The organism is Streptomyces sp. NPDC001985 (assembly GCF_040296845.1).
GTDB lineage: Bacteria > Actinomycetota > Actinomycetes > Streptomycetales > Streptomycetaceae > Streptomyces.
The window spans coordinates 1-56,162 of record NZ_JBEOYB010000055.1 but is presented as its reverse complement, the minus strand read 5'-3'; the positions used below and the strand labels follow the sequence as shown (position 1 = coordinate 56,162).

Here is a 56,162-nt window from a genome sequence, read left to right as displayed (position 1 = left end):
ACCCCCCCTGCCGTCGGCCGCCGCGCGCCGGGCGGCCCCCCCCCCCGCCCCCCCCCGCGGGGGGCGCGGCGGGGGCCCCCCCGCCCCCCCGCCCCCCCCCCGCCCGTTCAGCCGGCCGGGATCTCCTCCGTCCGCACCGGCCGGTGCTCGCGCCGGGACAGCTCGCAGGCCTCCGCGATCCGCAGCGCCGCCAGCGCCTCCCACCCGTCGCACGGGTTCTCCGCCTCTCCCCGCAGCAGCCTGACGAAGGTGTCCAGCTCCGCCTCGTACGCGGGCGCGAACCGCTCCAGGAAGCCGGGCCACGGCCTGTCCGCGTGCGGCGGGCCCTTCGGCTCCGTCGAGGTGATCGGCGTACGGTCGTCCAGCCCCACCGCGTACTGGTCCAGCTCGCCCGCCAGCTCCATCCGGACGTCGTAGCCCGCGCCGTTGAACCGGGTCGCCGTCGCCGTCACCAGCGTGCCGTCGTCCAGGGTGAGCAGCGCCGCGGCGGTGTCCACATCACCGGCGGCGCGGAACATCGCCCCACCCGCGTCGGAGCCGGTCGCGTACACCTCCACGACCTCCCGGCCGGTCACCCAGCGCACCATGTCGAAGTCGTGCACCAGACAGTCCCGGTACAGCCCGCCGGAGAGCGGCAGATACTCCGCGGGCGGCGGCGCCGGGTCCGAGGTGATCGCCCGTACGGTGTGCAGCCGGCCCAGCCGCCCCGAGCGCAGCAGCTCGCGGGCGGTCGTGTAGCCCGCGTCGAAGCGGCGCATGAAACCGAGCTGGAGGACGGTGCCCGCCGCCTCCACCTGGCGCAGCGCGCTGATCGTGCCCGGCAGATCCGCCGCTATGGGCTTCTCGCAGAAGGCCGGGAGCCCGGCGCGGGCCGCCCGGGCGATCAGCTCGGCGTGCGAGGCGGTCGCCGAGGCGATCACCACGGCGTCCACGCCCCAGGAGAAGATCTCGTTGGCGCTGGGGGCCGCCGTGGCGCCGGTGCGCTCGGCCACGGCCGCCGCCCGCGCCGGGTCCGCGTCCGCCACGACCAGTGAACCGACCTCCCGGTGGCGGCTGAGCACGCCCGCGTGGAAGGAGCCGATCCGTCCCGTCCCGATCAATCCGATGCGCATGGGCCAAAAATGGCGCCGCGCCGCCACCGTGTCAACACTTTGTCCTGACAATCGAACCTCACGACTTCCCGTCACCTGGGGCGGCGACTACGCTCGCCCCCGTGCCCAAGCAGCCCAGACACGTGACGGCCTCGTCCCTGTCTCTCCAGCTGAGCGTGGACCGCACCAGCCCGGTCCCGCTCTACTTCCAGCTGTCCCAGCAGCTGGAGGCGGCGATCGAGCGCGGCGTGCTCACCCCCGGCAGCCTGCTCGGCAACGAGATAGAACTGGCGGGCAGACTCGGTCTCTCCCGGCCGACCGTGCGCCAGGCCATCCAGTCCCTCGTCGACAAGGGCCTGCTGGTACGCCGCAGGGGAGTCGGCACCCAGGTCGTGCACAGCCAGGTCCGGCGCCCGCTGGAGCTGAGCAGCCTCTACGACGACCTGGAGGCGGCCGGCCAGCGCCCGGCGACCGTGGTCCTGGGCAGTGCCCCCGAGCCGGCCGGCGCCCGGGTCGCCGCCGCCCTCGGTCTCGCGGAGAACAGCGAGGTCCAGCGGATCGAGCGGCTGCGGTACGCCCACGGCGAGCCGATGGCCCTGCTGACCAACCACCTCCCCGCCGGGGTGCTCGACTGCGCGACCGAGCAGCTGGAGGCCACCGGCCTCTACCGGCTGATGCGGGCCGCCGGGACCACCCTGCACAGCGCCCGCCAGTCGGTCGGCGCCCGGGCCGCCACCGCCGCCGAGGCCGAGCTGCTCGCCGAGGAACCGGGCGGACCGGTGCTGACGATGGAGCGCACCACCTTCGACGACACCGGGCGCGCCGTCGAATTCGGCTCCCACCTCTACCGCGCCTCCCGGTACTCCTTCGAGTTCCAGCTCCTGGTCCGCTCCTGACCCGCGCGGGTCCGCGGCCCGTGCGGGTCCGGTCCGGGAGAGCCCCGGCCCCCGCCGCGTAAGGATGTTCGGACAAAGTCTTGACGGCGCCGGGTGGCCGCCGTAGACACTCACCCAGCCGCAACCCGGCGGCCGGGAGAGAAGGCGGAATCCACCATGCGTACCTCTCGCACGGCAACGGCCCTGCTCACCGCGTGCGCGCTGGCCCTCATCGCCGGATGCAGCGGCTCCGGCGGCAAGGAGGCCACGGACGGCGGCGGCACCGGGGAGCCGGGGAGGGCCGGGGGCGGCGGAGCCCCGGCGACGGGTGAACGGCTGAAGATCGCCATGGTGACCCACTCCGGCGAGGGCGACACCTTCTGGGACATCGTCCAGAGCGGCGCGAAGGTCGCGGCCCGCAAGGACAACGCGGACTTCCTCTACGCCGCCCACAAGGAGGGCAAGGAGCAGGCCCAGCTCGTCCAGACCTACATCGACCAGAAGGTCGACGGCATCGTCGTCACCCTCGCCAAGCCCGAGGCGGTCGGCGCGGTCGTGAAGAAGGCCGTCGCGGCCGGGATACCCGTGGTCACCATCAACTCCGGCGCCGATTTCTCCCGGGACCTCGGCGCCCTCGGCCACATCGGCCAGGACGAGACCGTGGCGGGCGAGGCGGTCGGCGAGGCGCTCAACGAACGGGGCCGGAAGAAGGCCCTCTGCGTCATCCACGAGCAGGGCAATGTCTCCCTGGAGGCCCGCTGCGACGGGGTGCGGAAGACCTTCGGCGGCACGGTCGAGAACCTCCACGTCGAGGGCACGAACATGCCCCAGACCACCTCCTCCGTCGAGGCGAAGCTCCAGAGCGCCGCGTCCATCGACAGCGTGGTCACCCTCGGCGCGCCGTTCGCCGCCGCCGCCGTCAAGGCGAAGTCGGGCGCCGGCTCCCGCGCCGAGATCAGCACCTTCGACCTCAACGCGGAGGTCGTCGCACAGCTCAAGGGCGGGGAGATCGGCTTCGCGGTCGACCAGCAGCCCTACCTCCAGGGCTATCTCGCCGTCGACCAGCTCTGGCTCCACAAGGTCAACCGCAATGTCACCGGCGGCGGCCGTCCGGTCCTCACCGGCCCGGCCCTGGTCACCGGGAAGGACGTACCCGCCCTGGAGAGGCTCACACGGGAGGGCACCCGGTGACCACCGCCCACAGACCCCCGCCGGACCGTCGCACACGGCACCGTACGAGGTACGGAGCGTGTCCATCGGGGCACCCGGCGTACCCGATGCCCACCCCCCGACCTGGCGTGACCCATACTTGGGCGGCTGGGGCGCGATATGTCGCCCCCCGGTCGCACCGGAAAGCAGTACGGCAAGAAGGGCACGGCGTCGTGGCAAGGGCAAGGACAGGGGTACGCGCACTCGGCGCGCTGCTGGCGGCGGTGCTCGGAGCGTCCCTCGCGGGATGCAGCAGCACCGGCGGCAAGCGCGCGGAGGACGCCCGCAAGGCCCAGGCGGCGACCGCCGGCAAGGCCGCGGTGACCACACCCCGCTGGACTTTCGCCATGGTCACCCACTCGGGCGACGGCGACACCTTCTGGGACATCGTCCAGAAGGGAGCCGAGGAGGCCGCCGCCAAGGACAACATCAACTTCCTCTACTCCAAGAACGACGAGGGCCAGCAGCAGGCCCAGCTCGTCCAGACCGCGATCGACAAGAAGGTCGACGGGCTGATCGTCAGCCTCGCCAAGCCCGACGCCATGAAGGACGTGGTGAGGAAGGCCGTCGCCGCGGGCATCCCCGTGATCACCGTGAACTCGGGCTCCGAGCAGTCCAAGGCCTACGGCGCGCTCACCCACATCGGCCAGGACGAGACCGTCGCCGGTGAGGCCGTCGGCGACGAGCTGAACAAGCGGGGCGAGAAGAAGGCCGTCTGCGTCCTGCACGAGCAGGGCAACGTCGGGCACGAGCAGCGCTGCGCCGGAGCGAAGAAGACCTTCGACGGCGAGATGCGGAACCTCTACGTCGACGGCACCAACATGCCCGACGTCCAGGCGACCATCGAGGCCAAGCTCCAGACCGACCGCTCCATCGACGCGGTCGTCACCCTCGGCGCGCCCTTCGCGGACACCGCCGTCAAGGCGAAGAAGTCCGCCGGGAGCAAGGCCGAGATCGTCACCTTCGACCTCAACGCCAAGGTCGCCGGCGCCCTCAAGGCCGGGACGCTCGGGTTCGCCGTCGACCAGCAGCCGTATCTCCAGGGGTACGAGGCGGTCGACCTGCTCTGGCTCTACCGGTACAACGCCGATGTCCTCGGCGGCGGCCGGCCCGTGCTGACCGGACCGCAGATCATCACCCGGGCGGACGCCGCCGAGCTGGAGGAGTACACGAAGCGGGGGACGCGATGAGCGCCGGCGCACCGGCCGCCGCACCGGGGCGGCCCCCGGCCGCCGACGAACGGCTGCTGCGCACCTCACCCCTGCGCAGGCTGCTGGGCAGGCCCGAGCTGGGCTCGGTCGTCGGGGCCGTCGCCGTCTTCCTCTTCTTCGCGGTCGTCGCGGACTCGTTCCTGCGCGCCGCCAGCCTCTCCACCGTGCTGTACGCGGCCTCCACCATCGGGATCATGGCGGTGCCGGTCGCGCTGCTGATGATCGGCGGGGAGTTCGACCTCTCGGCCGGTGTGCTGGTGACCAGCTCCGCGCTGATCTCCTCGATGTTCAGCTACCAGATGACGGCGAACGTCTGGGTCGGGGTGCTGGTCTCGCTGCTGGTGACCCTCGCGGTGGGGGTCTTCAACGGGCTGCTGCTCACCCGTACCAAACTGCCCAGCTTCATCATCACCCTCGGCACCTTCCTGATGCTGACCGGGCTCAATCTCGGCTTCACCAAGCTGATCAGCGGGACGGTCTCCACCAAGTCCATCGGGGACATGGAGGGCTTCGCCTCGGCGAAGGCGCTCTTCGCCTCCGAGTTCACCCTCGGCGACGTCACCATCAAGGTGACCATCCTGTGGTGGATCGGGCTGGTCGCCCTCGCGACCTGGATTCTGCTGCGCACCCGCTTCGGCAACTGGATCTTCGCCGTCGGCGGCGGCGCGGACGCCGCCCGCGCCGTCGGTGTGCCGGTCGTCCGGACGAAGATCGGCCTCTACATGGGGGTCGCCTTCGCGGCCTGGATCTCCGGGCAGCACCTGCTGTTCTCGTTCGACGTGGTGCAGTCGGGCGAGGGGGTCGGCAATGAGCTGATCTACATCATCGCGGCCGTCATCGGCGGGTGTCTGATCACCGGCGGGTACGGCTCCGCCATCGGCTCGGCGGTCGGCGCGCTGATCTTCGGTATGACCAGCAAGGGGATCGTCTACGCGGAGTGGAACCCGGACTGGTTCAAGTTCTTCCTCGGGGCGATGCTCCTTCTGGCCACCCTGCTGAACGCATGGGTCCGCAAGCGGGCGGAGGCGACACGATGACCGAGGCTCCTGCTGCCGCTCTGGTCGAGCTGGACGAGGTCAGCAAGTACTACGGGAACATCCGGGCCCTCGAAGGGGTGTCGCTGGAGGTGCACGCGGGGGAGATCACCTGCGTCCTCGGCGACAACGGGGCCGGGAAGTCCACCCTCATCAAGATCATCGCGGGTCTGCACCAGCACGACTCGGGCACCCTCTCGATCGAGGGCGAGCAGATCCGGCTGGCCAACCCCAGGGACGCGCTGAACCGGGGCATCGCCACGGTGTACCAGGATCTGGCGGTGGTGCCGCTGATGCCGGTCTGGCGGAACTTCTTCCTCGGCTCCGAGCCGACGAAGGGGGCCGGCCCCTTCAGGCGGCTCGATGTGGCGCGGATGCGCGAGACCACCCGCTCCGAGCTGCTCCGCATGGGGATCGATCTGCGGGACGTCGACCAGCCGATCGGGACCCTCTCGGGCGGGGAGCGCCAGTGCGTCGCGATCGCCCGCGCGGTGTACTTCGGGGCGAAGGTGCTGGTGCTGGACGAGCCGACGGCGGCGCTGGGGGTGAAGCAGTCCGGGGTGGTGCTGAAGTATGTGGCGGCGGCGCGGGACGCCGGGCTCGGGGTGGTGCTGATCACGCACAACCCGCACCACGCGTATCTGGTGGGGGATCGGTTCGTGCTGCTGAAGCGGGGGGCGATGTCGGCGTCGCACACCAAGGACTCGGTCACGCTCGATGAGCTGACGCGGCAGATGGCGGGGGGGAGTGAGCTGGACGACCTCCGCCACGAACTGGAGCGCGCCCCGACCCCGCCCCACCTCGGCGGACCCGAGTAGCCCGCCCAGCACATGGAGAGCCGCGCCGGCGTTTGGGGCGCGGGGGTTCGGGGCTGGTCCCCGACTGCGGCCCGCACTGTGCGGGTGTCCTGTGGTGCGGGGTCCGTCCTCAAACGCTGGACGGGCCGGGTTTGCCCGGGCTGGGGGTCCTGTGGGCCGGGGTCCGTCCTCAAACGCCGGACGGGCTCAAGTTGCCCGGGACGCGCGGGGGCCGGGGCCGGAGGGGAAGGATCATCAGGCCGAGGATCTGGTGGACCGGGCACGGGCCGTACTGCTTCGAGTCCTGGCTCAACGGATAGTCCCCGATCACCACCACATGCCCCACCGGCACCCGCCCCCCACCCCCCGCCACCCCCCTCGGCATCCGATCCCCCTCCACCGCCACCACCCGCTTGATGCACCACTCCACCGCCCCCAGCTCCCCGCTCACCGGCCCCTTCCCCCGCCAGGCGGTCGCCGGGTCCGGGTCGGGGGAGGCGAGGACCGCGATACGGCCGCGGCGCAGGCCCGCCGTGCCGCGGCGGATCAGCACCCGGCTCCCCGGCCGCAGCGCCGGGGACATCGACTCCCCGTCCACGGTGATCGCCACACAGCGCCGGCGGACCCACCACACCACCCCCGCCAGCACCCCCACCCCGGCCCCCGCCCACACGGCCCGCACTCAGCACACCCGTCCGTCGCGCAGCTCCACCGCACGGTCGCACCGGTCCACCACCGAGGCGTCGTGGGTGGCCATCACCACCGTCGTACCGAGGCTCTCCCGCAGCCCCAGCAGCACATCCACGATCTCCGCGCCGGTGCGCGAGTCGAGATTCCCGGTCGGCTCGTCGGCCAGCAGCAGCGCGGGCCGGCCGATCAGCGCCCTCGCTATCGCCACCCGCTGCTGCTGCCCGCCGGAGAGCTTCGACGGCAGCGCGCCGGTGCGCTCCCCGAGCCCCACCGTCTCCAGCAGCCCGCGCGCCCGTGCCCTCTTGTCGAAGGCGGTCCGGTACGGCAGTACCGGGACCATCACATTGTCCAGCGCTGTCAGCGTGGGCAGCAGATGGAAGCGCTGGAAGACGAACCCGACCCCCCGTCGGTAGGCCGCCAGCTCCCGCCGTCCCAGCCCGGTGATCTCCCGTCCGTCGACCTCGATGGTCCCCGCGTCCGGTGTGTCCAGCGCCCCGATGAGATGGAGCAGCGTGGACTTCCCCGAACCCGAGGGCCCGGTCAGGGCGAGCACCTCGCCCCGGCCGGCGCTCACCTCCACCCGGTCGCAGGCGTGGACGGGCGAGCCCGAGTCCGCCCGGTAGGTCTTGCACACTCCGCTGACGGTCAGCAACGCTTCCCCGCCTCCTCCGCGTCGTCGGTGTAGCCGGCGGCCTGAATCGCGAAGAGGCGGGCATAGGTCCCCCCGTACCGCATCAGCTCCGCGTGGGTGCCCGCCTCGGTGATCCGTCCTCCGTCGAGCACCACGATCTCATCGGCCCGCCGCACCGTGCCCAGCCGATGCGAGATCAGCAGGGTGGTGGCGCCGTCGGCGAAGGCCCGCAACCGCTCGTGGACGCGCTCCTCGGCCGCCGCGTCCAGCCCCGCGCTCGGCTCGTCGAGGATCAGCAGATCCCGCCCCTCGCGCATCATCGCCCGGGCCAGCGCCAGCCGCTGCCACTGCCCGCCGGAGAGCGTCACCCCGGTGTCGCCCTCTCCCGCCCCTTCGCCCTCCTCAGCGAAGATCCGCGAGAGCAGCGTTCCGTACCCCCGGGGCAGCGCGGACACCAGGTCGTGGGCGCCCGCCCGCTCGGCCGCGGCGACGATCCTGCCGAGGTCGTCGCGGTGCGCCAGATCCCCCAGGCCGATGTTGTCGGCGACGGAGAAGTCGTACTCCACGGAGTCCTGGAACACCGCGCTGATCCGGTCCCGCAGCCGCTCCGGGTCCAGCTCCCGCAGATCCACCCCGTCCCAGCGGATGGCGCCGCGCACCGGGTCGTACAGCCGGCAGGCCAGCTTGACCAGGGTGCTCTTCCCCGCTCCGTTGAGTCCCACGAGAGCCAGGGACTTGCCGTGCGGAAGAGTGAGGCTCACCCCGCGCAGCACCCAGGGCCCGCTGTCGCCGTAGCGGAACCAGACATCGTCGAAGGTGATCCCGCGCTCCAGCGGCCCGGTGGGGAGCGGCTCCTCGCGGACCGGGAGATCGGGGCCGGCGGCCGTGATGTCGGTGAAGTGGCCGAGCAGCAGCAGCGCGTGGTACGCCCCGGTGCACTGGAGCACCAGGGCGATCAGCGCGCCCTGCACCCCGGCGACCGAGGCGATGAAGGCCGAGACATCGCCGATGGTGAACTCGCCCCGTACCGCCGCCATGGTCATCCAGGCCAGCCCGCCGCCGGCGATCAGCGCCCCGAGGGCGGTCAGCGGGCCCTGGCGCAGCAGCGAGCGCCGGTCCATGCGCTCCTCGGCGGCGTTGATGAGCCGGGTCTCGTGGTTCATCCGCGCCAGCAGAAAGCCGCCGAGCCCGAAGAGCCGGATCTCCTTGACCGCCGCGAGGTCCAGCAGCATCCGCTGGTAGAAGAGCTGCCGCCGGTTGCGCGGGCTGAGCGCGAACATCATCCGGGCGCGCTCCCGGCTGAGCGAAACCTCCACCAGCAGCACCGGCAGCGCGGCGGCGACCGTGACCACCGTTATCACCGGTGAGACGGTGAAGAGCACGGCGGTGAGACCGGCGAGGGTCAGGAAGTGCTGGACGACCGCGAAGAGCGAGGCGGTGACCTGCTCGGGCGCGGAGAAGGCGGCCTCCTGGGCCAGCCGGAGCCGGTCCAGGAAGGACGGGGTCTCGAACCGGGCCATGCCGGTGAACCGGTTGACCGTGCCGTAGAGGCGGTCCTGCACCACCAGGGCGATGCCCCGCTGGAGCCGGGCCCGCGCGTACTCGGAGAGCTGGGGCAGCAGCGCGTACAGCGTGGTCAGCAGGCAGAGCCCGGAGACCAGGGCCAGGGGCTCCGGCCCGTCCGTCCGCCCGCCGTGCTGGAGCCGGTCGAGAAGCTCCTTGGTGAGCCAGGCGATCGAGGCGGGGAGCAGGCCCTGGACGATGGCGAGCAGGGCGTGGAGGAGACAGCTCGGCGGCCCCGCCCGCCAGGTCAGGGCCAGTGCCTCGGCGGTGCGGCGGGCCAGCTCCCGCCCGCCGCCGGCCCGCCCCGGCGGGGCTCCGCTCACGCGGTGGCCAGGTCGCGCAGCGGCTGGGAGCCCGCCTCCGCGTGGGTGACCCGGCCGTCCGCGCCGACGATCACGGTGGTGGGTGTCCCGACGACCGAGAAGGTCTCGCTCAGCGCGCCCGGGAAGGGCTGGACGACGATGGTCGCCAGCTCCGCCAGCGGTTCGATCAGCTCGGCGGCCTCCGACTCCTCACCGGTGATCACGACGATGGTCTGCTGCCGGGCCAGCCCGGTGGCCCTGACGTACTCCCTGAGGTGGGGGAGGGCGGCCGGGCAGGCGGGGCAGCCGGTGGACAGGAAGGTGAGGACGGCGAGCCGGCCGTCGAGATCCGCGCGGGAGACGGAGCGCCCCGAGACGTCGACGGCGGAGAACTCCGGGAGGGTCTCACCGGGGCGAGGTCCGCTCGCCATCCGCCCGCTCGCGGCCTCCTCCTGACGGCGCAGCCGCCGGATCACCGCGGTGATCAGCAGCAGATTGAGGACGCCGATCGCTCCGACGAGCACCAGACCGGCAACTACGAAAGCCATCTCTCTCTCCAGCATCGGGGGCATCAGATCGTGGGGGCATTCCGGCTCTGCCGGGGGGCCTTGACTGTGGCCCGCGGGGTGCGGGTTCCTGTGGCGCGGGGTCCGTCCTCAATCTCCCCCGGAGCCGCCTCTGGGAGGTGGGCCTGGGCGAATTCAGCCTCGCCGGCGTTTGAGGCGCGGGGGTTCGGGGGCTGGTCCCCGACCGGGGCCCGCGCTGTGCGGGGACCTGGGGCGCGGGGGGCGGTCTCAGGGGGCCGAGGGGCTCTCGGTCGCTCATGCGCGGGCCAGCAGAAGAGCCACCGGCTGCCGCCGCAGCGCCACCACCGGCACCGCGGTGCCGGCCACCGCGAGCAGCACCCCGCCCACCACGGTGACCACCCCCACCCCCACCAGCGACGCGGTCACCCCGCCCGGCGCCAGCCACACCGTCACCCCGGCCGCCACCGACGCCCCCGCCACCGACCCGGTCAGCCCGAGCACGGCCCCCTCCGTCAGCACCAGCCGGGCGAGCGTCCGATCCGTCCACCCGGTGGCCCGCAGCGCGGCGAACTCCCCCATCCGGTCACGGATGTTCAGATACATGACGTCCCCGACGGCGACCGCGGCCAGCAGCACCATCATCCCCACCGCGGCGATGTCCGCGGCCCGTATCCGTACCGAGACCGCATCCCCCAGCAGCGACCCCGCCAGCACCCCTTCGAAGGTGTGCACCGCCGCCACCAGCAGGGTCACCGAGCCCGCGGCGATGGCCGAAGCGGTGACACCGAGCAGCGTCCGGGCCCGGGACCGGACCAGCCCGGCCAGCGCGAGAGAGGTGACCCCGCCCACGGCCCGGCTCCGGCGCCCGGCCGCGACGGCGGGCCGCAGCGCCTCCAGCGGCGCCGCGCGGGACGCCCGCCAGGCCGGGACCAGTCCGCCGAGGGCGGCGACCCCGACCGCGCCGGGCACCGCGAGCAGGGCGTACGAGGCGCTCACCCCGACCCCGGACAGTTCCCCGGCGGCCAGCGCGGCCCCCACCCCCAGCACCCCGGCGGCGGTCCCGATCAGCGCGGACTCCCCGAGGACGGCCGCGAAGAGCCGCCCCCGTCCCCAGCCGACGGCGGCCAGCAGCCCCAGCTCCTCGCGCCGGGCGCGGACCGACGCGGCGGTGGCGTTCGCGGTGAAGAGGGAACAGACCGTGAGCATCAGCACCAGCAGGACCACGCTCTTGCGGTCCACCGCCTCGGAGATCACGGCCACCACGTTCTTCTTGCTCCACCACTCCTGGAGCCGCAGCTCCGGGCGGCCGAACTCCCCCTCGGGCAGGGCCACGGTCTGCGCGGCGGGCGACGACCCGAGGGCGATGTCGACCTCCAGGCCGGTGCGCCGGGTGATCGATTCCGCCACGGCGCGCACCCGCTCGCGCGAGACCTCGTCGGCGCCGGTGACCCCGGTGACGGCGACCCGGACCGCGGAGACCGGCGCGCGGTGCTGCCGGCCGGTGAGATAGCCCGCGCGCCCGAGCCAGGCGGCGGCGTCGAGGGTGGTGAGCATCAGCGGCGGCTGCTGGAGGTAGCCGGTGGGCGAGACCCCGGGCAGCAGGGGCCCGCCGCCGAGGAGCTTCCGGGACGCGGCGTCCGCGCCGCTGAGCCCCGGGGCGGTGTACGCGCCGAGCGGCACCCGCGCGGCGGAGTCGTAGGCGGGCAGCCGCCGGGGGTCGAAGGTGCCGGTGTTCCGGCCGTGGACCGGGGGACGGTTCGCCGCCCCCGGGCCGTCCCCGGCGGGCAGCGCCCGGAACCAGAGGTCACGGCCGTCGAGGGGGAGTTCCGCGGTGCGCGGGACGGTGCGCGGGCGCAGGGCCCCGTCGGAGCCGGTGGTGTAGCGCACGGGTCCGGCCGGGAGCAGCCCGTCGAGCGGGCTGACGGTGCCGGGGGCGCTGTCGCGCGCGGTGCCGGCCGTGTCCAGCTCCGCGCGGTGCACGGTGGCGCCGTCGCCCAGCCGCCGCACCTCGGTCCGGACGGTGAGCCCCGACTCCGCGCCCCGGGTGCGCAGCAGGGGGAGTTCGACCGAGTCCGCGAACCCCTCGCGCCGGACGGTGCGGGGCGCCCCGGGGGTCAGATACGTCCCGGCGGTCAGGGCCCGGTCGAGCCCGAGGAGCCGGGCCTCGGCCGCCGGGTCCACCCCGGCGACGACCTGGGAGGCGGGGAAGGTGAAGACGGCGGTGGTCGGGGGGAGGTCGCTCGCGACCGGCCGGCCGTCGTGGCCGATGGTGGTGACGGACGCCCAGGACAGACAGACGACGGGCTCCTCGGCCGCGTGCGGGTCCCCCTCCGACACCGCCCGGTGCCGCCCCTCGCAGACCTCGACCTCGCGGCCCGATGGCAGACGTTCGAGATAGCGGTTGGTGATCCGCCGGTGGCCGTCGCCCACCCCCACGGTCTCCCCGGCGCGGACGGTGATGGGGTGGGGGGTGATGTAGACGCGCCTGCTGTTCTGCGGGATGGCCGACAGACCCCGGTCGTATGTCCAGCTACGGGAGATGTCGTAGGTGCCCTTGGTGCCCTTGGGGAGGAACTCCGCGAAGTCGAGGACGGCGCGTCCCGCGGTCGGGGCGAAGCCCAGTACGGCGATCGGCGCGGCGACCCGTACGCCCGGGGTGGCACCGATCCGGGCGACCTGCGCGGTGGTGATGCCGCCGTACACCTCGGACACCGCGTTGGGCCGGATCAGGCCCCGGGCCGATTCGACGGGGCCGGCGGAGTCCCGGGGGCGCACCAGGATGTCGTACGCGCCCCGGTCGCGGGAGAGGGTGCCGAGCACATCGAGCCGTGAGGACTCCGTCGTCGACGACAGGACGACGAACGAGGAGACCGCCACCAGCAGCCCCAGCAGCAGGGCGAGCGATCGGAGCAGTCTTCCTGCCAGCTGTCGCCGGACGAAAAGTAACACCCGGCCCCTCCCCAGGTCGTCGGGAACTCTGTGTACCGGTGGCGCGGCCCCGCCCCCGGGGACGGGGCCGAGGGCCGGAGCGGTCCGCTAGCAGAACCGCCCGGTGTACTGCCATGAGCCGCAGTAGGACTGGGAGCAGTGCGGAGGCTTCGCCCGGTAGCAGCACCGCTCGTGCAGGCGGAAGGTGATGCAGGTGTACTCCTTGCTGGAGGGACAGCCGGAGTTGCAGGTCAGGGCCGAGGCGCGGGCCTGGGGGACCAGTCTCTCCAGCAGCGCATCGCCGATTTTCCGCAGGGCGTTCATATGTTCCCTTCCATCGGGGATGAAGCGCGTGAAGTCGATCACTGGACTAGACCTGTCCGCAACGCACTCCCGTCCAATGTGGCTCAGCTCACACCGGGGCCCCGGCGGGCCGCCGGCGGCGGGCCACCCCCGCTCCCTCCGGCCCCGGGAGTGGCAGAATCGCCCTTGGCGGGCGCCGTCCGCCGCCGGCCCGGGGAGAACCACTCGCCGTGTGCCGGCCGGCCCCACGACACCAGGGACGACGCGACCCGTGCGAGCACCCGCCACCACCCGCTCCGCCGCTTTGGACCACGCCCTGTGAGCACCTACCGCGAATTCGCCCACCGGGGCTCCGCCCGCGCCACCGTCCTGCGCACCGTCGGCACCCGCGAACGCCGCTCGCATCTGAGCGCTCCCCGCGTGCCCACCGTGGGGATCGACATCGGCGGTACGAAGGTCATGGCGGGGGTCGTCGACGCCGACGGGGTCATCCTGGAGAAGATCCGCACCGAGACCCCGGACAAGTCCAAGAGCCCCAAGGTGGTCGAGGACACCATCTGCGAACTCGTGCTCGACCTCTCCGACCGGCACGATGTGCACGCGGTGGGCATCGGCGCGGCCGGCTGGGTGGACGCCGACCGCTCCACCGTCCTCTTCGCGCCCCATCTGGCCTGGCGCAACGAGCCCCTGCGCGACGCGCTCTCCGCCCGGCTCGCGGTCCCCGTCCTCGTCGACAACGACGCCAACACCGCCGCCTGGGCGGAGTGGCGCTTCGGCGCGGGGCGCGGCGAGGACCATCTGGTGATGATCACCCTCGGCACCGGCATCGGCGGCGCGATCCTGGAGGACGGCCAGGTCAAACGGGGCAAGTTCGGGGTCGCCGGTGAGTTCGGGCATATGCAGGTGGTGCCCGGCGGGCACCGCTGCCCCTGCGGCAACCGCGGCTGCTGGGAGCAGTACAGCTCCGGCAACGCCCTGGTCCGCGAGGCCCGGGAGCTGGCCGCGGCGGAGTCCCCGGTCGCCCACTGCCTGATCGACCGGGTCGGCGGCAGCGTCTCGGACATCACCGGCCCGCTCATCACCGAGCTGGCCCGCGAGGGCGACGCCATGTGCGTCGAGCTGTTCCAGGACATCGGCCAGTGGCTCGGCGTGGGCATCGCCAATCTCGCCGCCGCGCTCGACCCCTCCTGCTTCGTCATCGGCGGCGGGGTCAGTGCCGCCGACGATCTGCTCATCGGACCCGCCCGGGACGCCTTCCGCCGCCATCTCACCGGCCGCGGCTACCGCCCCGAGGCCCGGATCGCCAAGGCCCAGCTCGGCCCCGAGGCCGGCATGGTCGGCGCGGCCGATCTCGCCCGCCTGGTCGCCCGCCGCTTCCGCCGCGCCAACCGGCGCCGGGTCGAGCGGTACGAGCGGTACGAGCGCTACGCCCAGGCGCTGCGCAACACGGCCTCACCCCGTGCGACGCCACCGGCACCGTAATCCTCCATTCCGCTTCTCCCGCCCCGGAAGTCCCGGAAACCGTAGACTGCGGATTCCGACCGAGCTCCCCCCCCCACAGCACCAGGAACCACGCAGTCATGACCGTGCCCCGCCAGCCCACGTCCCCGGACGAGAACCTCCGTCCCCCCGAGGGCCGGCGGCAGATGATCATCCGCCGCTGGCTCACGGCGGTCATCATCGTCCTCCTCATCGGCATCCCCGCCGGCTATCTGGTGATCTCCGCCGAGCAGAGCCGCGAGAGCGGCCGGGACAAACAGGCCGAGTCCCAGGCGCGCGGGCTGCGCGACACCTGGCCCTCCCAGATGAAGCGGAGCGCCTTCGGGGTGCCCATTCCGCCGAAGTCCACCGACGTCGCCTACTTCGAGACCAGCAACTGGAAGACCAGCAGGCTGTACGCGCAGTTCACCACCACGGCCGGCGGGCTCGACCGCTTCCTCGAAGAGGCGGGCACCAGCCGGGACGCGCTGGAGGACGGCAGGATCACCATCAGCGCGCGCGACGCCGACACGGTCGGCTGGGACTTCCGCTCCGGCATCCCCTGGGCGGGCACCCGGCACGAGGACAAGGACCCCCAGCCGAGCCAGGACATCGTCGTCGACATGACCGATGCCGCCCACCCCCGGGTGTACGTCGTCGCCACCGCCAACCCCTGACCGGCCCGGCCCCGGGACCCGGGCCCGCGGAGCCCCTCCCGGCCGGGCCCCGGACGCGGGGGGCCCTCCACCGGGGCCGCCCTCGCGGTGACCGGCGTCGGCCGGGCTCCGCCGCGCCCGGTGGACCCTCCGGATCTCCCGGCCGCGATCACCGGCTCGCGAGGAGGGTTCGCCGTCCCTTCCCGCGAGACCCCCACCCGCGCACCGTTCCGGCCGCGGCGGAACCCGCGTACGGCGCGCGGGTGCCCGCCTGGGGCCGTCCGGGTCCGCCGCGGCACCGTCCCGCCGCGACGGACCCTCACCCCGTGTCCCCGGCGCCCGTCCCCGGCCCCTCCCGCGCCAGCACCGACACCAGTTGCGCACGCCGTGCGATCCGCAGCTTCCGGTAGGCGCTGGTGAGATGGGTCTCCACGGTGCGGCGGGTGAGGCACAGCGCGTCGGAGATCCGGGCGTTGCTGTGACCCGCCGCGGCCAGTTCGGCGACCCGGCGCTCGGCCGCGGTCAGCCCGTGAGGGACCCTCGCCCTCCGCGCCGGGACCTCGCCCAGCGCCTTCTCGGCCACACCGAGGAGACGGCCGGTCACGGCGCCGCCCCCGCTCCCGGGGGCGGGGACAGCCAGCCGCAGCGCCACGGCGCGCGCCTCACGCAGCGTGTCACGGCCCTTCCGGCCGTTGCCGATCTCGATATGGGCCCGGCCGAGATCGACGAGGACCTCCGCCAGCTCCACGGGCGCCCGAGCCGGTCCGAGCAGCTCGGCGGCCTCGGTCAGCGAGTCCAGCGCCAGCCTGCCGCTCACCGCCGAGGCGTACGCCCGCAGCGCCCGGCCGACGGTGCGCCGGGTTCCCCAGGTCCGGGCGTGGCGCAGCTCCTCCTCGGCCAGCTCGCGGGCCTCCTCCCGCCGCCCGAGCCGCACCAGCGCCAGCGCCGCTCCGGAACGCCACGGTGTGGCGACCGGACTGACGAAGTCATGGGCGCTCTGGCCGGCTCCGCAGCGCAGATGGTCGTCGAGGGCCGCCTGCCAGTCGCCGTCCGCCGCGTGCAGGAGGGCCCGCGCGTAGCTCAGCTCGTTCCACTCCCAGGAACTGTCCGCACCGGACGGACCCGCGCCGGCCACCGCCGCCCACGCCTCTTCGCGCCGGCCGGTCTCGCACCGGGCGATCGCCACCATCGCCGCCAGATGCGGCAGCCGGACGCCCTGCCCGGCCCAAGCCCGTACCAGGGGCGCGTTCTCGGCGATGACACGCTCGAACTCTCCCGCCCAGAGCGCCGCCTCGGCCCGGACACTGAGCAGGCACTGAAGCCCCACGTCCGTCAGATCCGGGGGAATGGGCGGCGGGGGCAGACACGTGTCGGCGAGCTCGCGCGCCTCCTCCAGACGGTCCGCCCACTGCAGAAGGGTGGCCGCGCTGCCGAGCCAGGCGGTCCGCAGGCGCGGGTCCACCGGTGCCGCCAGGCGCTGCTGGACCCGGGCGCGCGCCTCGGCCGCCGAGCAGAGCCCGGCTCCGGCCTCGTACTCGGTGATCAGCCCGCACACCAGGGGCTCGATGGTGGCCGGCGCCACCGGCGCGAGCGCGCGCAGACCCGCGACGGCCCCGCGCCAGGCCGCGCTGTCGTGCGAGGAGACCAGCGCGCTGAGCGTCTGCAGGACCTGGACGAGTTCGTCGTCGCCCGCGGCGCGCGTGGCCTGGTGCAGGACCCGGAGCGCGGCATCGGGGTACCGCCCCGCGACGAGGCCCGCGCTGAGCGCGGTGGCGGCGATCACACGGTCCCGTACATCGGTGTGCAGCTCCAGACCGGTGTAGAGCCGGCGGATGCCGGCGGTGGCGCTGTGCGGAAGCTCCAGGGCGCCCAGGCGCATGGTGAGGGCGGCGCGCCGGTCCGGAGCGAGCCGGCCGCGCAGCGCGTGGCGCAGATACGCGGCGGACTCGGCGACCCGGCCGGCGCGCACCGCCGCCTCGGCGGCTTCGTCCAGACACCGGGTCATCCAGGCCTCGCCCGGCCGGTCCACATGGAGCAGCCGGGAGGCGACGGCCGTCGCGGGGGCACCGCTCTCCGCGAGTGTCGCCGCGATGCGTGAGTGCAGCGCGGAGATCTCCTCGGGTTCGGCGGCGGCGAGAACGGCCTCCCGCGCGAGGGGGTGGTGCAGCAGCGTGCCGAGACGGCCCACCGACCGCGCGCGCCGGGAACGCCGGTGCGGGCGCGGGCCGGACACCTGGTCGAGGAGGCCGGGGCCGGCCGCCGTCCCGCCCTCGGCCGCGACGGCGAGGGCGAGGAGGATGCGGCGCGAGCGCGGATCGGCCCGGTGCCGGACCCAGCGGGTGATCGTGTCGCGGTAACGGCTGTGTGCCGGGGCGGAGGGCGGGCGGGGGAGCGGGCCGTCCCCGAGGTCGGTGACGAGCGCCTGCACCAGCGCCGGAATGCCGGCACTCGCCTCGACGCAGGTCGCGGTCTCCTCCTCGCCCAGACCGGCGGCCCGCGCGATGCGGATGACGGCGGACGCGCTGAGCGGACGGAGAGCGAAGGACGTGCCGGTGGAGGCCGGGAGCACCAGCGGAGCGGACGGGCCGTCGCACTCGGTGGCCAGCAGCAGTACGGGAAGGCCGGCGACGCGGTGCGCGAGGTGGCCGATCCAGCGCCGGGACGTCTCGTCGGCGTGGTGCAGGTCGTCCACCGCGATCAGTACCGGACGCTCGGCCGCCGACCGGGCCAGCCGGGTCACCAGCCGCTGGAACAGACGCTGTTCGTCCGGCCCGGCCGGCACCGAGAAGGGAACATCGCCGTCGTCCGCGAAGAGCTGCCGGACGAGCCCGAGGGGGAACGCCGTCTCCTCCGGCGCGCTCCGGGCGCGCCTGACCCGCATGGTGCCCTCCGCTGTCTGCCGCCGCACGATCGTTTCGAGCGCCGCCGTCCGGCCCATGCCGGCCACCGCCGCCGAGAGCAGCATCCAGCGTCCGCCGCCCGCCCGCGCGGCCTCCGCGGCCGCCTCCAGCACCTCGTCGCGCTCCCACAGCACCCGCATGCTCCCCCCTCGCGGCCCCACCCCTGCGGCGTCGAGTCCACCATCCGGCCGCCGGCGTGACCAGGCGGAACCACCGGCAGAAGTACGTCCGTAATACTTCTGCCGGATGACCGCGCCCCGCCGGGGCACACGCCAGGGGAGCCTGACCATGACCGGGACGACATCGGACGATTTCGGGCAGCTCCTGCGCGGCCTGCGCCTGGGTGCCGGGTTCAGCCAGGAGCGGCTCGCCCTCGCCGCGGGAGTGAGCGTGCGGGCGCTGGCGGACCTGGAACGCGGCCGTACCACGGGGCCCCAGGGACGGACCGTCAAGGCCCTCGCCCGGGCGCTGGGGCTGAGCGCCGAGGAGGCAGGGTCCCTGGAGGCGGTGGCGGCCCCGGGGCGGCGGCGCCGGCGCCCCGCCACAGATCCGGCGTCGGCGGGGATACTGTCCCTGCCGAGGGACACCCGGGACTTCACCGCGCGCGGCCCCGCCCTCTCGGCCCTTGAGGCGCTGGCCGACGCCGCGCGGCCCGCCCATCCGCCGGTGGTCGTCGTCGCGGGCTCACCCGGTCTCGGGAAGACGGCGTTCGCCGTCCACGCGGCCCACGTCCTCGCCCCCCGGTTCCCCGACGGCCGGTTCCATGTCGACCTGTGCGGCATGGACGACGAGCCCGCTCGGCCGGGCGACGTCCTGGCCCGGCTGCTGGGCGCCCTCGGGGTCGCCGAGCGGACGCAGCCCCGGGGTGTCGAGGACCGGGCGGGGCTGTTCCGAACGCTCGCGGCGAGCCGCCGCCTGTTGCTGGTCCTGGACAACGCCGCCGACGAGGACCAGGTGCGCCCCTTGCTGCCGAGTTCCGGCGCGTGTCTCACGATCGTCACCAGCCGTGGCGGCCTGACCGGACTGGAAGCGGTCCACCGCATGGAACTCCCCCTGCTGCGGGGCGAGGAGGCGGTCGAACTGCTCACCCGTATCGTCGGCCCCCGGCGCGTCGCCCGGGAGGCGCGGGCCGCCCGCGAGCTGGCCGATCTGTGCGGGCATCTGCCGCTGGCCCTGCGCATCGCCGGCCAGCGCCTCGCCGCCCGGACCGAGGAGAGCCTCGGCAAGCTCGTCGCCCGGCTCGCCCGCGAGGAACGCAGGCTCGACACCCTCCAGTCGGGTGATCTGAAGGTCCGGGCCGCCTTCACGCTCTCCTACCGGCAGCTCGACTCCTCCTCCCGGCTCCTGCTGCGGCGCTGCGCACTCGCCGCGGGCCCGGACATCGGCCCCGAGACCGCCATGCTCCTGGCCGGCGTCCCGCTCCGCGACGCCGAACTCCGCCTGGAGGAACTCTGCGACCGCGGCCTGCTCCAGGCCGACCCCGCGGCCGAGCGCTACCGGTTCCACGACCTCCTCGGGCTCTTCGCGGCCGAACGGCTCGCCGCCGAGGACGCCCCGGCGACCCGGGACGCGGCCCTGGACCGGGCCGCCCGCTGGATGCTCGCCCGGGCCACCGCGGCGGCGCTCCATTTCGACGCCGAGCGCCACCACCTGCCGGCCGGCGACCCCGACCCCGCCACCGCGCCCGTCGGCCGCGAACAGGCCCGCGCCTGGCTGGAAGCCGAGCGGGCCCAGTGGCTCGCCGCCCTGCACCGCGCCCACGCCACCGGCCGGCACCGGGAGGTCCTCGACACTGCCGAGGCCATGCACTGGTTCTCCGATCTGACCCAGCACTGGTCCCAGTGGGTCGAGGTCTTCCGGTGCGCCGTCGACGCCGCCCGGGCACTGGACAGCCGGCGGGAGGAGGCCACCCACCTCAACTACCTCGCCTGGGCCCACGACATATGCGCCCACGACCCTCACGCCGCCCTCGAATCCGCCCGTTCCGCGCTCCTCGCGGCCCATATGTGCGGCGACCTGCTCCAGACGGGCTGGGCACTGCACTACGGCGCCGGCGCGCTGCGCCGGCTGGGCCGGATCAACGAGGCCATCACCTGGCTCCGGGAATCGGACGAGCACCACCGCGAGAACGCCTCGCCCCAGGGGAGACTCGCCCTGCTGAGCACCCTCAACAGCCTGGGCAGCGCCCTGCGCGAGCACGGCCACCCCGACCAGGCCCTTGAGATCCACCGCCGCAGTCACGACATCTGCCGCCGGGGAATCCCCGGCCAGTCCCCCCAACTCCTCGCCACCTACCGGGCCGTCACCCTGCGGCACCTCGGCAACGACCACGCGGCCCTGGGCCGGTGGCAGCAGGCGGAGACCGCCCTGCGACGGGCCCTGACCACCTTCGAGACCCTCGACGTGGCGGCGTGGACCGGCCCCACCCAGCTCGAACTCGGACGCGTGCTGCGCCACCTCGGCCGCCACGGGGAGGCCCGCGCGGTCCTCACCGCCGCCCTGCGCACGCTCACCGCGCACCATCACCCCCGCCGGGCCGAGGCCGCCGCCGAACTCCGCCTCACCGGCCGGTACACGGCTGACGGGCGCGCGTCGGACGGGTACACCGCTGACGGGCCGGGCGACATCCGGCTTCCCTGACCGGCCGGGTCCGCGAACCGTGTCACGGACCGTGTCGCGACATGGAGGGAATGGACGCCCATCACCTCACATCAACCACCCTTCCGGGAACCGGCCCCCGCCCGGCCCCGGCGCCGGCGCGCCGGGCCGGACGCGCCGCCTCGGTCTCCGCCGACCCCCTCCTGAGGCAGGGAGCGGGATATGGGAGCGTGAGGGGGTGAGTGAGACGCAGACGCCCCCCACCGAACCGCCGACGTCCCCCCGGACCCTCCAGTACCGGATCGACGGTCCCGACGACGCCCCCGTCCTCATCCTGGGCCCCTCCCTCGGAACGACCTGGCACATGTGGGACAGGCAGATCGCCGATCTGTCCCGCGAGTGGCGCGTCTTCCGGTACGACCTGCCGGGCCACGGCGGGGCACCCGCCCACCCCGCCACCGCCATCGGTGAACTCACCGACCGGCTGCTGGCCACCCTCGACGGCCTCGGTATCCAGCGCTTCGGCTACACCGGCTGCTCCATCAGCGGCGCCATCGGCATCGACCTGGCGCTGCGCCACCCCCACCGCATCGCCTCGCTCGCCCTGGTCTCCACCTCGCCCCGGTTCGGGACCGCCGACGACTTCCGCCGCCGCGGTGTGGTCGTCCGCACCAACGGGCTCGACCCGATCGCCCGCAGCGCCCCCGAGAGCTGGTTCACCCACGGCTTCGCCGCCGCGCAGAGCGCGATCGTCGAGTGGGCCGTCCAAATGGTGCGGACCACTGACCCCGGCTGCTACATCGCCGCCTGTGAGGCCCTCGCCGCCTTCGACGCCCGTGCCGACCTGGGCAGGATCGGGGTGCCAACGCTGGTGGTCGTCGGCTCCGACGACCAGGTCACCGGCCCCGCCGAGGCCCGCACCCTGGTCGCGGGGATACCCGACGCCCGGCTCGCGCTGGTCCCCGGCGCCTCGCACCTCGCCCCCGTCGAGCAGCCGGCCGCCGTCACCGATCTGCTCGGCCGGCACTTCGCCGGGGTCCCGCAGGACACCCTGACCGCGATACCCGTACCGCCGTCCCCCGTGGTCTCCGCGCCGGTCACCCCGATCGCCGAGATCGCCCCCGCCATGCCGCAGATGGCCGCGTCCGGCCGCCCCGACCCGTACGAGCCCGGTATGAAGATCCGCCGAGAAGTCCTCGGCGACGCCCATGTCGACCGGGTCACCGAGGAGGCCGACGGCTTCACCGCCGATTTCGAGGATCTCGTCACCCGCTACGCCTGGGGCGAGGTCTGGACCCGCGACGGACTCGACCGGCGCACCCGCAGCGTGATCACGCTGACCGCGCTGGTCGCCGGCGGCCACCGGGAGGAGCTGGCCTCCCACACCCGGGCCGCGCTGCGCAACGGGCTCACCCCCGACGAGATCCGCGAGATCCTCCTCCACACGGCCGTGTACTGCGGCGTTCCGGCCGCGACGGCGGCCTTCGCGGTGGCCAGGACCGTGATCCAGGAGGAGACCACCCCCAGTCCGTAGCAGGATGGAGGGATGAGGCTCACCAAGAAGAAGCACTCCTGCGTCCGGCTGGAGAAGGACGGGGCGACGCTGGTCATCGACCCCGGGGCCTTCAGCGAGGAGGACGCCGCCGAGGGCGCCGACGCGGTCCTGATCACGCATGAGCACCCGGACCACTTCGACGAGGGACGGCTTCGCGCGGCCCTGGCGGCCGGCGCGGAGGTGTGGACGCTCGGGAGCGTCGCCGGGCAGCTCGCGGCGGCGTTCCCGGGGCGGGTGCGGACCGTCGGGCACGGCGACACCTTCACCGCCGCCGGATTCGATGTGCAGGTCCACGGCGAGCTGCACGCGGTGATCCACCCGGATCTGCCCCGGGTCACCAATATCGGCTTCCTGGTCGACGGTTCGCTCTTCCACCCCGGCGACGCGCTCACCGTGCCCGACCACCCGGTCGACACCCTGATGCTCCCCGTCCACGCGCCCTGGAGCAAGATCTCCGAGGTCATCGACTATGTGCGCGAGGTCCGCCCGAGGCGTGCCCTGGACATCCACGACGCCCTGCTCACCGAGGTCGCCCGGCCCGTCTACGACACCCACATCGCCAACCTCGGAGGCGCGGAGCACGGCCGGCTGACCCCGGGGGAGAGCGCCGATCTGTGACTGTCGGACCCCGGCATTAGGCTTTCCCCCATGCGCATCGCCACATGGAACGTCAACTCGATCACCGCCCGGCTGCCCCGGCTGCTCGCCTGGCTCCAGAGCAGCGGCACGGACGTCCTGTGCGTTCAGGAGACCAAGTGCACCGAGGAGCAGTTCCCCGCCGCTGAGCTGCGGGAGATCGGTTACGAGTCCGCCGTGCTCGCCGACGGCCGGTGGAACGGCGTGGCCGTGATCTCCCGGGTGGGCCTCGCCGATGTGGTCAAGGGCCTGCCCGGCGGGCCGGAGTACGGCGGGGTGCCGGAGCCGCGCGCGATCGCCGCGACCTGCGGGCCGGTGCGCGTCTGGTCGGTCTATGTGCCCAACGGCCGCGAGGTCGCCCACGACCACTACGCCTACAAGCTGCGCTGGCTGGCCGCTCTGGAGGAGGCGGTGGCGGCCGACGCGGCGGGAGACCGGCCGTTCGCGGTGCTCGGCGATTTCAATATCGCCCCCACCGACGAGGATGTCTGGGACCGCTCCGTCTTCGAGGGCAGTACGCATGTCACCGAGCCGGAGCGGGCGGCGCTGGCGGCGCTCCGAGGGCGCGGCCTCACCGATGTGATGCCCCGACCGCTGAAGTACGCCCACCCCTTCACGTACTGGGACTACCGCCAGCTGGGCTTTCCGAAGAACCGGGGGATGCGGATCGATCTGGTGTACGGGAATGGGGCGTTCGCGGGGGTGGTGGAGGACAGCTATGTGGACCGGGAGGAGCGCAAGGGGAAGGGGGCGTCGGACCACGCCCCGGTGGTGGTCGACCTGACCCCCTGACCCCCAGCGCCCCGGTTGCCCCGAGCCCCCCGGCCCGTCCACCCCGCGCCCCGGGTGACCCGAGCGAACTCAGCCGGTCCGCCGCTTGAGGACGGACCCCGCGCCACAGGTGACCCGAGCGAACCCAGCCCGTCCGGCGTTTGAGGACGGACCCTGTGCGACAGGTTCCCGCATGCTGCGGGCCTCGGTCGGGGGCCGGCCCCCGAGCCCCCGCTCCTCAATCGCCGGAGGGGCTGGGGTGGTGCTGCTCGATCGCGGGAGGGGCTGAGAAAACCCAGCCGGTCCGGCGTTTGAGGACGGTCCCCGTGCCCCGGGTGACCCGAGCGAACCCAGCCCGTCCGGCGTTTGAGGACGGACCCCGCGCCCCGGTTGCCCCGAGCCCCCCGGCCCGTCCACCCCGCGCCCCGGGTGACCCGAGCGAACTCAGCCCGTCCGGCGTTTGAGGACGGACCCTGGAGCACAGGACCCCGCACGGCGCGGGCCACGGTCAGGGCCGGCCCCCGAACCCCCGCTGCTCAGGCGTCGGAGGGGGCAGATCCGGTCGGGGGATGCGCGCCCTGTGGTGCGGGCGGGGGGCGGGATGCGAGGCTGAGTGGTATGAACATCCCTTTCCTGGACAACTGGCGCAGGAAGCACGGCGACACCCCCGGGAGAGACGGAGACACCCCGGGCGACCCCGAGCGCGCGGCGGCCATCGCCGAGCTGTTCTCCGAGTGCGAGCTGCTGCGCGTCCGCGCCGACGACCTCGGGCTCGCCCTGGACGACACCCCCGCCTCCCTCTCCGCCCTGGACCAGCTCCCACCGCGCTGGCGCGAGGACCCCGAGGAGCTGCCCTGGCTGGGCAACGACGCCGGCCTCTACCTCGGCACGGTGATCGTCCGCACCGTCCCCGGGGCGGCCTGGCACATCTGGCCCGGCGGCCGGCCCGTGGTGCGGCTCGCCTCTGGCCGGGAGATCGGCGTGGTGGAAGCCGGTCTGGAGTGGGCCGTCAACGGCGCCCCCCAGCTCTCCCAGGTCTACGCGGAGGCCGCCGAGGCCTGACCGATAAATACGGCTTATGCCCCATTTATGCGTGTCGCCTGTGAAGTCCCTTATCGGGCTGGATAGTTTGCGCTGACCTCGACAAGCGATGAGTGGGTAGGGCAGCGTATGGCCGTCGTCGATCCGTTGATCGAGCTGCGGGACGTCAATAAGTTCTACGGACAATTGCACGTCCTCCAGGACATCAATCTCACCGTCGGGCGCGGGGAGGTGGTGGTGGTCATCGGGCCGTCCGGCTCGGGCAAGTCGACCCTCTGCCGGACGATGAACCGGCTGGAGCCCATCGAGTCGGGCACGATCACCATCGACGGACAGCCCCTGCCCGAGGAGGGCAAAGGACTCGCCGCCCTCCGGGCCGATGTGGGAATGGTCTTCCAGTCCTTCAATCTCTTCGCCCACAAGACGGTGCTGGCCAATGTCTCCCTCGCCCAGATCAAGGTGCGGGGCCGCGCCAGGGACGAGGCGAACCGGCGCTCCCGGGAGCTCCTGGAGCGAGTGGGACTCGTGTCGCAGGCCGACAAGTACCCCGCCCAGCTCTCCGGCGGCCAGCAGCAGCGCGTGGCCATCGCCCGCGCGCTCGCCATGGACCCCAAGGTCATGCTCTTCGACGAACCGACCTCGGCCCTCGACCCCGAGATGATCAATGAGGTCCTGGAGGTGATGCAGCAGCTCGCCCGGGACGGCATGACCATGGTCGTCGTCACCCACGAGATGGGCTTCGCCCGCTCCGCCGCCAACCGGGTGGTCTTCATGGCCGACGGCCGCTGTATCGAGGACCGCGCCCCGGAGGACTTCTTCACCCACCCGGAGAGCGACCGCGCCAAGGACTTCCTCTCCAAGATCCTCAAGCACTGACGGGGGGCGACTGATGGCTCGGACACGACGCGTCCTCGCGGCGCTCACACTCCTCCTCGCGGCCGGCGCCGCCGCCTGCGGCAAGGAGGGCAGCCCGCCCGTCAAGGGCCCGCAGCCCGAGAAGCTGCCGCACTACCAGGTGGACACGGCCTTCCGGCTGGACTCCTCCCCGACCTGGCGCCGGGCCGCGAAGCGCGGCCACTTCACCGTCGGTGCCAAGGAGGACCAGCCCTATCTGGGCGAGAAGGACCCCTCCAGCGGGCTCTACTCCGGCTTCGACATCGAGATCGCCCGGATGATCTCCGCCGCCCTGGGCCTGGACCCCGACCGGATCGTCTTCCGCACCATCGCCTCCGCCAACCGCGAGACCGCCCTCCAGAACGGTCAGATCGACTACTACGTCGGCACCTACACCATCAACGACAACCGGAAGAAACTCGTCGGCTTCGCGGGCCCCTACTATCTCGCCGGTCAGTCCCTGCTGGTCCGCGCCAACGAGACCGACATCAAGGGCCCGCAGGACCTCGCGGGCAAACGGATCTGCTCCGCCGCCGGCTCCACCCCGTACCAGCGCATCCAGCAGGAGTACCCGCGGGCCGTCCTGGTCGCCTACGACACCTACTCCATCTGCGTCGACAATCTGCTGACCTATCAGGTCGACGCCGTCACCACCGACGACGCCATCCTCATCGGCTACGCCGCCAAGGCCCCCGACGAGCTCAAGGTCGTCGGCAGACCCTTCTCCGAGGAGCCGTACGGCATCGGGGTCCCCCGCCACGACAACGCCCTGCGCTTCGCCATCGACGACGCCCTGGAGGCCAACGAGAGAAACGGCAACTGGAAGAAGGCGTACGACGCCACCCTCGGCCTCTCCGGGGTCCCGGCCCCGAAGCCGCCCCCGATCGACCGCTACCCGGCGAGCTGAGGAGCCGAAGGACGGACATGGACGTACTGACCGACAACTTCTCCCTGTACGGCGAGGGCTTCCTCGGCACCGTCGAGCTGACGGTCTACTCCTCGCTGCTCGCCCTGGTGCTCGGCTTCCTCATGGCCTCCTTCCGGGTCGCGCCCATCGGCTCGCTCCGGGTGTTCGGCACCGTCTGGGTGACCGTGCTCCGCAACACCCCCCTGACCCTGCTCTTCTTCGCCGTGGTGCTCGGGCTGCCGCGCTTCGGCGTCGTGCTGCCGTTCACCCTCTTCGCGGTGATCGCGCTCGGCTGCTACACCTCGGCCTTCATCTGCGAGGCGCTGCGCTCCGGCATCAACACCGTCCCCAGGGGCCAGGGCGAGGCGGCCCGCAGCCTCGGGATGACCTTCGGCCAGACCCTGGGCTCCGTGGTGCTGCCCCAGGCGTTCCGCACCGTCATCCCGCCGGTCGGCTCCACGATCATCGCCCTCGCCAAGAACTCCGCCATCGCCGGGGCGTTCAGCGTCACCGAGCTGCTCGGCACCTACAAGACCCTCAGCGAGCTGGGCTACAACATCATCTGGACCTTCGTCTGGATCGCCGTCGGCTATCTGATCATCACCCTCACCATCAGTGCGCTGTTCAACGTGCTGGAGAAGCGCTATGGAGTCGCCCGATGACCGATTCCACCGCCCTCTACGACATCCCGGGACCCCGGGCCCGCCGGCGGCACCGGCTCTACGGAATCATCGCCGCCACCGCCATCGCGGCGCTCATCGGCTGGGTTCTCCATCTGCTCTTCGACACCGGCCAGTTCACCGCCGAGAAGTGGAACCCCTTCACCTACAAGGGAATCCAGGAGCTGCTGCTGCGCGGCCTCGGCAACACCCTCAAGGCCTTCGCCCTCGCCGCCGTGTTCTCCGTCGTCCTCGGCTCCGTCCTCGCCTGCGGCCGGCTCTCGGACCACCGGCCGGTGCGCTGGGTGGCGACCGTGCTGGTGGAGTTCTTCCGCGCCATGCCCGTACTGGTGATGATCTTCTTCATCTTCGTGGCGCTGAAGGTGCAGCCCCTGCCCGCGCTGGTGGCCGGCCTCACCCTCTACAACGGCTCGGTCCTCGCCGAGGTCCTCCGGGCGGGCGTCAACTCCGTCGACCGGGGCCAGCGGGAGGCCGCGTACGCCCTGGGGATGCGCAAGACCCAGGTCATGACCCATGTCCTGGTGCCCCAGGCGGTCCGCGCCATGCTCCCCGCCATCATCAGCCAGCTGGTGGTGGCGCTGAAGGACACCTCGCTCGGCTATCTGATCACCTATGAGGAATTCCTCCACGCGGGGAAGCTCATCGCATCGAACCTCGACTACGATCTGCCCTTCATCCCCGTGGTGATGGTGATCTCGCCGATCTACATCGGGATGTGCATGCTGCTCTCCTGGTTCGCCAACTGGATCGCCAGACGCCAGCGCCGCAACCCCAAGACCGAGGCCGCGGAGATCGCACCGGCCGAACCAGGGACGCTGCTGCCCCAGGGCCCCACCGCGACCAGGAGGACGTAGGAGCCGGGCAGCAGTTCATGGGGCACAGCCCGGTGTCCCCCCGGCGGGGATACGGCGGCAGCCGGTGATCACTTCTGGCGCGGCGGGACCGACAGACACGAGCGGTCGGCCGCGGGCCAGCGGAAGGTCAGCTGCGCGCCGGCCGGATTGTGCCCGATGCAGAGCGGGTCGACAGTGTCCACGACCACGGCCGGACGGTGGCCGGCCGGGACCTCGGAGACGGTGGAGAACAGCTCCGGGCCGACGGCGAACGGTGTGCCGGACTCCGGCCGTGGACGGTGTGCGGGGCACTGCTGACCAGCTTGCCGAGGCCGAGCGGGCCCACGTCGTGGAGATGGGCGACGCGGGTGCCGCTCTCCTTGGTGCCCGGTCCCCGGCCCCGGGACGAGGCGGCCGGAGGGCTGTCAGGACGGGCCGCCGGCCCGGTGCGAGGGAGGCGCCGCGTCCAGCGGGGTGCGGGCCGCCCGGGTGACATCGGCGACCAGCTCCACCACATCGGGGCCGTACGCCTGCGAATTGACCACCTTGAGCAGCAGACAGAAGGAGTCCGAGCGGTACTTCCGCGCCAGCTTCTCGTGGTTCCGGGCCAGATAGCGGGTCGCGGCCTGGTTGGTGATGGCGCGCTGCCCGCAGAAGAGAAAGACCGGGCGTGCCTCCGGCCCGGTCTGCAGCCGTGCCAGGAACACATACTCCGCGACGCCGCCCTCGATGCGGTAGCGCTCCTGGCCTATCCGGAACGCCCCCTGGTCCGGCCCCGGCTCCGGATCGGTGTTCACCCGCACCCCCGGCAGCAGACTGTGCAGATGAGCCGCCATCCGCCGATTGGAGAACGGCCCCCCGACACAGAACTCCGTACGCTCCCCGAAGCCCTGGCGCGCCAGATCGTGCCAGACGATGGCCGCGTGCCCGCCGCAGTCCTTGATCAGCGCGGACAGCTCCAGCAGCGCGAACACATCGAACCGGTGCACCGAGCCGTCCCGGCCCGCCTCGCGGTTGACGACCAGCAGTGACTCCGCGCCCTCCGGGAGGCCGAAGAAGGCCTGTTTGCGGCGGAGCCCGCGGCGCCAGAGATAAGTGCGGGCCGTCCAGCCCAGCGTGGCGCTGATGCCCGCGGCGACCACACCCAGCACGATATTGCGCACATCGTCGTTCATGGGCGCGCATGTTATCGGTGTCGTCACACCGGTGTTCGGAGCAGTCCCTGACGCGGTCCGCCCACGGGCGTTACAGTGCGCGGACATCCGCTGACCCGGAGGTATGGATGAGTCACCCCGCCCTGCGGAAGCCGGCCGTCCTGGCCGTCGCCGTGGCCCTGCTCTCCTCGCTCGGCGCGACAGCGCCCTCAACCGCGTCCGCTTCCCCCGCCACGGGAGGGCCGCCGCCGAAGTCCCCGGTCGCCGTCGGTCACGGCGGAGCCGTCTCCAGCGTCGACGCCGACGCCTCCGCCGCCGGGATCGAGGTGCTGCGCGACGGCGGGAACGCCGTGGACGCGGCCGTGGCGACCGCCGCCGCGCTCGGGGTCACCGAGCCGTACTCCGCGGGCATCGGCGGCGGCGGCTACCTCGTCCACTACGACGCCGCCAGCCGCAAGGTCCACACCATCGACGGCCGCGAGACCGCGCCGCGCTCCGCCGACTCCTCCCTCTTCCTGGAGAACGGCAAGCCGATCCCCTTCGCGGAGGGCCAGACCAGCGGCCTCTCCGTGGGCACCCCCGCCGCCGCCGCCACCTGGGACGCGGCCCTGGACGCCTGGGGCAGCCGGTCGCTGGGCCGGCTGCTGAGGCCCGCCGAGCGGCTGGCGAAGGACGGATTCACCGTCGATGCCACCTTCCGCTCCCAGACCGAGGCCAACCGGGCCCGGTTCGCCGACTTCCCCGCCACCGCCGAACTCTTCCTGCCCGGCGGCGAGCTGCCCGTCGTCGGCTCCGTCTTCAAGAACCCCGACCTCGCCCGGACCTACCGCGCGATCGCCCGCGAGGGCACCCGGGTCATGTACCGGGGCGACATCGCCCGTGACATCGTCCGCACCGTCCGCACCCCGCCCGTCGCCCAGGGCGCCACCCGCAAGGTGCGGCCCGGCGATCTCACCGCCCGGGACCTGCGGTCGTACGAGACGATCCGCCGCGCGCCCGCCAAGGTCTCCTACCGGGGCCTGGACGTCTACGGCATGGCCCCCTCCTCGTCGGGTGCCACCACCGTCGGCGAGGCGCTCAACATCCTGGAGCGCACCGATCTCTCCCGGGCCGGCGAGGCCGGGTATCTGCACCGCTTCATCGAGGCGAGCCGGATCGCCTTCGCCGACCGGGGCCGCTGGGTCGGCGACCCGGCCTTCGAGTCCGTCCCCACGAAGGAACTGCTCTCCCAGCGGTTCGCCGACGCGCGCGGCTGCCTCATCAAGGACGACGCGGTCCTCACCAGTCCGCTCGCCCCGGGCGACCCCCGCTCCCCGGTGGCCTGCGGCAGTACGGGACCGGCCGTGACCACTCCGCGCGAGGTCGAGAGCACCACTCATCTCACCGTCGCCGACAAGTGGGGCAATGTCGTCGCCTACACCCTGACGATCGAGTCGACCGGCGGCAGCGGCATCACCGTCCCGGGCCGGGGGTTCCTGCTCAACAACGAGCTGACGGACTTCTCGTTCGCCCCGGCCGACCCGGCGGTCCACGACCCCAACCTGCCGGGCCCGGGCAAACGCCCGCGCTCGTCCATGGCGCCGACGATCGTCCTCGACGACGGCCGTCCCGTGCTCGCGGTGGGCTCCCCGGGCGGTGCCACGATCATCACCACCGTCCTCCAGTCCCTGACCGGGCGGCTGGACCGGGGGCTGCCCCTGGTGGACGCGATCGCCGCGCCCCGCGCCAGCCAGCGCAACCAGACGACGACGGAGCTGGAGCCGGGGCTGTGGAACAGTCCCGTCCGGGCCGAGCTGGAGCGGATCGGCCACGCCTTCCGGCAGAACCCGGAGATCGGCGCGGCCACCGGCATCGAGCGGCTGAGCGACGGGCGGTGGCTCGCGGCGGCGGAGAAGGTCCGCCGGGGCGGGGGTTCGGCGATGGTGGTCCACCCCAGCCGCTGACCCCGGGGCCGCGGTTACTCCGTCCAGCCCTGAGCGCGCGGCGGCCCGTCCGGGACCAACTCCCGGACGGGCCGCCGCGCTTGGGGCGGCCGGCGCGGCGGCGGACGGACGCGGGGTGATCGGCCGGCCCCGGGAGCGGGTAGGGACGCATTTCCGTACAGAAAGGCGATTCCCATGCGCTCTCGCACTCTTGCGCTCTCCACCGCCCTCGGTATCGCCCTGCTCCCGGCCGCGGTGCCGTCCGCCGCCGCGAGCGGAGTGCAGCGGGTCCTGGTGCCGGGGTCGTACGGCGGCGCGGAAGCCACGGCCGCCGGGGCGGCCGAACTGCTCGCCCGGGTGAGGACGTGCGAGCGGATCTCCAACGGCCTCTACCGCACGGACGCCGGCACCCCGGCGACCGTCCCCGTCTGCGGTCTCCGCGGCGCGGTCTTCTGGAAGGCCGACATGGACATCGACTGCGACGGCCAGTCCACCCCCCGCTGCAACGCCGCCACCGACCCGTACTTCCTCCCGCAGACCACCTTCCGCCAGTCCGACGGCCGACCCCTGAACGCGGAGGAACTGCCGTTCGTCGTCGTGCCCGGAGCGGGAGCCCTCTGGAGGCACTCCGCGTCCGGCATCACCGGCGGGTCCGTGGTCGCGGTCATCCACGGCGACCGGGTGCGGTACGGAGTCGTCGGCGACACCGGGCCCGTGACGACCATCGGCGAGGCGTCCTGGGCCATGGCCGAGTCGCTCGGCATCGACCCGGACCCCGGGACGGGCGGGGTCCGCTCCGGGGTCACGTACATCCTCTTCAAGGACTCCCGGGTGCGGCCGATCGAGAGCCACGACGCGGCGGTCGGCCTCGGGAAGTCGCTGGCGAGGAAGTTCCTGCGGGAGAACTAGGGGGTTTCTCTCGGATCGGGCCGGATCGGTGAGCGGGTCCGGTGCCGTGGATCGCGAGGCGGAGGAGGGAGCCCACGCGGAGCGCCGGCGACCGGCGACAGCGCGGCGGGGCGCGGTGCCGGGGCTCGCGAGCCCGGCACGATCCGCAAGAGACGACCCGAGGCCGGTGCGGGGCGCGGTGGGTCACGGCGCGGTCAGGACGCGGGGGCCGCTGTCCGTGATCGCCACCGTGTGCTCGGCGTGGGAGGCGCGGCTGCCGTCGAGCGTCCGCATGGTCCAGCCGTCCCGCGCGGTGTAGTGGCCGTCCCCGCCGCCGCCGATCACCATCGGCTCGATCGCCAGCACCATGCCGTGCCGCAGGGGCATGCCCCGCCCGGCGCGGCCCTCGTTGGGCACGCCCGGGTCCTCGTGCATCTTCCGGCCGATGCCGTGGCCCCCGAAGCCGTCCGGTATGCCGAGGCCCGCCGCGCGGCACACCCGGCCGATAGCGTGGGCGATGTCGCCGATGCGATGGCCCACCACCGCCGCCGCGATCCCGGCGGCGAGTGCCTCCTCGGCGGTCTCGATCAGCCGGGTGTCGGCCGGGCGGGCCCGGCCGACGGTGAAGCTGACGGCGGCGTCGCCCGCCCAGCCGCCGAGGACGGCGCCGCAGTCGATGCTGACCAGGTCGCCGTCGCGCAGCCGGTAGCCGTCGGGGATGCCGTGCACGATCGCGTCGTTGACCGAGACGCAGAGCACCGCGGGGAAGGGGACCGGCGCCCACTCCGGGTGATAGCCGAGGAAGGGGGAGGCCGCGCCGGCCTCCGTCAGCACCGCGCGGGCCGCCCGGTCCAGATCCAGCAGGCCGACGCCGACGCCGGCCGCCGCGCGCGCCGCCGCGAGCGCCCGGGCCACCACCCGGCCCGCCTCGCGCATCGCCTCGATCGATGAGTCTGTTTTGATCTCTACCATGCCAATTATTATACCGGTATTAGAATGGTGCCATGGTACGCACCCCTCTCACCCCCGAAGAGCGCGAACGCGGCGAACGGCTCGGCCGGCTGCTGCGCGCGGCGCGCGGCGACCGCAGCATGGTGGAGATCGCCGCGGCGGCCGGGCTCTCCGCCGAGACCCTGCGCAAGATCGAGACGGGCCGCGCCCCGACCCCCGCGTTCTTCACCGTCGCGGCGCTCGCCGGCGCACTGGAGCTGTCCATGGACGATCTGATGACGCGGTGCGCTCCGGCGCCCGCGAACTGAGGCCTCCGGGTCCCCGGGCGCCCCCCGGTCCGGTGGGGCGAGTGGGCGTTTTCGTGTACCGGGCGGGGCGAACGGCGTAGTCTCGCGGCGTGACAGTCGAGGACTTCGCCACGGCCAAGTACATCAGCCTGACCACCTTCCGGAAGAACGGCACGGGGGTCGCCACCCCCGTCTGGTTCGCCCCGGACGGCGGAAAGCTCTACATCTGGACCAATACCGAGTCCTGGAAGGTCAAACGGCTGCGGAACGACAGCCGGGTGATCGTGACCGTCTGCGATGTGCGGGGCAGGATCGCCCCGGGCGCGGCGAGTGCCGAGGGGACGGCGGAGCTGCTCGACGACACCTCCGCGGTCCGCCGGCTGATGGCGCGCAAGTACCGCTGGCAGTTCCGGCTGGTGGATCTGCCCAGCGCGGTGCTGCGGCGGGGTAAGCGGCCCCACACCGCGATCGCGGTGACGCTCGCCGGCCCCGGTTCCGGCTCCGAGTCCGGCGAGTAGTCGGCACCCAGGCTTTCCCAGGCTTCTCCGGACAGGAGCGGTGGCGATGGCGGTGCAGCACATCCCTCACATACCTTCGGAACAAGAGGCGTTCGCCCGGTATCTGCGCGGGCTCGCGGCGCTGCTCGACCGGGAGAGCGGCTGGTACGCCGTCTTCCGGCAGCGCGACCCCGAGGGGATGCGGGAGTGCCTGGAGGGCGTCGAGGTCCCGCCGTGGGATGTCGTCGCCTCCCTCCTCCAGGATCTCGGCGCCGCGCGCGGGGCCGAGTTCGCGGCGCGTGAGGAGGCGCGGGCGCGGCAGCTGTACGTGGCGTCCGCGGGCGCCCACGACCGCAGGCCGGGCGGGCGCGAGGCGCTCGTGGACCGCGTCGAACTGATGCGCCGCGAGCTGATCAAGGCCCGGGTGCGGGCGGAGGAGCTGGCGCGGCGGCTCTCCCAGGAGCCGCCCGGGGCCGGGGAGGCGGGCCGGCTGGCCCATGAGCTGAAGTGGACCCGGGACGACCAGTCCCGCGCCACGGCGAGACTCGCGGAACTCCGCACCCGCCTGGCGTCCCTCCCCGCCCCGGCGGGCGGGGAGCCCGGGAGCCGCGCCCCCTCCGCCGGCCACCGGAGACCCTCCGCCCCGCCCCACGGCCTCGCCACCCGCCCGGCACCCCCTCCGGGGAGATCCGGGGACGACGCCACCGCCACGGGGCCCGGTGCCGCGCACCCGCCGGCCGGTGGCCCTCTCCCGGACACGGGCCGGGGGCGTCCGCCGGCGGGTGCTCCTTCCGGGCCCCCGTCCCCGCCGGAGGGACCCGGTTCCCCGGCCCGCCCGGTCCCCGGGGACGGAGCCGGTGCCACGGGGGCGGGCGCCCCGCGTCCGTCCGCTGCCGCTGCCGCTGCCGCCGCTGCCGCGTCGCCGTTCCCGTCGCCGTCCCCGCCCGCCGGGCCGGGCTTTCCGGCCCGCCCGCTGTTCCGGGACGAACCCGAGGCCACGGGCGCCCGTACCGTGCGGCCACCCGCCGGGGGCGCGTCCCCCGGCCCCCGTGACCCCTCCTCAGGGGACGAGGAGCGGATACCCGGGCCGCCCCCCGGAGAGCGGACCCACCCGGGCTCCCCGGAGCCGGGGCGCAAGGGGCGGCGGAAGCTGCTGCGGGGGGCGCGGTTCGCCGGAGGGGCGCAGGAGGAGGACGAGCGGGACGCGCCCACCGCCGTACCCCCGCCGCCCGGCCCCGGCCCCGCCTCCGCCTCCGCCGACACCCCCCGAGGCGCCCGCTACGGCGCCCCCGCCGCACCCCCGCCCCGGCAGCCGCCCTCCGGCGACCACCCCGCCGACACCGCCCGGGAGATCGTCCGCACCCTCGCCCGGCTGCGGACCGCCGGGCGCGGCGGAGAGGCGTACACCGTGCTCTGCGAGGCGGCCGTGCTCCCCGCCGGCTGGCTCCCCGTCCTCGCGGCGGAACTCGACCGCGCCGGGCTCGGCGCCGACTGGACCACCCTCCTCTGGGAGGCCGCCTCCCAGCCCCTGCCCCGCGTCACCGCCATCGCCGGCGCGCTCACCGCCGACGGCCGCGAGGAGGACGGCGAGCGCCTCCTCCGCCAGGGCGTCACCCGCCCCGCCGGGGAGATCGCCGAGGCGGCGCTCACCCTCTCCGGCGAGGGCCGCGCCCCCGAGACCCGCGCCCTGCTCGCCGCCTGCGTCCAGGTCCACTCCGCCGCCGAGGCCGCCGGGATCGCGGGCCACGACCCCCAGCGCCTCGTCCCCCCGCTGCTGGACGCCGCCCGCGCCCACTCCCGCTCCCACGAGACCCGGATCGTCCACGCCCTGCGGGTGGCGGGCCACCTCACCACCTGAACCCGGGCGCCCCGGTGCCCCCTGCTCCCCCGCCCGGGTGAAACAAGATCGACTCTGCGGGTTCACGGCGATGGTCTTGCCCCCGTGTGTGACGGGGCTTACGTTCTCCCTCTACGTACCGCGTCTACGTGCGTAGAGGCTCGCTGACGCCCGGCCGAAGGAGCAGCACATGGCCCATGTCGTACGCGCCGCACTCGTCCAGGCGACGTGGACCGGCGACACCGAATCCATGATCGCGAAACATGAGGAGCACGCCCGCGCCGCCGCCGCGCGGGGCGCCCGGGTCATCGGATTCCAAGAGGTCTTCAACGCCCCCTACTTCTGCCAGGTCCAGGACCCCGAGCACTACCGCTGGGCCGAACCCGTGCCCGACGGCCCCACCGTCCAGCGGATGAGCGCGCTCGCCCGGGAGACCGGGATGGTGATCGTCGCCCCGGTCTTCGAGATCGACGGCGCCGGTTTCTACTACAACACCGCCGCCGTGATCGACGCCGACGGCACTGTCCTCGGCAAGTACCGCAAGCACCACATCCCGCAGGTCGAGGGCTTCTGGGAGAAGTTCTACTTCCGCCCCGGAAACGCCGGCTGGCCGGTCTTCGACACCGCCGCCGGCCGCATCGGCGTCTACATCTGCTACGACCGCCACTTCCCCGAGGGATGGCGCCAACTCGGCCTCCAAGGAGCCCAGCTCGTCTACAACCCCTCCGCCACCTCGCGCGGCCTCTCCGCCCACCTCTGGCAGCTGGAGCAGCCCGCCGCCGCCGTCGCCAACGAGTACTTCATCGCCGCGATCAACCGGGTCGGCCGGGAGGAGTACGGCGACAACGACTTCTACGGCACCAGCTACTTCGTGGACCCCCGGGGCCGCTTCATCGACGGCACCGCGAGCGACCGGGACGAGGAACTCCTCGTCCGCGACCTCGACTTCGGACTCATCGACTCCGTGCGGCAGCAGTGGGCGTTCTACCGGGACCGGCGCCCCGACGCCTACGAGGGGCTGGTGCGGCCATGACCCTCCACGACCGCCACCGGGCCGTCATCCCCGACTGGGTCGCCCTCTACTACCGCGATCCGCTCGAACTCACCCACGGCGAGGGGCGCCATGTGTGGGACGCGGAGGGCAACCGCTATCTCGACTTCTTCGGCGGCATCCTCACCACCATGACCGCCCACGCCCTCCCCGAGGTCACCAAGGCCGTCGCCGAACAGGCCGGGCGGATCATCCACTCGTCCACGCTCTACCTCAACCGCCCGATGGTGGAGCTGGCCGAACGGATCGCGGCCCTCTCCGGCATCCCCGACGCCCGCGTCTTCTTCACCACATCGGGCACCGAGGCCAATGACACCGCCCTGCTGCTCGCCACCGCCCACCGCCGCTCGGGCCAGGTGCTGGCGATGCGCAACAGCTACCACGGCCGCTCCTTCTCCGCCGTCTCCGTCACCGGCAACCGGGCCTGGTCGCCCACCGGTCTCTCCCCGCTCCAGACGCTCTACGTCCACGGCGGGGTCCGCACCCGGGGTCCCTACGCCCTCCTGAGCGACACCGAGTTCACCGCCGCCTGCGTCGCCGACCTGGAGGACCTGCTCGGCCACACCCACGACGTCGCCGCGCTGATCGCCGAACCCGTCCAGGGCGTCGGCGGCTTCACCTCGCCGCCGGACGGCCTGTACGCGGAGTTCCGCCGGGTCCTGGACCGCCACGGCATCCTGTGGATCAGCGACGAGGTGCAGACGGGCTGGGGCCGCACCGGCGACCACTTCTGGGGCTGGCAGGCCCACGCCGGGAACGGCCCGCCGGACATCCTCACCTTCGCCAAGGGCATCGGCAACGGCATGTCCGTCGGCGGGGTCGTCGCCCGCGCCGAGATCATGAACAGCGTCGACGCCAACTCCATCTCCACCTTCGGCGGTTCCCCCGTCACCATGGCCGCGGGCCTCGCCAACCTCACCTATCTGCTGGAACACGACCTCCAGAGCAACGCCCGCCGGGTCGGCGGACTGCTGCTGGAGCGGCTGCGCGCCATCGGCGCCGCCGTGCCCGCCGTACGGGAGGTGCGCGGCCGGGGGCTGATGGCCGGCATCGAACTGGTCCGTCCCGGCACCGACGAGGCCGACCCCGGCGCGGCCGCGGCCGTCCTGGAGGCCGCCCGCGCGGGCGGACTGCTCATCGGCAAGGGCGGCGGCCACAACACCAGCGTTCTGCGCGTCGCCCCGCCGCTGACCCTGACGGTCGCCGAGGCGGAGGCCGGCGCCTCGATCCTGGAAGAGGCCCTGCGCCATGCGTAGGGCGCACGCATCCGAGGGAGCGCACCAGCCATGAGCAGCACCCGCACCCTGATCCGCGGCGGACTGGTCATCACCGCCGCGGACGAACTCCACGCCGACGTACTGATCGAGAACGGCCGGATCGCCGCGCTCGCCGCACACGGCTCCGGGGCCGCCGCCTCCTGGACCGCCGAGCGCACCCTCGACGCCTCCGGGCGCTATGTCATCCCCGGCGGTGTCGACGCCCACACCCACATGGAGATGCCGTTCGGCGGAACCCGGTCCGCCGACACCTTCGAGACCGGCACCAGGGCCGCCGCCTGGGGCGGCACCACCACCATCGTCGACTTCGCGGTGCAGAGCGTGGGGCACACCCTGCGCGAGGGGCTCGACACCTGGTACGCCAAGGCCGACGGCAACTGCGCCGTCGACTACGGCTTCCACATGATCCTCGCCGATGTCACCGAGCACTCGCTGGCGGAGATGGACCGGCTGGTGGCCGAGGGAGTCACCTCCTTCAAGCTCTTCATGGCCTACCCCGGCGTCTTCTACAGCGACGACGGGCAGATCCTGCGCGCCATGCAGCGCTCCGCGGGCAACGGCGGCCTGATCATGATGCACGCCGAGAACGGCATCGCCATCGACGTCCTGGTGGAGCAGGCGCTCGCCGCGGGCCACACCGACCCCCGCTACCACGGCGAGGTGCGCCGGGTGCTGCTGGAGGCCGAGGCCACCCACCGCGCCATCCAGCTCGCCCGGGTCGCCGGCGCCCCGCTCTATGTCGTCCATGTCTCCGCCGAGGAGGCCCTCGCCGAACTCGCCGCCGCCCGGGACCAGGGGCTGCCCGTCTTTGGCGAGACCTGTCCGCAGTATCTGTTCCTCTCCACCGACAACCTCGCCGAGCGGGACTTCGAGGGCGCCAAGTACGTGTGCAGCACCCCGCTCCGGCCGAGGAAGCACCAGACGGCGCTCTGGCGCGGGCTGCGGACCAATGACCTCCAGGTGGTCTCCACCGACCACTGCCCGTTCTGCTTCAGCGGCCAGAAGGAGCTGGGGCGCGGGGACTTCTCGAAGATCCCCAACGGGCTGCCGGGGGTCGAGCACCGGATGGACCTCCTCCACCAGGCCGTGCTCGACGGCCATCTGACCCGCCGCCGCTGGATCGAGACCGCCTGCGCGACCCCGGCCCGGATGTTCGGCCTCTACCCGAAGAAGGGCACCATCGCGCCGGGCGCCGACGCCGACGTGGTGATCTACGACCCGAACGCCGCGCAGACCCTCTCGGCCGCGACCCACCACATGAACGTCGACTACAGCGCCTACGAGGGAAGACGGATCACCGGCCGGGTGGAGACCGTGCTCTCGCGCGGCGAGACCGTCATCGACCGGGGGACCTGGACCGGCCGGGCGGGACACGGCCAGTACATCCCGCGCGGGACCTGCCAGTACCTCGGCTGACCAGCGAGAGGACCACATGACGCTCATGGACTTCGGACTCGTTCTCCAGACCGACCCGCCCGCGTCCGCCGTCGTCGATCTGATGCGGCGCGCCGAGCGCGCCGGCTTCCGCTACGGCTGGACCTTCGACTCGGCGGTGCTCTGGCAGGAGCCCTTCGTCATCCACAGCCGGATTCTGGAGCACACCGAGCACCTCGTCGTCGGGCCGATGGTGACCAATCCGTCCACCCGTACCTGGGAGGTCACCGCCTCCACCTTCGCCACCCTCAACGACATGTACGGCAACCGCACCGTCTGCGGCATCGGGCGCGGCGACTCCGCGGTGCGGGTCGCCGGGCGGCGGCCGAACACCCTCGCCCGGCTCTCCGACGCGATGCGGGTCATCCGCGATCTCGCCGAGGGGCGCGAGACCCTCCTCGACGGGAAGCCGCTGCGGCTGCCGTGGGTGCGCGACGGACGGCTCCCGGTGTGGATGGCGGCGTACGGGCCCAGGGCACTGGCCCTCGCGGGCCGGGAGGCCGACGGGCTGATCCTCCAGCTCGCCGATCCGTATCTCACCGAGTCGATGATCACGGCCGTGCGCACCGCCGCGTCCGACGCGGGCCGCGACCCGGCCGCCCTCACCATCTGTGTGGCCGCGCCCGCCTATGTCGGCGACGACCTCGCCCACGCGCGCGACCAGTGCCGCTGGTTCGGCGGGATGGTCGGCAACCACGTCGCCGATCTGGTCGCCCGGTACGGCGAGCACTCCGGCGCGGTGCCCGAGGCCCTCACCTCGTACATCAGCGCCCGTGAGGGATACGACTACAGCCACCACGGCCGCGCCGGGAACCCGTCCGCCGATTTCGTCCCCGACGAGATCGTCGACCGCTTCTGTCTGCTGGGCCCGGCCGGGGCGCACATCGAGAGGCTCCGGCACCTGCGCGGCCTCGGGGTCGACCAGTTCGCCCTGTACGACATGCACGACGCCCGGGAAGCGACCATCGACGCGTACGGCTCCGACATCATTCCGGCGTTCCGCTGACACCGGCCGGCGGCACGGGTGCGCGGCCCGCCGCCGGACCCGTGACCGGGCGGCGGGGCGCGGGTGCCGTACCGGCCATCGCGGGGCGGGGATCGGACAGGGGCCTGCGCCGGGCCGCCCCGCCCCCGTATCCTCATCCGTAGCCAGCGGCACACCCCCCACACCCAGTTGCGTGCTGGCGCGCGGGCACCCCCATGGTCACTCCGCCCGAGCAGCCGGGTGACTCGCCACTCGCCGCCTCCAGGAGGCTCACGGTGAACATTCCCATCAGAAGCTCGGCGATCATCGGCACCCTCTGTCTCGTCGCGTCCCTCGCCCTGGCCAAGGCGTCCGCCGACGAGCCCGCCGCCGCGCGTCAGCCGGCGAAGGTCCAGCTCACCCAGGTGGCCACGGCCAAGAACCCCATCGCCGGTGCCGCCGGCCCAGGCGGCACCGTCTGGATAGCCGAACGCGCGGGCACCGTACGGGTCCTGGACGACCGAGGGCTCGGCGCGCCGGTCCTCGACATATCCCGGGAGACCACGACCGACGGCGAACGCGGGCTGCTGGGCATCGCGTTCGACCGGACGTTCAAGCACTTCTACATCTCGTTCACCGACCTCGAAGGCACCAGCACCATCGACGAGTTCGCCGTGAAGCGCGGCCGGATTCAGCCGGAGACCCGGCGCACCGTCCTCACCCAGACACAGCCGTACGCGAACCACAACGGCGGCGACCTCAGGTTCGGCCCCGACGGCTATCTCTACATCGCCTTCGGGGACGGCGGCGCGGGCGGCGATCCGCACGGCTACGGACAGAGGCTCGACACCCTGCTCGGCAAGATCGTGCGGATCGACCCGGCCGGCGCCAGGCCGTACGCGATCCCGCCGGGCAACCCGTACGCCGACGACCCGGCGGCGAGGGACGAGATCTGGTCCTACGGGCTGCGCAACCCGTGGCGGTTCTCCTTCGACGCGGGCACGGGCGACCTGCTGATCGGCGATGTCGGCCAGAACGACTGGGAGGAGATCGACTGGGCCCCCGCGGACAGCGAGGGCGGCGAGAACTACGGCTGGTCCCGGATGGAGGGCAACCACCCCTTCCGCGGCGGCACCGAGCCCGCCGACCATGTGCGGCCGGTCCACGAGTACGACCGCAACGGACTGGGGTGCGCGGTGACCGGCGGATACGTCTACCGGGGCAGCGAGATCCCCGCCCTCAGGGGGCAGTATCTGTTCAGCGACTACTGCGACGGAACCGTCCGCGCGCTGCGGATGCGGAACGGCGTGGTGACCGGCCAGAGCGACCTCGGAGTCAACGGCGGCGAGGTCATCTCGTTCGTCCAGGACGGCGACCGCGAGCTGTATGTGCTCGCCATCGGCGGCGCCATCTCCCGTATCGATCCCGCGTAGCACCGCTCACCACCGGGAGATCCCGGCCGGACGGCCACCGTCCGGCCGGGATCGTCCAGGGCCCGCGCGCGGCGCCCACAGCCGCCGCACCCCCGGCTCCCGCCGGGGCCGGCGGCGAACGGGCCTACGGGACCCGCGCGGTCCACTCCGGCGTACCGAACTTGCTCCGCACCAGCTCCCGCGCCCGGCTCAGCTCCTCGTCGGAGATCCGCCCCTCCGTGAGCCCGTACCGGGCCCGGAAGGAGTCGATCATCCGCTCGATGACCGCCTCGCGCGGCAGCCCGGTCTGCCGCCGCAGCGGGTCCACCCGCTTCTTCGCACTCCGGGTGCCCTTGTCGGAGAGCTTCTCCCGGCCGATCCGGAGCACCTCCAGCATCTTGTCGGCGTCGATGTCGTACGCCATCGTCACGTGATGCAGCACGGCACCCCGGCCGCTGCCCACCACCCGCTTCTGCGCCGCGCCCGCGATCTTCCCGGCGTCCGTGGCGATGTCGTTCAGCGGCTGGTACCAGGCCTTGACGCCCATGTCGCCGAGAGCGCCGAGCACCCAGTCGTCCAGATAGGCGTAGCTGTCGGCGAACGAGAGCCCCGAGACCAGCGCGTCCGGCACGGAGAGCGAGTACGTGATGGTGTTGCCGGGCTCGATGAACATCGCCCCGCCGCCGCTGATCCGGCGGACCACACTGATCCCGTGCCGCTCGGCGGCCTCCGGGTCCACCTCGTTGCCCAGCGACTGGAAGCTGCCGATGACCACGGCGGGCGCGCCCCACTCCCACACCCGCAGAGTCGGCGGGCGCAGCCCCGCGGCGACCTCGGCGGTGATGACCTCGTCCAGCGCCATGTGGAGTTCGGGCGGCTGCGGGGGCTCGTGGACCAGCTGCCAGTCGTAGTCCGTCCAGTCCGTGGCGTGCGCCAGCGCCCGCCGCACGGCCACCCCGACGCCCTCCGAGGTCAGCCCGAACATCTCGGTGCCGGGCGGCAGCGCCGCGTCGATACGGGCCGCGAGCCCGGCGGCGCCGGTGTCCGCCGGAGCGCCCTCCAGCGCGCCGTCGATCGCCTCGATCGCCTCGTCGGGCTCCAGGAAGAAGTCCCCGGCGACCCGCACATTCCGCAGCGCGCCGTCCTCCGTGTCGAGATCGACGACCACGAGCTTGCCGCCCGGGACCTTGTACTCGCCGTGCATCCTTCAGCCTCCGGATCGACCTGCCGCGCACCCGCGCCGGACAGCCAGATCGTACTCCCGGGCGGCGCCGCTCCCCGGGCGGCGGCCGGTGGGGGAGCGGGCGCGCGGTGACGGGGGGAGGAACGCGGGGTGACGTCCCGGGGGAGGACCCGGTACGGGAAAGACGCAGGTCCGTGCTTAGCTGGTCGTATGATCGATGACTTTCTCGCCGGGGACCTGTCCGCTGTCGAAGAGGCGGTCCGCAAGGCCGCCGCCGCCGAGATCATGCCGCGCTACCGGCAGCTCGCCGTGCACGAGATCGTGCAGAAGAGCGGGCCGCACGACCTGGTGACCGCCGCCGACCGGCTCGCCGAGGAGAACCTCACCGCCGCCCTCACCGCGCTGCTGCCCGGATCGGTCGTGGTCGGTGAGGAGGCCGTGCACGCGGACCCGGCGGTGTACGGGGCGCTGGGCGGCGAGGCGCCGGTGTGGATCGTGGACCCGGTCGACGGCACCCGCCAGTTCGTCCGGGGCGAGACCGGGTTCTGCACCCTGGTGGCGCTCGCGGTACGGGGTGAGGTGCTGGCCTCCTGGACCTTCGCGCCGGTGCTCGACCAGATGGCGACGGCCGTCCGGGGCGAGGGCGCCTGGCTCGACGGGCAGCGGCTGTGGTCGGGCCCGCCGGAGCCCGGGAAGGTGCTGGACGTGGCCATGTCCCACCCGGACTTCACCACCGACGACCAGAAGCGCGCCCTGCTCGGCCTCGGTGTCGAGGGCGTGCGCGCCCGGCCGTGCGGTTCGGCGGGTCTGGAGTACCTCGCGATAGCCCGGGGCTCCCTGGACGCGGTCGCCTTCTCCTGGGAGAGCGCCTGGGACCACGCGGCCGGACTGCTGCTGGTGACCGAGGCGGGCGGGGCCCATCTGACCCTCTCCGGAGAACCGTTCCGCATCGGCGACGGGAACGCGATGCCGTTCACCGCCGCCCGCACCCCCGCGACCGCCGAACGCGTCCGCTCCCTGCTGACCCCCGCCTAGGTCGTCTCTTTCGGATCGTGCCGGGCTCGCGCGCCCCGGCACCGCGCCTCGCCGCGTTGTCGTCGGTCGCCGACGCTCCGCGTGGGCTCCCTCCTCCGCCTTGCGATCCACGGCACCGGACCCCGCTCACCGATCCGGCCCGATCCGAAAGAAACTCCCCAGGCCGTCTCTTTCGGATCAGGCCGGCCCGCGCGGCCCGGTCTCGCCCGGCCCCGGCCCGCGCCGCCCCGGCGGGGCCGGGCCCGCGACGGCGGTGGGCCGGAATATCCTGGGGGCGTCCGTCCGCCGTCTGACAGAGGAGTCCCTCAGTGACGCCGATGCTCGATGCCGTCGTCGTGGGCGCGGGTCCCAATGGGCTGACGGCCGCGGTCGAACTCGCCCGCCGGGGACTCTCCGTCCAGGTCTTCGAGGCCAAGGAGACCGTCGGCGGCGGCGCCCGGACCGAGGAGCTGACCCTCCCCGGCTTCCGGCACGACCCCTGCTCCGCCGTGCACCCGCTGGGCATCGGCTCCCCGGCGTTCCGCCGGATGCCGCTCGACCGGTACGGACTGCGGTGGCTCCAGCCCGAGCTGCCCATGGCGCACCCCTTCGACGACGGCACGGCCGCCGTGCTCTCCCGCTCGGTCGCCGAGACCGCCGCCTCCCTCGGCCCCCGCGACGCGGGCACCTACCGCCGGCTGCTCGCCCCCCACCTCGGCCACTGGGACACCCTGGTCCAGGACTTCATGTCGCTGCCCCTCACCGCGCTGCCCCGGGACCCGGTGGGCCTCGCCCGGTTCGGCGCCGTCGGGCTCCAGCCGTACAGCTGGCTGATGCGCCGCTTCCACGACGACCGGGCGCGCGCCATGATGGCCGGTCTCGTCGCCCATGTCATCGCCCCGCTCACCGGCGTCGCGACCAGCGGGGTCGGACTGCTCTTCGCGCTCGCCGCCCATGAGAACGGCTGGCCGGTGCCGCGCGGCGGCTCCCAGGCGATCCCGGACGCGCTCACCGCGTATCTGCGGGACCTCGGCGGCACGGTCCACACCGGTTACGAGGTCCGGCGGCTGGACGATCTGCCGCCCGCCCGCGCCTATCTCTTCGACACCTCGCCCACCGCCCTCGCCCGTATCGCCGGTCTGGGCCGCGCCTACGAGCACTACCGGTACGGCGCCGCCGCCTTCAAGATCGACTACGCGCTGGACGGCCCGGTCCCCTGGACGGCGGAGGCACCCCGCCGGGCCGGCACCGTCCAGATCGGCCCCTCCAGCGGGGAGATCGCCACCGCGCTCGGCCAGGCGACCGGCGGCACCGCCCCGGACACCCCCTTCCTGATCACCGCCCAGCCCAGCCTGGTCGACCCCTCGCGCGCGCCCGAGGGCAAGCACGTCTTCTGGGCCTACGGCCATGTCCCCAACGGGTGGGACGGCGATCTCACCGAGGCGGTCGAGCGGCAGATCGAGCGGTTCGCCCCCGGCTTCCGGGACCGGGTCCTCGCCCGGGCGACCGCAGGCCCCCCGCAGCTCGCCGCCCGCAACGCCAACTACGTCGGCGGCGACATCGCCTGCGGGGCGGCCTCCGGCCTCCAGCTGCTGCTGCGCCCCACGGTCTCGCTCTTCCCCCACCGCACCCGCCACCCCTCCGTCTTCCTCTGCTCGTCCGCCGCCTGGCCCGGCCCCGGAGTGCACGGGATGTCCGGGCACAACGCGGCCAAGGCCGTCTGGCGGGCGCTCGGGCGAGCCGGGACGAGGTGAGCGGCCGGGGGCGGGCCGGTGGGGGACCCGCCCTACGACCAGGCCCCGGCCCGGGCCGCGCGCTCGGCGAACGTCTCGAACGCGATCGGGTCACGGCCCAGCAGTTCGCGCACCCCGTCGACGGGCCGGGAGATGAGCCCGGACCGCACGGCGGTGAAGAGCGCGTTCATCCCCTCCGCGACCTCGGGCGGCGCGCCCTGCTCCAGCAGCTCCGCCGTGTACTCCTCGGGGGTCAGCTCCTCGTAGACCATGGGCCGGCCCGAGGCCCGCGCCATGATGTCGACGGCCTCGCCGAAGGAGAGCCCGCGCGGCCCCGACAGCTCGTAGGCCCGCCCGTCGTGCTCGCCGCCCTCCGCCGTGAGCAGCAGCGCCGCCACCGCGGCCACGTCGTCGACATCCACGAACGGCTCGGGCGCGGCCCCGGTGGCGCCCGCGGGCAGCGCGAGCCGGCCGGCGCGCAGCGGCTCCCGCCAGATGTACTCGTCGAAGTTCTGGTTGAAGTTGTTGGGCCGGATCACCGTCCAGGCGGCCCCCGACTCCCGGACCGCGCGCTCTCCCTCCAGCATGTCCGCGCCGAAGTCCCCGGGCGCATGCTCCAGGCCGCGGCCGGAGAGCGCCACGAAACGGGAGACACCGGCCGCCGCGGCCTGCTTCACCAGCGCGTCCACCGGGCTCGGGTCCTCCGGGGCCACCAGGAACAGGGCGGACGCCCCGTCCACCGCCGCCGCCCAGGTCTCCGGCCGCCCCCAGTCGAAGGTCACCTCTCCGGAACGGGACGCGGCCCGCACCTTCCGTCCCTCGGCGCGCAGCAGCCCCACCACACGCCGTCCGGTCTTGCCCGTCGCTCCCAGAACCAGAATCTCATCGGTAGTCATGTGCCCAGCCTGCCCCCGCGGGCGCCCATGGTCCATAAGGCCGGGTCCGCGGTCCATGTGTGTGCGTACGGTGGGTGGATGCATCCTTTCGACGACCTGCTGCGGGGCGTGCGCGCCCATGGCGCTCTGCTCAGCTGTTCCGTCTTCACCTCGCCGGAGGCGCTCCGGCTGGGGGAGGGGGCCTCCCTGACCCTGTGTGTGCCGCTGCGCGGTGATGTCTGGATCGAACAGGGCTCCGACCGGCGGCTGGTGCGCACGGGCGCGGTGGCGGTCCTGCGCGGGCCGGAGCGGATCACCGCGTCCGACGCGGCGGAACTCCCCTCGGAGACGGCGCTGATGGTCGGGGTGTACCGGCTGCACGGCGAGGTGGCGCACCGGCTGCTGCGGGTCCTGCCGCGCTATCTGCTGGTCTGTGAGGAGTACGATTGGACCTCGACGCGCGACTATCTGGAGGCCCAGCTCCACACCTCGGGCCCGATGCCCCAGGTCGTCCTGGACCGGCTGCTGGACTGGCTGCTGGTGTGCACGCTGCGGGAGTGGTTCGACCGGCCCGACACCGAGCCCCCGGCCTGGTTCCGCGCGCTCGGCGACGAGGTGGTGGGACCGGCGCTCCGGGCGATGCACGAGTCGCCCGCCACGGGCTGGACCCTGGCCGCGCTGGCGGCCGAGGCGGGGGTGTCCCGGACCACGTTCGCCAAGCGGTTCCCCGAGGTCGTGGGGGAGTCGCCGATGTCCTATCTGACGGGGTGGCGGATGGCGCTCGCCGCCGACCTGCTGGCGGAGACCCCGGCGACGGTCGCCTCGATCGCCCGCCGCGTGGGCTACGCCGACGCCTTCGGTTTCAGCGCCGCGTTCAAGCGGGCCAAGGGGGTCAGCCCCAGCGCCTTCCGCGCGAGCGCGGCCCCCGAGCCCGCCGCCGTGGGCTGAGACGGCCCGGCGGGGCTCCCGGCCCCGCCACCCGCCGGCACCCCGCCACCCGCCGGCACCCCGGACCCGGACCCCGACCCGCCCGCACCCCCGACCCGGACCCGCCCGCACCGGCACACACGCGCACCCGGACCGACCCCGCCCCCGTGCGCCCCGGCCCCGCCGCCCCCGGGGGCCGGCCCCGCCCTCCCGGGCCCCCGTGCGCACCCCCTGGCGCCCCCGGATCGCTCTCAGACCAGCCGGCGTATCTCCCCGCGCACCCGGTAGAACCCGCCCGGCGACGGATGCAGGGCGTCCACCACATAGCGGGCGCCCGGCTGCCGGATGCCGCGCGGGAACTGCACGTTCCACGAGGGCTCGAAGCCCTCGCTCACCACATGGACCCGCATCCTGCCGCCCTGCTGGACGCACTCCACCACCACCCCGCCCGCCGGGGCGCTCACCACCGTCGTCACCTGGGCCACCGAGGCGGCCGGGGTGTAGGTGGGCAGCGCCGCGGCCGACTTGATGTCCCGGGCGACCGGGACCGTGCCCTGCTGGGCGGCGGCGATGGCCGCGTCGCTCGCGTCCACACAGACCAGCGAGCCGTCGGTGGTCACCATGTACAGCCGCTCGTCCAGATACTGCATGGACAGCGCGGAACCGCCGCCCGTGCTCAGCTTCCACAGCCGGGTGCCCGACGCGTCGAAGCAGTACACCGAGGAGGAGGAGTCACCGGCGAAGACATAGGAGCCGTCCGGCGAGGTCGCGCACGAGTAGACAGCGGTGTCGCAGCGGAAGGCCGCCTCCACCCTCCCCGTCCTCTTCGACAGCCGCTGCACCACATGGCGGCCGGTGCCCGCGTAGACCGCGTCGTCCTCCTGCCAGCCGAAGAGCACCGCCCCCTGTGTGGGGGTGTGCCACAGCTCCCCGCTGCCATCGGTCGCGTAGGCCGTCACACCCTTCTGGTGGCCGTGGTAGACCGCCCGCTCGTCCGCCCGCACCATCCAGGCGTGCCCGCCGGCGGACTTGCGCGCCCACTGGTACTCGTCCTCGTGGTCGATGACCGTCAGCCCGCCCTGGGCGTCCGAGACATGGAGCACACCCTCCCGGATGTCCAGCCAGAAGATGTCCACGTCGTCCGCGATGCCGTAGGCCGCGAAGGGGAGCTTCGACGACAGGTCGTACACCGTGCCGTCGTCGCAGCCCGCGTAGATCCAGAAGTCGTCGGCGACCAGGCACTTGACACCGTCGGGGAGGGAGTAGCGCGCCAGCACCTCGCCGCTGTGACTGAGCGTGTAGACATCGCCCGACTGGTTTCCGACCCAGCAGCGGTCCTCGTCGATGTGGATGCCGAAGGCCGCGGCCCCCGTGCGGAAGCGCCAGAGCACCGGTGCCACCGACCGGGCCGTGGAGGGCGCCGAGGTCACCTGGCGGCGGGTCACCGGGCGGGCGGCCCGCTGGCCGCGCACCGCCGGGGCGTATCCCTTGCGGACCTTCTCACCGATCTTCTTCGCCGCCGCGGCCCGCGCCTTCTCCGCCGTGGGGAAGGAGGAGACCTGGGTCTGGCCGGCCGCGCCGATCCGTCCGTAACGCACCGAGACGACGGTGTCCTCGACAGTCACCTCGTAGAACTTGTGCGCTCCTTCGCCGTCCTGCGACAGCTCCAGATACGTCGTGGCACGTGACATGGCAGACCCCTCCCCGGGACGGAACCGGCGGTCCTTTTCCGCCGGTTCCCACTGCCGAGAACGTTAAGGGCGACCACTGACAGTGCCCCGGTCCGGGGCTGTCCGCTCAGCTCCAGGGGTTGGTCGGCTGGTCGTTGATGGCCGTCCAGAAGCGGGTGCCCAGCGGCACATCGCCGTTCGCGTAGTAGCTCCAGCCGCCGGAGTACTGGAGGTTCGGTCCGTACCGGCCGTCGTGGAACTCGGCCATCCGCCAGCCGGCGCCCAGGCTGTTCGCGCAGACCTGGTCCGCCAGGGCGCGGCTGGTCAGCCGGTTGCCCCGGACGGGGCTGGTGGCCGCCACGCTGCCGCGCGCCCAGCCCGCGTAGAAGTCGGGGGTGAGACCCGCGGGAACGGGGCTCCCGTCGATCCTGAGACAGAGCAGCGGGAGGGAGGCGGTCGTCGGGGTGTCGCCCACATAGGGGTTGCTCAGCGGGCCCCCGCCGACCCGGACCGTGCCGCCGGGACCGTCGCCGAGCAGGGTCCAGGTCATCGCCGAGGCGGCGGCCGGGGCGGGCGGGGCGGCGGCGGTGGCCGGGGCCACCGTGGTCGCCATGGCCGCCAGGACGGCGGCACCGAGAGCCAGACCTGATGTGATCCTGCGCAAGAGGTTCTCCTCACTCGCGTGACACATACGGGATGGTGCTCTGACGTTCATGGATTCTTCACGTTCTCCATGGAATCCCCATAGGAGAGAACCGGACAGCATGACCCCTCGAACACCCGCACCCTGATTCCGGGGCGGCCCTGGCAGCGCGAGGGCCATGTCGTTTTTCCGCCAGCATCGACTCCCGTGGTGCCGGATGATTGAGCTATGCACACCGAGACCGAGCGCTGTGTCCGCGCCGTTCAGTCGAAGGACGCCCGATTCGACGGCTGGTTCTTCACCGCCGTACTCACCACACGCATCTACTGCCGCCCCAGCTGTCCGGTCGTGCCTCCCAAACCCGAGAACATGACGTTCTACCCGAGCGCCGCCGCGTGTCAGCAGGCCGGATTCCGCGCGTGCAAGCGCTGCCGGCCCGACACCAGCCCCGGATCGCCCGAGTGGAACGCCCGCGCGGACGCCGTGGCCCGCGCCATGCGCCTGATCGGGGACGGTGTCGTGGACCGCGAGGGCGTCACGGGCCTCGCCGCCCGGCTCGGCTACTCCACCCGCCAGCTCGAACGCCAGCTCCGCGCCGAACTGGGCGCCGGCCCGCTCGCCCTCGCCCGCGCCCAGCGCGCCCAGACCGCCCGGCTCCTCATCGAGACCACCGGACTGCCGATGGCGGAGATCGCCTTCGCCGCCGGGTTCTCCTCCGTCCGCACCTTCAACGACACCGTCCGCGAGGTCTTCGCGCTCTCCCCCGGCGAACTGCGCGCCCGGGCCGCGCGCGGCACCCCCCGCACCGCCGAGGTGCCGCCCGCGCCCGGCGTCATCGCGCTCCGGCTGCCGTACCGCGAACCGCTCACCCCCGGCAATCTCTTCGGCCACCTCGCCGCCACCGGCGTCCCCGGAGTCGAGGAGTGGCGCGACGGCGCGTACCGGCGCACCCTGCGCCTCCCCTACGGGCACGGCGTCGCCGCCCTCACCCCCGCGCCGGGCCATATCGGCTGCCGGCTCGCCCTCACCGACCTCCGCGATCTGACCATCGCCATCACCCTCTGCCGCCGGCTGCTCGACCTGGACGCCGACCCCGTCGCCATCGACGGCCGGCTGCGCACCGACCCCGCTCTGGCGCCGCTGGTCGACGCGGCCCCCGGCCGCCGGGTGCCGCGCACCGTGGACGCGGCCGAGTTCGCGGTACGGGCGGTGCTCGGCCAGCAGGTCTCCACCGCCGCCGCCCGCACCCACGCCGCCCGGCTGGTCACCGCCCACGGCGAGCGGGTCGACGACCCCGGGGGCGGACTCACCCACCTCTTCCCCTCGTCCACGGCCCTGGCCGCGCTGGACCCCGGCACCCTCGCCCTGCCGCGCAGCCGCCGCACCACCCTGACCACCCTGGTCGCCGCGCTCGCCGACGGCTCGCTGCGGCTCGGCACCGACAGCGACTGGGACGAGGCCCGCGCCCGGCTCGGCGCCCTGCCCGGCTTCGGCCCCTGGACCGTCGAGGTGATCGCCATGCGCGCCCTCGGCGACCCCGACGCCTTCCTCCCCACCGACCTCGGCACGCGCCGCGCCGCGCGGAACCTCGGCCTCCCCGGGACCCCGGGCGCCCTCACCGCCCACGCGGCGGCCTGGCGGCCCTGGCGCGCCTACGCGGTCCAGTACCTCTGGGCCACCGACACCCACCCCATCAACAACCTCCCGGAATGAGGAAGCCCCCCATGACCAGGCAGCACACGGTCGTCGACAGCCCCTGCGGCGCGCTGACCCTCGTCGCGACCGACGGGGTCCTGAGCGGCCTGTACATGACCGACCAGCGCCACCGCCCCGGCGAGGAGACCTTCGGCGAGCGGGACGCCGGCCCCTTCGGAGAGACGATCCGGCAGCTCGACGCCTACTTCGCGCGCGAGCTGACCACCTTCGACGTGCCCCTGCGGCTCCAGGGCACGGAGTTCCAGCGCGGTGTGTGGGAGCGGCTGCTGGCCATCCCCTACGGCGAGACCCGCACCTACGGCGAACTCGCCGAGGAGCTGGGCCGGCCCACCGCCTCCCGCGCGGTGGGCCTCGCCAACGGCAGAAACCCCGTATCGATCATCGTCCCGTGTCACCGGGTCATCGGTTCGTCGGGAAGCCTCGTGGGGTACGGGGGAGGGCTGCCGCGCAAGCAGCGGCTGCTCGCCTTCGAAGCCGGGGCGCCGGGCGAACCGGCGGACGCGCTCTTCTGAGCCGCCCCCGGACCGTGCGGGCCGCGCCCGGGCATCCGGGTCACTTCACCGGCAGCCCCTCCACCAGCTCCACCGGGCCGGCCCCCGCCACCAGGGCGTCCACGGCGGAGAGCACCCGGTCCGCGACCGGCCCCGGGAGATGGGCGGCCAGCTCGTCCCGGGGCACCATCCGCCAGGCGAGCAGCTCCGACGCCTGGAGCCGGATCGAACCCAGCAGTCCCTCGTCCAGCACCCCGCCGTCGTACAGATAGGAGACCAGCGGGGGCCGCTCCGGCCCGCGCTCCCAGTCCACGGCCAGCAGCGCGCCCGGCGCCACGTCGAGACCGATCTCCTCCAGCGTCTCCCGGTGAGCCGCCTGTCTCGGCGTCTCCCCGAGATCCGACTCGACCGTCCCGCCGGGCAGCCCCCAGCCCTCCCGGTAATTCGGCTCCACCAGCAGGAAGCGGCCCTCGCGGTCCCGGAAGAGGGTGGCGGCGCCGGAGAGGACACGGGGGAGCGATGCGATGTACGCGGCGTAGTCCAAGGTCATTGCGGCAGCCTAGAGGCGGCCCACCGCCCGGCCAAGCACGTCGTGGGCGCGGGGAGTTGGCGGACGCCGCGCCCCGGGCCGGGACGCCCGGGGCGCCGTGGTCACCCGTCCGCCGTCACCACGCCCGCGATGAGGTTGGAACGGGTGTCGCCCGCGTCCACCTGGTCGAGGTACTGGGTGCACTCCGAGTCCACATAGAGACCCACCGGATAGATTCGGTTATTGATGACCGAACGCGCCCGGAAAGCCTCCTTGCACCCCGGCGTCGCGGTGAAATCAATGATGGTCGGCGTTCCCTGGAAATTGGCCCCCGGATAGAAGCAGACCCTGTTCGCCGGGCATGTCGTCGCGGGGGAGACCTCCGCCCGCGCGACACCGGTACCGAGAGTGGAGGCGACAACTGCCGAGACGGCGACGGCGGAGAGCGAGACCCTCCGCAGACCGCTGCGGAATGAAGACATTGACATCCCTCTTTTGATCGGCCGATCAGGAAGAACGTGAACCGCTCCATGGTCGGGCAGGGCGGAAAGGGTGTCCACCGCCACCACGGCGTGATAGCCGGGGCACGAGGACGTGAATGACGTGTCCTTTCCCGGCCCCGCGCCGGCGGCCGCGGGCCTAAGGTCCAGGGATGCGGATACGTGACGCGGACCCGGAGGAGGCCGCCGAGATCACCGGGCTCGTGCTCCGCTCCAAGTCCCACTGGGGCTACCCCGGCTCACTGCTCGCCGACTGGGCCCCGGAGCTGACGCTCACGCCGGAGCGGATCATTCCGCGCCGTGTCGTCGTCGCCGAGGACGACAGCGGGCTCCTCGGCACCGCCTGTCTCGACGGCACACCCCCCGAGGGCGCCATCGGACTCCTCTTCGTCGAGCCCACCGCCCTCCGGCGCGGGATCGGGCGGGCACTGTACGCACATGTGCTGGAGGCCGCCCGCGAGCGCGGGTTCGAGCGGGTGGGGATCGCGGCCGACCCGCACGCCGTGCCCTTCTACCGGGCCCTCGGTGCCCGCCCCGCCCCCCGGGAATCCGGCGCGGACCCCGCGGCGGAACCCGGCGGGCTGGTCCCGCTGGTGGCCGAACTCCGGCCCCGGGTGCCCTGGGCCCAGATCTGGACCGGCGGGCGGCGCGCGGTGCACCTCGGCAACGCGGCCGAGTTCCAGGCCCAGTTCGGGGGCGCCACGGAGCAGGCGCGGGAGGCGGCCTCGCACTACGCCTGCCTCGCCGTCTTCGCGAGTCCCCACCCCGCCGCCGTGGTGCTCCCGCGCGCCGTCCCGGACGGCTGGATCGCCCTGGTGGCGCGGCAGCTGCGCTGGGCCCAGGTGGAGGTCCACCGGGAGGGCGGCCCCGCGCTCGCCGCCCGGCTGCGCGCGCCCGGGCTGCCCCTGGTGCCCTGGGGCCACACCGCCGCCACGGGGGAACTCACCGGTCACCCCCTCCCGCCCGGCGCCCTGCGGTACGAGTCCAAGCGGGCGTCCCACTCCCTCTTCCGGCGGCTCGCCCCCGGGCACCCCGGGATCGCCGTCCCCGCCCGGTGGACCCCCGCCGGCCGCCGCGAGGCCGCCCGGCTGATCGCCGCCCGTGCCCGCGCCGGGCTCGCGACCGTGTGGAAGTCCGAGCACGGGGCGGGCGGCTCGGGCACCGGAATCCTCACCGGACGGGTCCGGGCCCGCTCGCTGCCCCGGGGGCCGCTGCTCCTGGAGGAGTACATCGCGGGCGACGGCACCCACCCCACGTACGACGGCATCGTCGACGCGCGGGGCGAGGTCCACGACGTCGGGGTCGCCGCCATGGAGATCGAGGGGACCGCCTACCGGGGCGCGACCGCCGGACCCGGGGCCGTGGCGCCGGAGCGGGCCGCGCACGCCCTGCGGTTCGGGCACGCGGTCGGGCGCGAGCTGGCCGCGAGCGGCTACCGGGGCTGGTACGACGTCGACTTCGTGACCGGCCCGGACGGGCGGCTCGCCCCGACCGAGACCAATCTCCGGCTCACCGGCCCCGCTGTCGCGTTCCTGGTCAAGCAGCGGCTCGACGAGACCCGGGGCGGCGACCACCTCGTCCGTGCGCTCGACCGGGTACCGCTCGGGGCGCGGCTGCCCGACGCCGAGCTGATGGCCCTGCTGCACCGGCTGACCGAGGCCTGCGCCGGGATCGACACGGTGCTGCTGCCGTCGATCCCGACCGCCGCCTACGAGCCCGACCCGTACATCGGTGTCGTACTCGCCGCGGCGACCCACCACCGGATCGACGCGGCCGATGCCCTCGTCCACACGGTCTGCCGGCGGCTCGGCCGGGTCTTCCGCTGACTCACCGGCCGCCAGGGGACCGCACGGCCGTCACCGCCGAGTCCCAGACGGCCCACACCGCCACCACCGCGGCCGCCGCCATCAGCGGCACATTGAAGGCGTACACCAGCGCGGCCTGCCGCTCCCAGTCCTGCTTCGCCGCCAGCCGGTAGAGATTGTCCTGCGGCCACCAGGCCACCAGCAGCCAGACGATCCCGAGGTACGCCGCCGTGGTCAGCCCCCGGGGCCGTCCCCGGCTCGGCATCAGCCGCCGGCCGCTCAGCAGGAACGACACACCGGCGGCGAAGGCCAGCGACTCCGCCGCGTACAGACCGCGGAAGAACCACGCCCACGGGTCCGGCACGATCGACAGATCGGTCGAACCGGGCCAGACGCTGTCCGTGAAGACATAGGACGCGATGGCGACCGGGAGGAAGACCACCATCGCCAGGACGATGCCGTTCTCCTCGGCGGAGAGGACCCCGGAGCCGCCCCACTTGCCGCCGCCGCCTGTCCCCGATCCGATGGGCCGCGACAGCGGCCGGACCAGCGCGCCCCGGTCCACCTTGCGGGATCTGTTGCGGGGCAGGGCCGTGACCTGGACGACGGTTCCCGGGATGTCGGACGCCGGTACGGCCCCGGTGAGGTGGGCGCGCACGGAGTCCGGGCCCGGCGCGCTCGCGCCGGCCGGCAGCACATAGGCGATCAGCTCCCCGTGGTCCTCCGCGACCACGCTCTCCCGGACCCCGGGGTGGGAGGCGAGCGCCGACTCGATCCGGTAGGTGTCGACGGTCCGCCCGCGCACCCTCACCCGGTCCGCCGCCCGGCCCCGGAACTCGACGGGCCCCTCGCCCTCGCGCCGGCCCAGATCCCCGGTGAACACGGCATCGCCCCCCTCCGGGGGCGTCAGCCGGACCCGGCCGCCCTTCTGTATCCGGATCTCGCAGCCCGGGAACGGCAGCCCCAGATAGGCGTGGCGCTCGGGCGCCGCGACCGGCCCCGGGAGCTGGCCCGTCTCGAACCAGGTGCCGCACCCGGCGACCTCGGCCGGGCCGTACACGCTGATCAGCCGGGCTCCCGGGGCGAGCAGCCGCTCCAGGCCGACCTGCTCGTCCAGGCGCAGCCGCTCGCCGCCCACCGCGAGCAGCCGCAGCGCCGGCGGCCGGGGAGCGCGGGTCAGCAGACCGGAGGCCGTCCCGGGGTCGGTGTCGGCGACGGTGTACGGCTCGCGGGGGGAGAGCACCAGCGCGGCGCCCGAGCACAGGGTGCGTATCCACCCCGCCGTGAACGC

The 56,162-nt window shown here is 73.6% G+C and carries 49 protein-coding genes and 1 pseudogene; 32 read left to right on the top strand and 18 right to left on the bottom strand.

Annotated elements, in window-relative coordinates; genetic code table 11:
- Positions 1 to 107 precede the first annotated feature (107 nt).
- The gene (locus ABT122_RS23710; protein ID WP_351555684.1) at positions 108 to 1,112 is read right to left on the bottom strand and encodes a Gfo/Idh/MocA family protein; all 1,005 of its coding nucleotides are present in this window, start codon (positions 1,110 to 1,112) and stop codon (positions 108 to 110) included.
- Positions 1,113 to 1,213: 101 nt separating this feature from the next.
- Here ABT122_RS23710 and ABT122_RS23705 point away from each other — a divergent pair, with 101 nt between their 5' ends.
- From ABT122_RS23705 to ABT122_RS23685, 5 genes are all read left to right on the top strand, one after another.
- Complete coding sequence (locus ABT122_RS23705) at positions 1,214 to 1,987, top strand: GntR family transcriptional regulator (protein WP_351555682.1); 774 nt, start codon at positions 1,214 to 1,216, stop codon at positions 1,985 to 1,987.
- A gap of 156 nt (positions 1,988 to 2,143) precedes the next feature.
- Positions 2,144 to 3,157 carry a substrate-binding domain-containing protein gene (locus ABT122_RS23700; protein WP_351555679.1) on the top strand — a complete coding sequence of 338 codons (1,014 nt, stop codon included), beginning with the start codon at positions 2,144 to 2,146 and terminating at the stop codon, positions 3,155 to 3,157.
- Positions 3,158 to 3,348: 191 nt separating this feature from the next.
- The gene (locus ABT122_RS23695; protein ID WP_351555676.1) at positions 3,349 to 4,365 is read left to right on the top strand and encodes a sugar ABC transporter substrate-binding protein; all 1,017 of its coding nucleotides are present in this window, start codon (positions 3,349 to 3,351) and stop codon (positions 4,363 to 4,365) included.
- Positions 4,362 to 5,423: an ABC transporter permease gene (locus ABT122_RS23690; RefSeq protein ID WP_351555673.1), complete on the top strand. Its 1,062-nt coding sequence runs from the start codon at positions 4,362 to 4,364 to the stop codon at positions 5,421 to 5,423. Before ABT122_RS23695 ends, ABT122_RS23690 begins: the two co-directional genes overlap by 4 nt.
- Positions 5,390 to 6,238: an ATP-binding cassette domain-containing protein gene (locus ABT122_RS23685; protein ID WP_351555672.1), complete on the top strand. Its 849-nt coding sequence runs from the start codon at positions 5,390 to 5,392 to the stop codon at positions 6,236 to 6,238. Before ABT122_RS23690 ends, ABT122_RS23685 begins: the two co-directional genes overlap by 34 nt.
- Before the next feature lie 169 nt (positions 6,239 to 6,407).
- On the opposite strand, the gene ABT122_RS23680 is transcribed toward ABT122_RS23685, so the two are convergent.
- The 6 genes from ABT122_RS23680 to ABT122_RS23655 all read right to left on the bottom strand — a co-directional run bounded on the left by ABT122_RS23680 (position 6,408) and on the right by ABT122_RS23655 (position 13,224).
- Positions 6,408 to 6,899: a S24/S26 family peptidase gene (locus ABT122_RS23680; protein WP_351555669.1), complete on the bottom strand. Its 492-nt coding sequence runs from the start codon at positions 6,897 to 6,899 to the stop codon at positions 6,408 to 6,410.
- The gene (locus ABT122_RS23675; protein ID WP_351555666.1) at positions 6,900 to 7,559 is read right to left on the bottom strand and encodes an ABC transporter ATP-binding protein; all 660 of its coding nucleotides are present in this window, start codon (positions 7,557 to 7,559) and stop codon (positions 6,900 to 6,902) included.
- Positions 7,553 to 9,424: an ABC transporter ATP-binding protein gene (locus tag ABT122_RS23670; protein WP_351555664.1), complete on the bottom strand. Its 1,872-nt coding sequence runs from the start codon at positions 9,422 to 9,424 to the stop codon at positions 7,553 to 7,555. Before ABT122_RS23670 ends, ABT122_RS23675 begins: the two co-directional genes overlap by 7 nt.
- Positions 9,421 to 9,951 carry a TlpA family protein disulfide reductase gene (locus ABT122_RS23665; protein ID WP_351555661.1) on the bottom strand — a complete coding sequence of 177 codons (531 nt, stop codon included), beginning with the start codon at positions 9,949 to 9,951 and terminating at the stop codon, positions 9,421 to 9,423. The genes ABT122_RS23670 and ABT122_RS23665 overlap by 4 nt, the downstream gene beginning before the upstream one ends.
- 273 nt (positions 9,952 to 10,224) lie before the next feature.
- Positions 10,225 to 12,879 (bottom strand): FtsX-like permease family protein, encoded by a 2,655-nt coding sequence (locus ABT122_RS23660; protein WP_351555659.1) that lies wholly within the window; start codon positions 12,877 to 12,879, stop codon positions 10,225 to 10,227.
- Between the two features lie 87 nt (positions 12,880 to 12,966).
- Positions 12,967 to 13,224 (bottom strand): hypothetical protein, encoded by a 258-nt coding sequence (locus ABT122_RS23655; protein ID WP_351555656.1) that lies wholly within the window; start codon positions 13,222 to 13,224, stop codon positions 12,967 to 12,969.
- 255 nt (positions 13,225 to 13,479) lie between these two features.
- Between ABT122_RS23655 and ABT122_RS23650 the strand changes: the two genes are divergently transcribed.
- Both ABT122_RS23650 and ABT122_RS23645 read left to right on the top strand, forming a co-directional pair.
- Entirely contained in the window at positions 13,480 to 14,643 is a 1,164-nt protein-coding gene (locus ABT122_RS23650) for an ROK family glucokinase (protein WP_351555653.1), read from the top strand.
- Between the two features lie 98 nt (positions 14,644 to 14,741).
- On the top strand, positions 14,742 to 15,317 hold the full coding sequence (locus ABT122_RS23645; protein ID WP_351555651.1) for a hypothetical protein: 576 nt from the start codon (positions 14,742 to 14,744) through the stop codon (positions 15,315 to 15,317).
- 298 nt (positions 15,318 to 15,615) lie between these two features.
- On the opposite strand, the gene ABT122_RS23640 is transcribed toward ABT122_RS23645, so the two are convergent.
- The gene (locus ABT122_RS23640) at positions 15,616 to 18,336 is read right to left on the bottom strand and encodes a LuxR C-terminal-related transcriptional regulator (RefSeq protein ID WP_351555649.1); all 2,721 of its coding nucleotides are present in this window, start codon (positions 18,334 to 18,336) and stop codon (positions 15,616 to 15,618) included.
- A 148-nt stretch (positions 18,337 to 18,484) separates the two neighbouring features.
- On the opposite strand from ABT122_RS23640, the gene ABT122_RS23635 reads away from it, so the two are divergent.
- The 9 genes from ABT122_RS23635 (at position 18,485) to ABT122_RS23595 (ending at position 28,132) form a co-directional block, all read left to right on the top strand.
- On the top strand, positions 18,485 to 20,836 hold the full coding sequence (locus ABT122_RS23635) for an ATP-binding protein (protein WP_351555647.1): 2,352 nt from the start codon (positions 18,485 to 18,487) through the stop codon (positions 20,834 to 20,836).
- A 196-nt stretch (positions 20,837 to 21,032) separates the two neighbouring features.
- Positions 21,033 to 22,328: a bifunctional 3-oxoadipate enol-lactonase/4-carboxymuconolactone decarboxylase PcaDC gene (gene pcaDC / locus ABT122_RS23630; RefSeq protein WP_351555644.1), complete on the top strand. Its 1,296-nt coding sequence runs from the start codon at positions 21,033 to 21,035 to the stop codon at positions 22,326 to 22,328.
- A 12-nt stretch (positions 22,329 to 22,340) separates the two neighbouring features.
- Positions 22,341 to 22,967, top strand: a complete 627-nt coding sequence (locus tag ABT122_RS23625) for an MBL fold metallo-hydrolase (RefSeq protein WP_351555641.1) — start codon at positions 22,341 to 22,343, stop codon at positions 22,965 to 22,967.
- A gap of 30 nt (positions 22,968 to 22,997) precedes the next feature.
- Positions 22,998 to 23,777: an exodeoxyribonuclease III gene (locus tag ABT122_RS23620; RefSeq protein ID WP_351555638.1), complete on the top strand. Its 780-nt coding sequence runs from the start codon at positions 22,998 to 23,000 to the stop codon at positions 23,775 to 23,777.
- A 597-nt stretch (positions 23,778 to 24,374) separates the two neighbouring features.
- Positions 24,375 to 24,818 carry a DUF6278 family protein gene (locus tag ABT122_RS23615; RefSeq protein WP_351555635.1) on the top strand — a complete coding sequence of 148 codons (444 nt, stop codon included), beginning with the start codon at positions 24,375 to 24,377 and terminating at the stop codon, positions 24,816 to 24,818.
- Positions 24,819 to 24,926: 108 nt separating this feature from the next.
- The gene (locus ABT122_RS23610; protein ID WP_351555632.1) at positions 24,927 to 25,673 is read left to right on the top strand and encodes an amino acid ABC transporter ATP-binding protein; all 747 of its coding nucleotides are present in this window, start codon (positions 24,927 to 24,929) and stop codon (positions 25,671 to 25,673) included.
- A 13-nt stretch (positions 25,674 to 25,686) separates the two neighbouring features.
- Positions 25,687 to 26,598 (top strand): glutamate ABC transporter substrate-binding protein, encoded by a 912-nt coding sequence (locus ABT122_RS23605; RefSeq protein WP_351555629.1) that lies wholly within the window; start codon positions 25,687 to 25,689, stop codon positions 26,596 to 26,598.
- Positions 26,599 to 26,615: 17 nt separating this feature from the next.
- On the top strand, positions 26,616 to 27,260 hold the full coding sequence (locus ABT122_RS23600; RefSeq protein ID WP_351555626.1) for an amino acid ABC transporter permease: 645 nt from the start codon (positions 26,616 to 26,618) through the stop codon (positions 27,258 to 27,260).
- Positions 27,257 to 28,132, top strand: a complete 876-nt coding sequence (locus tag ABT122_RS23595) for an amino acid ABC transporter permease (RefSeq protein WP_351555623.1) — start codon at positions 27,257 to 27,259, stop codon at positions 28,130 to 28,132. The genes ABT122_RS23600 and ABT122_RS23595 overlap by 4 nt, the downstream gene beginning before the upstream one ends.
- 68 nt (positions 28,133 to 28,200) lie before the next feature.
- On the opposite strand, the pseudogene ABT122_RS23590 reads toward ABT122_RS23595, so the two are convergent.
- Together ABT122_RS23590 and ABT122_RS23585 are read right to left on the bottom strand one after the other, a co-directional pair.
- Positions 28,201 to 28,496 (bottom strand): annotated as a pseudogene (locus ABT122_RS23590) (acyl esterase); the annotation flags it as partial.
- A 40-nt stretch (positions 28,497 to 28,536) separates the two neighbouring features.
- Complete coding sequence (locus ABT122_RS23585) at positions 28,537 to 29,286, bottom strand: hypothetical protein (RefSeq protein ID WP_351555621.1); 750 nt, start codon at positions 29,284 to 29,286, stop codon at positions 28,537 to 28,539.
- Positions 29,287 to 29,393: 107 nt separating this feature from the next.
- Here ABT122_RS23585 and ggt point away from each other — a divergent pair, with 107 nt between their 5' ends.
- A complete protein-coding gene (ggt, locus tag ABT122_RS23580) occupies positions 29,394 to 31,208 on the top strand; it encodes a gamma-glutamyltransferase (protein ID WP_351555618.1) in 1,815 nt (604 codons plus the stop codon).
- A 174-nt stretch (positions 31,209 to 31,382) separates the two neighbouring features.
- Positions 31,383 to 32,096 (top strand): glycoside hydrolase family 75 protein, encoded by a 714-nt coding sequence (locus ABT122_RS23575; protein WP_351555615.1) that lies wholly within the window; start codon positions 31,383 to 31,385, stop codon positions 32,094 to 32,096.
- A gap of 183 nt (positions 32,097 to 32,279) precedes the next feature.
- On the opposite strand, the gene map is transcribed toward ABT122_RS23575, so the two are convergent.
- Positions 32,280 to 33,047: a type I methionyl aminopeptidase gene (gene map / locus ABT122_RS23570; RefSeq protein ID WP_351555612.1), complete on the bottom strand. Its 768-nt coding sequence runs from the start codon at positions 33,045 to 33,047 to the stop codon at positions 32,280 to 32,282.
- A 32-nt stretch (positions 33,048 to 33,079) separates the two neighbouring features.
- Here map and ABT122_RS23565 point away from each other — a divergent pair, with 32 nt between their 5' ends.
- From ABT122_RS23565 to ABT122_RS23530, 8 genes are all read left to right on the top strand, one after another.
- The gene (locus tag ABT122_RS23565; protein ID WP_351555609.1) at positions 33,080 to 33,334 is read left to right on the top strand and encodes a helix-turn-helix domain-containing protein; all 255 of its coding nucleotides are present in this window, start codon (positions 33,080 to 33,082) and stop codon (positions 33,332 to 33,334) included.
- Positions 33,335 to 33,423: 89 nt separating this feature from the next.
- Positions 33,424 to 33,831 carry a PPOX class F420-dependent oxidoreductase gene (locus ABT122_RS23560; protein ID WP_351555606.1) on the top strand — a complete coding sequence of 136 codons (408 nt, stop codon included), beginning with the start codon at positions 33,424 to 33,426 and terminating at the stop codon, positions 33,829 to 33,831.
- A 46-nt stretch (positions 33,832 to 33,877) separates the two neighbouring features.
- Positions 33,878 to 35,668: a hypothetical protein gene (locus tag ABT122_RS23555; protein WP_351555603.1), complete on the top strand. Its 1,791-nt coding sequence runs from the start codon at positions 33,878 to 33,880 to the stop codon at positions 35,666 to 35,668.
- Positions 35,669 to 35,837: 169 nt separating this feature from the next.
- Positions 35,838 to 36,680 (top strand): nitrilase-related carbon-nitrogen hydrolase, encoded by an 843-nt coding sequence (locus tag ABT122_RS23550; RefSeq protein ID WP_351555600.1) that lies wholly within the window; start codon positions 35,838 to 35,840, stop codon positions 36,678 to 36,680.
- A complete protein-coding gene (locus tag ABT122_RS23545) occupies positions 36,677 to 37,954 on the top strand; it encodes an aspartate aminotransferase family protein (protein WP_351555597.1) in 1,278 nt (425 codons plus the stop codon). The genes ABT122_RS23550 and ABT122_RS23545 overlap by 4 nt, the downstream gene beginning before the upstream one ends.
- A gap of 30 nt (positions 37,955 to 37,984) precedes the next feature.
- Complete coding sequence (gene hydA, locus ABT122_RS23540; RefSeq protein WP_351555594.1) at positions 37,985 to 39,391, top strand: dihydropyrimidinase; 1,407 nt, start codon at positions 37,985 to 37,987, stop codon at positions 39,389 to 39,391.
- Positions 39,392 to 39,416: 25 nt separating this feature from the next.
- Positions 39,417 to 40,415 carry a TIGR03842 family LLM class F420-dependent oxidoreductase gene (locus tag ABT122_RS23535; protein ID WP_351555687.1) on the top strand — a complete coding sequence of 333 codons (999 nt, stop codon included), beginning with the start codon at positions 39,417 to 39,419 and terminating at the stop codon, positions 40,413 to 40,415.
- 254 nt (positions 40,416 to 40,669) lie between these two features.
- Positions 40,670 to 41,806 (top strand): PQQ-dependent sugar dehydrogenase, encoded by a 1,137-nt coding sequence (locus tag ABT122_RS23530; protein WP_351555591.1) that lies wholly within the window; start codon positions 40,670 to 40,672, stop codon positions 41,804 to 41,806.
- 124 nt (positions 41,807 to 41,930) lie between these two features.
- On the opposite strand, the gene lplAB is transcribed toward ABT122_RS23530, so the two are convergent.
- The gene (gene lplAB / locus ABT122_RS23525; RefSeq protein ID WP_351555588.1) at positions 41,931 to 42,989 is read right to left on the bottom strand and encodes a lipoate-protein ligase LplAB; all 1,059 of its coding nucleotides are present in this window, start codon (positions 42,987 to 42,989) and stop codon (positions 41,931 to 41,933) included.
- A gap of 189 nt (positions 42,990 to 43,178) precedes the next feature.
- Between lplAB and ABT122_RS23520 the strand changes: the two genes are divergently transcribed.
- Positions 43,179 to 44,003 (top strand): inositol monophosphatase family protein, encoded by an 825-nt coding sequence (locus ABT122_RS23520; RefSeq protein ID WP_351555585.1) that lies wholly within the window; start codon positions 43,179 to 43,181, stop codon positions 44,001 to 44,003.
- Positions 44,004 to 44,320: 317 nt separating this feature from the next.
- Positions 44,321 to 45,736 carry a phytoene desaturase family protein gene (locus tag ABT122_RS23515; protein ID WP_451067434.1) on the top strand — a complete coding sequence of 472 codons (1,416 nt, stop codon included), beginning with the start codon at positions 44,321 to 44,323 and terminating at the stop codon, positions 45,734 to 45,736.
- 32 nt (positions 45,737 to 45,768) lie between these two features.
- On the opposite strand, the gene ABT122_RS23510 is transcribed toward ABT122_RS23515, so the two are convergent.
- Positions 45,769 to 46,611 carry an NmrA family NAD(P)-binding protein gene (locus ABT122_RS23510; protein WP_351555579.1) on the bottom strand — a complete coding sequence of 281 codons (843 nt, stop codon included), beginning with the start codon at positions 46,609 to 46,611 and terminating at the stop codon, positions 45,769 to 45,771.
- 78 nt (positions 46,612 to 46,689) lie between these two features.
- Between ABT122_RS23510 and ABT122_RS23505 the strand changes: the two genes are divergently transcribed.
- A complete protein-coding gene (locus ABT122_RS23505) occupies positions 46,690 to 47,538 on the top strand; it encodes a helix-turn-helix transcriptional regulator (protein ID WP_351555576.1) in 849 nt (282 codons plus the stop codon).
- Between the two features lie 230 nt (positions 47,539 to 47,768).
- Here the strand turns inward: ABT122_RS23505 and ABT122_RS23500 are convergent, their stop codons facing one another.
- Positions 47,769 to 49,208, bottom strand: coding sequence for a WGR domain-containing protein (locus tag ABT122_RS23500; RefSeq protein WP_351555573.1), 1,440 nt, complete (start codon positions 49,206 to 49,208; stop codon positions 47,769 to 47,771).
- Positions 49,209 to 49,314: 106 nt separating this feature from the next.
- On the bottom strand, positions 49,315 to 49,851 hold the full coding sequence (locus ABT122_RS23495; RefSeq protein WP_351555570.1) for a hypothetical protein: 537 nt from the start codon (positions 49,849 to 49,851) through the stop codon (positions 49,315 to 49,317).
- 207 nt (positions 49,852 to 50,058) lie between these two features.
- Between ABT122_RS23495 and ABT122_RS23490 the strand changes: the two genes are divergently transcribed.
- Positions 50,059 to 51,543: a DNA-3-methyladenine glycosylase 2 family protein gene (locus ABT122_RS23490; protein WP_351555567.1), complete on the top strand. Its 1,485-nt coding sequence runs from the start codon at positions 50,059 to 50,061 to the stop codon at positions 51,541 to 51,543.
- An 11-nt stretch (positions 51,544 to 51,554) separates the two neighbouring features.
- Positions 51,555 to 52,058: a methylated-DNA--[protein]-cysteine S-methyltransferase gene (locus tag ABT122_RS23485; protein ID WP_351555565.1), complete on the top strand. Its 504-nt coding sequence runs from the start codon at positions 51,555 to 51,557 to the stop codon at positions 52,056 to 52,058.
- A gap of 40 nt (positions 52,059 to 52,098) precedes the next feature.
- Here the strand turns inward: ABT122_RS23485 and ABT122_RS23480 are convergent, their stop codons facing one another.
- Both ABT122_RS23480 and ABT122_RS23475 read right to left on the bottom strand, forming a co-directional pair.
- On the bottom strand, positions 52,099 to 52,587 hold the full coding sequence (locus ABT122_RS23480) for an NUDIX domain-containing protein (RefSeq protein WP_351555562.1): 489 nt from the start codon (positions 52,585 to 52,587) through the stop codon (positions 52,099 to 52,101).
- Positions 52,588 to 52,688: 101 nt separating this feature from the next.
- Positions 52,689 to 53,048, bottom strand: coding sequence for a peptidase inhibitor family I36 protein (locus ABT122_RS23475; protein ID WP_351555560.1), 360 nt, complete (start codon positions 53,046 to 53,048; stop codon positions 52,689 to 52,691).
- Positions 53,049 to 53,218: 170 nt separating this feature from the next.
- Between ABT122_RS23475 and ABT122_RS23470 the strand changes: the two genes are divergently transcribed.
- Positions 53,219 to 54,892, top strand: coding sequence for a GNAT family N-acetyltransferase (locus ABT122_RS23470; protein ID WP_351555558.1), 1,674 nt, complete (start codon positions 53,219 to 53,221; stop codon positions 54,890 to 54,892).
- Between the two features lies 1 nt (position 54,893).
- Here ABT122_RS23470 and ABT122_RS23465 read toward each other — a convergent pair.
- Positions 54,894 to 56,162: AMP-binding enzyme (locus ABT122_RS23465; protein ID WP_502976192.1), on the bottom strand; the 1,269-nt coding region annotated here is incomplete at its 5' end.

What these genes read in the sequence shown, in the direction of transcription:
- ABT122_RS23645 (WP_351555651.1), top strand. Translation starts at nt 14,742, where the DNA reads ATGACCGTGCCCCGCCAGCCCACGTCCCCGGACGAGAACCTCCGTCCC.
- ABT122_RS23550 (WP_351555600.1), top strand. Translation starts at nt 35,838, where the DNA reads ATGGCCCATGTCGTACGCGCCGCACTCGTCCAGGCGACGTGGACCGGC.
- hydA (WP_351555594.1), top strand. Translation starts at nt 37,985, where the DNA reads ATGAGCAGCACCCGCACCCTGATCCGCGGCGGACTGGTCATCACCGCC.
- ABT122_RS23635 (WP_351555647.1), top strand. Translation starts at nt 18,485, where the DNA reads ATGACCGGGACGACATCGGACGATTTCGGGCAGCTCCTGCGCGGCCTG.
- ABT122_RS23710 (WP_351555684.1), bottom strand. Translation starts at nt 1,112, where the DNA reads ATGCGCATCGGATTGATCGGGACGGGACGGATCGGCTCCTTCCACGCG.
- ABT122_RS23600 (WP_351555626.1), top strand. Translation starts at nt 26,616, where the DNA reads ATGGACGTACTGACCGACAACTTCTCCCTGTACGGCGAGGGCTTCCTC.
- ABT122_RS23555 (WP_351555603.1), top strand. Translation starts at nt 33,878, where the DNA reads ATGGCGGTGCAGCACATCCCTCACATACCTTCGGAACAAGAGGCGTTC.
- ABT122_RS23575 (WP_351555615.1), top strand. Translation starts at nt 31,383, where the DNA reads ATGCGCTCTCGCACTCTTGCGCTCTCCACCGCCCTCGGTATCGCCCTG.
- ABT122_RS23665 (WP_351555661.1), bottom strand. Translation starts at nt 9,951, where the DNA reads ATGGCTTTCGTAGTTGCCGGTCTGGTGCTCGTCGGAGCGATCGGCGTC.
- ABT122_RS23505 (WP_351555576.1), top strand. Translation starts at nt 46,690, where the DNA reads ATGCATCCTTTCGACGACCTGCTGCGGGGCGTGCGCGCCCATGGCGCT.
- ABT122_RS23510 (WP_351555579.1), bottom strand. Translation starts at nt 46,611, where the DNA reads ATGACTACCGATGAGATTCTGGTTCTGGGAGCGACGGGCAAGACCGGA.
- ABT122_RS23475 (WP_351555560.1), bottom strand. Translation starts at nt 53,048, where the DNA reads ATGTCTTCATTCCGCAGCGGTCTGCGGAGGGTCTCGCTCTCCGCCGTC.
- ggt (WP_351555618.1), top strand. Translation starts at nt 29,394, where the DNA reads ATGAGTCACCCCGCCCTGCGGAAGCCGGCCGTCCTGGCCGTCGCCGTG.
- ABT122_RS23605 (WP_351555629.1), top strand. Translation starts at nt 25,687, where the DNA reads ATGGCTCGGACACGACGCGTCCTCGCGGCGCTCACACTCCTCCTCGCG.
- ABT122_RS23490 (WP_351555567.1), top strand. Translation starts at nt 50,059, where the DNA reads ATGCACACCGAGACCGAGCGCTGTGTCCGCGCCGTTCAGTCGAAGGAC.
- ABT122_RS23485 (WP_351555565.1), top strand. Translation starts at nt 51,555, where the DNA reads ATGACCAGGCAGCACACGGTCGTCGACAGCCCCTGCGGCGCGCTGACC.
- ABT122_RS23610 (WP_351555632.1), top strand. Translation starts at nt 24,927, where the DNA reads ATGGCCGTCGTCGATCCGTTGATCGAGCTGCGGGACGTCAATAAGTTC.
- ABT122_RS23690 (WP_351555673.1), top strand. Translation starts at nt 4,362, where the DNA reads ATGAGCGCCGGCGCACCGGCCGCCGCACCGGGGCGGCCCCCGGCCGCC.
- ABT122_RS23685 (WP_351555672.1), top strand. Translation starts at nt 5,390, where the DNA reads ATGGGTCCGCAAGCGGGCGGAGGCGACACGATGACCGAGGCTCCTGCT.
- ABT122_RS23545 (WP_351555597.1), top strand. Translation starts at nt 36,677, where the DNA reads ATGACCCTCCACGACCGCCACCGGGCCGTCATCCCCGACTGGGTCGCC.
- ABT122_RS23500 (WP_351555573.1), bottom strand. Translation starts at nt 49,208, where the DNA reads ATGTCACGTGCCACGACGTATCTGGAGCTGTCGCAGGACGGCGAAGGA.
- ABT122_RS23470 (WP_351555558.1), top strand. Translation starts at nt 53,219, where the DNA reads ATGCGGATACGTGACGCGGACCCGGAGGAGGCCGCCGAGATCACCGGG.
- ABT122_RS23565 (WP_351555609.1), top strand. Translation starts at nt 33,080, where the DNA reads ATGGTACGCACCCCTCTCACCCCCGAAGAGCGCGAACGCGGCGAACGG.
- ABT122_RS23515 (WP_451067434.1), top strand. Translation starts at nt 44,321, where the DNA reads ATGCTCGATGCCGTCGTCGTGGGCGCGGGTCCCAATGGGCTGACGGCC.
- ABT122_RS23625 (WP_351555641.1), top strand. Translation starts at nt 22,341, where the DNA reads ATGAGGCTCACCAAGAAGAAGCACTCCTGCGTCCGGCTGGAGAAGGAC.
- ABT122_RS23620 (WP_351555638.1), top strand. Translation starts at nt 22,998, where the DNA reads ATGCGCATCGCCACATGGAACGTCAACTCGATCACCGCCCGGCTGCCC.
- map (WP_351555612.1), bottom strand. Translation starts at nt 33,047, where the DNA reads ATGGTAGAGATCAAAACAGACTCATCGATCGAGGCGATGCGCGAGGCG.
- ABT122_RS23595 (WP_351555623.1), top strand. Translation starts at nt 27,257, where the DNA reads ATGACCGATTCCACCGCCCTCTACGACATCCCGGGACCCCGGGCCCGC.
- lplAB (WP_351555588.1), bottom strand. Translation starts at nt 42,989, where the DNA reads ATGCACGGCGAGTACAAGGTCCCGGGCGGCAAGCTCGTGGTCGTCGAT.
- ABT122_RS23615 (WP_351555635.1), top strand. Translation starts at nt 24,375, where the DNA reads ATGAACATCCCTTTCCTGGACAACTGGCGCAGGAAGCACGGCGACACC.
- ABT122_RS23480 (WP_351555562.1), bottom strand. Translation starts at nt 52,587, where the DNA reads ATGACCTTGGACTACGCCGCGTACATCGCATCGCTCCCCCGTGTCCTC.
- ABT122_RS23585 (WP_351555621.1), bottom strand. Translation starts at nt 29,286, where the DNA reads ATGAACGACGATGTGCGCAATATCGTGCTGGGTGTGGTCGCCGCGGGC.
- ABT122_RS23535 (WP_351555687.1), top strand. Translation starts at nt 39,417, where the DNA reads ATGGACTTCGGACTCGTTCTCCAGACCGACCCGCCCGCGTCCGCCGTC.
- ABT122_RS23700 (WP_351555679.1), top strand. Translation starts at nt 2,144, where the DNA reads ATGCGTACCTCTCGCACGGCAACGGCCCTGCTCACCGCGTGCGCGCTG.
- ABT122_RS23520 (WP_351555585.1), top strand. Translation starts at nt 43,179, where the DNA reads ATGATCGATGACTTTCTCGCCGGGGACCTGTCCGCTGTCGAAGAGGCG.
- ABT122_RS23640 (WP_351555649.1), bottom strand. Translation starts at nt 18,336, where the DNA reads ATGCGGGTGCTGTGGGAGCGCGACGAGGTGCTGGAGGCGGCCGCGGAG.